Annotated in this window: 50 protein-coding genes, 1 pseudogene and 2 riboswitches (1 of these 53 only partly in view); of the genes and pseudogenes, 34 read left to right on the top strand and 17 right to left on the bottom strand. The window is 63.8% G+C overall.

Going from position 1 to position 57,219, the window contains the following annotated elements; all coding sequences use genetic code 11:
- The 7 genes and pseudogenes from RT424_RS09880 to RT424_RS09850 form a co-directional block, all read left to right on the top strand.
- Positions 1 to 172, top strand: the 3' portion of a protein-coding gene (locus RT424_RS09880; protein WP_313437067.1) for a hypothetical protein. The gene continues 551 nt to the left of window position 1, outside the view; only the last 172 of its 723 coding nucleotides appear in the window; its start codon lies beyond the left edge, outside the window; the stop codon is at positions 170 to 172.
- Positions 173 to 239: 67 nt separating this feature from the next.
- Positions 240 to 1,034: a transporter gene (locus RT424_RS09875; RefSeq protein WP_313437064.1), complete on the top strand. Its 795-nt coding sequence runs from the start codon at positions 240 to 242 to the stop codon at positions 1,032 to 1,034.
- A gap of 205 nt (positions 1,035 to 1,239) precedes the next feature.
- Complete coding sequence (locus RT424_RS09870; RefSeq protein ID WP_313437061.1) at positions 1,240 to 5,430, top strand: bifunctional nitrate reductase/sulfite reductase flavoprotein subunit alpha; 4,191 nt, start codon at positions 1,240 to 1,242, stop codon at positions 5,428 to 5,430.
- A 159-nt stretch (positions 5,431 to 5,589) separates the two neighbouring features.
- Complete coding sequence (locus RT424_RS09865; protein WP_313437058.1) at positions 5,590 to 5,763, top strand: hypothetical protein; 174 nt, start codon at positions 5,590 to 5,592, stop codon at positions 5,761 to 5,763.
- 34 nt (positions 5,764 to 5,797) lie between these two features.
- Positions 5,798 to 6,055 carry a hypothetical protein gene (locus RT424_RS09860; RefSeq protein WP_313437055.1) on the top strand — a complete coding sequence of 86 codons (258 nt, stop codon included), beginning with the start codon at positions 5,798 to 5,800 and terminating at the stop codon, positions 6,053 to 6,055.
- 83 nt (positions 6,056 to 6,138) lie between these two features.
- On the top strand, positions 6,139 to 6,786 hold the full coding sequence (locus RT424_RS09855) for a YbhB/YbcL family Raf kinase inhibitor-like protein (protein ID WP_313437053.1): 648 nt from the start codon (positions 6,139 to 6,141) through the stop codon (positions 6,784 to 6,786).
- A gap of 72 nt (positions 6,787 to 6,858) precedes the next feature.
- Positions 6,859 to 7,151 (top strand): annotated as a pseudogene (locus RT424_RS09850) (plasmid stabilization protein).
- 17 nt (positions 7,152 to 7,168) lie between these two features.
- On the opposite strand, the gene RT424_RS09845 reads toward RT424_RS09850, so the two are convergent.
- Positions 7,169 to 8,227, bottom strand: a complete 1,059-nt coding sequence (locus RT424_RS09845) for an acyltransferase family protein (RefSeq protein WP_313437050.1) — start codon at positions 8,225 to 8,227, stop codon at positions 7,169 to 7,171.
- Between the two features lie 380 nt (positions 8,228 to 8,607).
- Here RT424_RS09845 and RT424_RS09840 point away from each other — a divergent pair, with 380 nt between their 5' ends.
- The 5 genes from RT424_RS09840 (at position 8,608) to RT424_RS09820 (ending at position 13,550) form a co-directional block, all read left to right on the top strand.
- Positions 8,608 to 9,486: a hypothetical protein gene (locus RT424_RS09840; protein WP_313437047.1), complete on the top strand. Its 879-nt coding sequence runs from the start codon at positions 8,608 to 8,610 to the stop codon at positions 9,484 to 9,486.
- Positions 9,487 to 9,599: 113 nt separating this feature from the next.
- Positions 9,600 to 10,547, top strand: a complete 948-nt coding sequence (locus RT424_RS09835; RefSeq protein WP_313437044.1) for a glycosyltransferase family A protein — start codon at positions 9,600 to 9,602, stop codon at positions 10,545 to 10,547.
- 8 nt (positions 10,548 to 10,555) lie between these two features.
- A complete protein-coding gene (locus tag RT424_RS09830; RefSeq protein ID WP_313437041.1) occupies positions 10,556 to 11,548 on the top strand; it encodes a glycosyltransferase family 4 protein in 993 nt (330 codons plus the stop codon).
- 22 nt (positions 11,549 to 11,570) lie between these two features.
- The gene (locus RT424_RS09825) at positions 11,571 to 12,560 is read left to right on the top strand and encodes a phosphoribosyltransferase family protein (protein ID WP_313437038.1); all 990 of its coding nucleotides are present in this window, start codon (positions 11,571 to 11,573) and stop codon (positions 12,558 to 12,560) included.
- Between the two features lie 27 nt (positions 12,561 to 12,587).
- The gene (locus tag RT424_RS09820) at positions 12,588 to 13,550 is read left to right on the top strand and encodes a glycosyltransferase family 2 protein (protein WP_313437036.1); all 963 of its coding nucleotides are present in this window, start codon (positions 12,588 to 12,590) and stop codon (positions 13,548 to 13,550) included.
- A gap of 152 nt (positions 13,551 to 13,702) precedes the next feature.
- On the opposite strand, the gene RT424_RS09815 is transcribed toward RT424_RS09820, so the two are convergent.
- From RT424_RS09815 to RT424_RS09805, 3 genes are read right to left on the bottom strand one after another with little or no spacing between them, the layout of a single operon-like run.
- Positions 13,703 to 15,178: an efflux transporter outer membrane subunit gene (locus tag RT424_RS09815; RefSeq protein WP_313437034.1), complete on the bottom strand. Its 1,476-nt coding sequence runs from the start codon at positions 15,176 to 15,178 to the stop codon at positions 13,703 to 13,705.
- Positions 15,179 to 15,180: 2 nt separating this feature from the next.
- Positions 15,181 to 18,378 carry an efflux RND transporter permease subunit gene (locus RT424_RS09810; protein ID WP_313437031.1) on the bottom strand — a complete coding sequence of 1,066 codons (3,198 nt, stop codon included), beginning with the start codon at positions 18,376 to 18,378 and terminating at the stop codon, positions 15,181 to 15,183.
- Between the two features lie 6 nt (positions 18,379 to 18,384).
- Positions 18,385 to 19,587: an efflux RND transporter periplasmic adaptor subunit gene (locus RT424_RS09805; protein ID WP_313437028.1), complete on the bottom strand. Its 1,203-nt coding sequence runs from the start codon at positions 19,585 to 19,587 to the stop codon at positions 18,385 to 18,387.
- A 104-nt stretch (positions 19,588 to 19,691) separates the two neighbouring features.
- Here RT424_RS09805 and RT424_RS09800 point away from each other — a divergent pair, with 104 nt between their 5' ends.
- Both RT424_RS09800 and RT424_RS09795 read left to right on the top strand, forming a co-directional pair.
- A complete protein-coding gene (locus RT424_RS09800; protein ID WP_313437025.1) occupies positions 19,692 to 20,306 on the top strand; it encodes a helix-turn-helix domain-containing protein in 615 nt (204 codons plus the stop codon).
- A 174-nt stretch (positions 20,307 to 20,480) separates the two neighbouring features.
- Positions 20,481 to 20,744, top strand: a complete 264-nt coding sequence (locus RT424_RS09795; protein WP_313437022.1) for a hypothetical protein — start codon at positions 20,481 to 20,483, stop codon at positions 20,742 to 20,744.
- Positions 20,745 to 21,003: 259 nt separating this feature from the next.
- On the opposite strand, the gene RT424_RS09790 is transcribed toward RT424_RS09795, so the two are convergent.
- Positions 21,004 to 23,247, bottom strand: a complete 2,244-nt coding sequence (locus RT424_RS09790) for a fused MFS/spermidine synthase (protein ID WP_313437019.1) — start codon at positions 23,245 to 23,247, stop codon at positions 21,004 to 21,006.
- A 143-nt stretch (positions 23,248 to 23,390) separates the two neighbouring features.
- Between RT424_RS09790 and RT424_RS09785 the strand changes: the two genes are divergently transcribed.
- Positions 23,391 to 23,741, top strand: a complete 351-nt coding sequence (locus RT424_RS09785; RefSeq protein ID WP_313437073.1) for a hypothetical protein — start codon at positions 23,391 to 23,393, stop codon at positions 23,739 to 23,741.
- 58 nt (positions 23,742 to 23,799) lie between these two features.
- On the opposite strand, the gene RT424_RS09780 is transcribed toward RT424_RS09785, so the two are convergent.
- Positions 23,800 to 24,600, bottom strand: coding sequence for an SDR family oxidoreductase (locus RT424_RS09780; protein ID WP_313437017.1), 801 nt, complete (start codon positions 24,598 to 24,600; stop codon positions 23,800 to 23,802).
- 197 nt (positions 24,601 to 24,797) lie between these two features.
- Between RT424_RS09780 and RT424_RS09775 the strand changes: the two genes are divergently transcribed.
- The 3 genes from RT424_RS09775 to RT424_RS09765 all read left to right on the top strand — a co-directional run bounded on the left by RT424_RS09775 (position 24,798) and on the right by RT424_RS09765 (position 26,677).
- Positions 24,798 to 25,307 carry a hemerythrin domain-containing protein gene (locus RT424_RS09775; protein WP_313437015.1) on the top strand — a complete coding sequence of 170 codons (510 nt, stop codon included), beginning with the start codon at positions 24,798 to 24,800 and terminating at the stop codon, positions 25,305 to 25,307.
- A gap of 108 nt (positions 25,308 to 25,415) precedes the next feature.
- Positions 25,416 to 26,096 (top strand): guanitoxin biosynthesis heme-dependent pre-guanitoxin N-hydroxylase GntA, encoded by a 681-nt coding sequence (gene gntA / locus RT424_RS09770; RefSeq protein ID WP_313437012.1) that lies wholly within the window; start codon positions 25,416 to 25,418, stop codon positions 26,094 to 26,096.
- On the top strand, positions 26,093 to 26,677 hold the full coding sequence (locus RT424_RS09765; protein WP_313437009.1) for an urea carboxylase-associated family protein: 585 nt from the start codon (positions 26,093 to 26,095) through the stop codon (positions 26,675 to 26,677). Before gntA ends, RT424_RS09765 begins: the two co-directional genes overlap by 4 nt.
- A gap of 6 nt (positions 26,678 to 26,683) precedes the next feature.
- On the opposite strand, the gene RT424_RS09760 is transcribed toward RT424_RS09765, so the two are convergent.
- Positions 26,684 to 27,967, bottom strand: a complete 1,284-nt coding sequence (locus RT424_RS09760; RefSeq protein WP_313437007.1) for a cystathionine gamma-synthase family protein — start codon at positions 27,965 to 27,967, stop codon at positions 26,684 to 26,686.
- An 806-nt stretch (positions 27,968 to 28,773) separates the two neighbouring features.
- On the opposite strand from RT424_RS09760, the gene RT424_RS09755 reads away from it, so the two are divergent.
- The 3 genes from RT424_RS09755 (at position 28,774) to RT424_RS09745 (ending at position 30,083) form a co-directional block, all read left to right on the top strand.
- Entirely contained in the window at positions 28,774 to 29,007 is a 234-nt protein-coding gene (locus tag RT424_RS09755) for a hypothetical protein (RefSeq protein ID WP_313437005.1), read from the top strand.
- A 65-nt stretch (positions 29,008 to 29,072) separates the two neighbouring features.
- Complete coding sequence (locus tag RT424_RS09750; RefSeq protein WP_313437003.1) at positions 29,073 to 29,342, top strand: DUF6356 family protein; 270 nt, start codon at positions 29,073 to 29,075, stop codon at positions 29,340 to 29,342.
- 261 nt (positions 29,343 to 29,603) lie between these two features.
- A complete protein-coding gene (locus RT424_RS09745; protein WP_313437001.1) occupies positions 29,604 to 30,083 on the top strand; it encodes a MarR family transcriptional regulator in 480 nt (159 codons plus the stop codon).
- A gap of 8 nt (positions 30,084 to 30,091) precedes the next feature.
- On the opposite strand, the gene RT424_RS09740 is transcribed toward RT424_RS09745, so the two are convergent.
- Positions 30,092 to 30,856, bottom strand: a complete 765-nt coding sequence (locus tag RT424_RS09740; RefSeq protein ID WP_313436999.1) for a CbtA family protein — start codon at positions 30,854 to 30,856, stop codon at positions 30,092 to 30,094.
- 8 nt (positions 30,857 to 30,864) lie between these two features.
- Positions 30,865 to 31,092 (bottom strand): CbtB-domain containing protein, encoded by a 228-nt coding sequence (locus RT424_RS09735; protein ID WP_313436997.1) that lies wholly within the window; start codon positions 31,090 to 31,092, stop codon positions 30,865 to 30,867.
- A gap of 58 nt (positions 31,093 to 31,150) precedes the next feature.
- A riboswitch (cobalamin riboswitch) is annotated at positions 31,151 to 31,216 on the bottom strand.
- A gap of 72 nt (positions 31,217 to 31,288) precedes the next feature.
- On the opposite strand from RT424_RS09735, the gene RT424_RS09730 reads away from it, so the two are divergent.
- The 5 genes from RT424_RS09730 (at position 31,289) to bluB (ending at position 38,490) form a co-directional block, all read left to right on the top strand.
- On the top strand, positions 31,289 to 31,864 hold the full coding sequence (locus RT424_RS09730; protein ID WP_313436995.1) for a histidine phosphatase family protein: 576 nt from the start codon (positions 31,289 to 31,291) through the stop codon (positions 31,862 to 31,864).
- 78 nt (positions 31,865 to 31,942) lie between these two features.
- Positions 31,943 to 32,188: riboswitch (cobalamin riboswitch) on the top strand.
- 188 nt (positions 32,189 to 32,376) lie between these two features.
- Positions 32,377 to 33,426, top strand: coding sequence for a cobalamin biosynthesis protein CobW (gene cobW, locus RT424_RS09725; protein WP_313436992.1), 1,050 nt, complete (start codon positions 32,377 to 32,379; stop codon positions 33,424 to 33,426).
- On the top strand, positions 33,426 to 37,244 hold the full coding sequence (cobN, locus tag RT424_RS09720) for a cobaltochelatase subunit CobN (protein ID WP_313436990.1): 3,819 nt from the start codon (positions 33,426 to 33,428) through the stop codon (positions 37,242 to 37,244). The genes cobW and cobN overlap by 1 nt, the downstream gene beginning before the upstream one ends.
- Positions 37,245 to 37,246: 2 nt before the next feature.
- Positions 37,247 to 37,852: a cob(I)yrinic acid a,c-diamide adenosyltransferase gene (cobO, locus tag RT424_RS09715; protein ID WP_313436986.1), complete on the top strand. Its 606-nt coding sequence runs from the start codon at positions 37,247 to 37,249 to the stop codon at positions 37,850 to 37,852.
- 2 nt (positions 37,853 to 37,854) lie between these two features.
- Positions 37,855 to 38,490, top strand: a complete 636-nt coding sequence (bluB, locus tag RT424_RS09710; RefSeq protein WP_313436983.1) for a 5,6-dimethylbenzimidazole synthase — start codon at positions 37,855 to 37,857, stop codon at positions 38,488 to 38,490.
- Here bluB and RT424_RS09705 read toward each other — a convergent pair.
- On the bottom strand, positions 38,477 to 39,340 hold the full coding sequence (locus RT424_RS09705; RefSeq protein WP_313436981.1) for an ABC transporter substrate-binding protein: 864 nt from the start codon (positions 39,338 to 39,340) through the stop codon (positions 38,477 to 38,479). The two genes, bluB and RT424_RS09705, sit on opposite strands and share 14 nt — an antisense overlap.
- Positions 39,341 to 39,474: 134 nt before the next feature.
- Between RT424_RS09705 and RT424_RS09700 the strand changes: the two genes are divergently transcribed.
- Both RT424_RS09700 and RT424_RS09695 read left to right on the top strand, forming a co-directional pair.
- Positions 39,475 to 40,449, top strand: a complete 975-nt coding sequence (locus RT424_RS09700) for an iron ABC transporter permease (protein WP_313437070.1) — start codon at positions 39,475 to 39,477, stop codon at positions 40,447 to 40,449.
- Entirely contained in the window at positions 40,443 to 41,222 is a 780-nt protein-coding gene (locus RT424_RS09695; protein ID WP_313436978.1) for an ABC transporter ATP-binding protein, read from the top strand. Before RT424_RS09700 ends, RT424_RS09695 begins: the two co-directional genes overlap by 7 nt.
- Positions 41,223 to 41,264: 42 nt before the next feature.
- On the opposite strand, the gene RT424_RS09690 is transcribed toward RT424_RS09695, so the two are convergent.
- The 3 genes from RT424_RS09690 to RT424_RS09680 form a co-directional block, all read right to left on the bottom strand.
- Positions 41,265 to 42,263 (bottom strand): 4-hydroxyproline epimerase, encoded by a 999-nt coding sequence (locus RT424_RS09690; RefSeq protein ID WP_313436975.1) that lies wholly within the window; start codon positions 42,261 to 42,263, stop codon positions 41,265 to 41,267.
- Positions 42,264 to 42,273: 10 nt separating this feature from the next.
- Entirely contained in the window at positions 42,274 to 43,188 is a 915-nt protein-coding gene (locus RT424_RS09685) for a dihydrodipicolinate synthase family protein (RefSeq protein ID WP_313436973.1), read from the bottom strand.
- Positions 43,189 to 43,509: 321 nt separating this feature from the next.
- Positions 43,510 to 45,717, bottom strand: coding sequence for a TonB-dependent siderophore receptor (locus RT424_RS09680; protein WP_313436971.1), 2,208 nt, complete (start codon positions 45,715 to 45,717; stop codon positions 43,510 to 43,512).
- 204 nt (positions 45,718 to 45,921) lie between these two features.
- Here RT424_RS09680 and RT424_RS09675 point away from each other — a divergent pair, with 204 nt between their 5' ends.
- A complete protein-coding gene (locus RT424_RS09675) occupies positions 45,922 to 46,722 on the top strand; it encodes a helix-turn-helix transcriptional regulator (protein ID WP_313436969.1) in 801 nt (266 codons plus the stop codon).
- A gap of 36 nt (positions 46,723 to 46,758) precedes the next feature.
- Here RT424_RS09675 and RT424_RS09670 read toward each other — a convergent pair whose 3' ends face one another.
- Positions 46,759 to 49,023, bottom strand: a complete 2,265-nt coding sequence (locus tag RT424_RS09670) for an NADP-dependent malic enzyme (protein WP_313436967.1) — start codon at positions 49,021 to 49,023, stop codon at positions 46,759 to 46,761.
- Positions 49,024 to 49,415: 392 nt separating this feature from the next.
- Here RT424_RS09670 and RT424_RS09665 point away from each other — a divergent pair, with 392 nt between their 5' ends.
- Positions 49,416 to 49,883 carry an outer membrane beta-barrel protein gene (locus RT424_RS09665; RefSeq protein WP_313436964.1) on the top strand — a complete coding sequence of 156 codons (468 nt, stop codon included), beginning with the start codon at positions 49,416 to 49,418 and terminating at the stop codon, positions 49,881 to 49,883.
- Positions 49,884 to 50,084: 201 nt separating this feature from the next.
- Complete coding sequence (locus RT424_RS09660; protein WP_313436961.1) at positions 50,085 to 50,492, top strand: hypothetical protein; 408 nt, start codon at positions 50,085 to 50,087, stop codon at positions 50,490 to 50,492.
- Between the two features lie 41 nt (positions 50,493 to 50,533).
- On the opposite strand, the gene RT424_RS09655 is transcribed toward RT424_RS09660, so the two are convergent.
- The gene (locus RT424_RS09655) at positions 50,534 to 50,896 is read right to left on the bottom strand and encodes a helix-turn-helix domain-containing protein (protein ID WP_313436958.1); all 363 of its coding nucleotides are present in this window, start codon (positions 50,894 to 50,896) and stop codon (positions 50,534 to 50,536) included.
- 102 nt (positions 50,897 to 50,998) lie between these two features.
- Between RT424_RS09655 and RT424_RS09650 the strand changes: the two genes are divergently transcribed.
- Positions 50,999 to 52,117, top strand: coding sequence for an NADH:flavin oxidoreductase (locus RT424_RS09650; RefSeq protein ID WP_313436955.1), 1,119 nt, complete (start codon positions 50,999 to 51,001; stop codon positions 52,115 to 52,117).
- Positions 52,118 to 52,152: 35 nt separating this feature from the next.
- Here RT424_RS09650 and RT424_RS09645 read toward each other — a convergent pair whose 3' ends face one another.
- A complete protein-coding gene (locus RT424_RS09645) occupies positions 52,153 to 53,445 on the bottom strand; it encodes an MFS transporter (RefSeq protein WP_313436952.1) in 1,293 nt (430 codons plus the stop codon).
- 176 nt (positions 53,446 to 53,621) lie between these two features.
- Here RT424_RS09645 and RT424_RS09640 point away from each other — a divergent pair, with 176 nt between their 5' ends.
- On the top strand, positions 53,622 to 55,382 hold the full coding sequence (locus RT424_RS09640) for a DUF4153 domain-containing protein (protein ID WP_313436949.1): 1,761 nt from the start codon (positions 53,622 to 53,624) through the stop codon (positions 55,380 to 55,382).
- Between the two features lie 18 nt (positions 55,383 to 55,400).
- Here RT424_RS09640 and RT424_RS09635 read toward each other — a convergent pair whose 3' ends face one another.
- A complete protein-coding gene (locus RT424_RS09635) occupies positions 55,401 to 56,195 on the bottom strand; it encodes an alpha/beta fold hydrolase (protein ID WP_313436946.1) in 795 nt (264 codons plus the stop codon).
- An 87-nt stretch (positions 56,196 to 56,282) separates the two neighbouring features.
- Here RT424_RS09635 and RT424_RS09630 point away from each other — a divergent pair, with 87 nt between their 5' ends.
- A complete protein-coding gene (locus tag RT424_RS09630) occupies positions 56,283 to 57,179 on the top strand; it encodes a LysR family transcriptional regulator (protein WP_313436944.1) in 897 nt (298 codons plus the stop codon).
- The last annotated feature ends 40 nt before the right edge of the window (positions 57,180 to 57,219 follow it).

The following is a 57,219-nucleotide window of genomic DNA, read 5'->3' as shown; positions in this document are numbered from 1 at the left end:
TGCTCCCGGACGCGATGTAGACCTTCGCATCCCGCCGGTCCGCTCGGGCGAAGTGCGTTTTTCGATCGATGTCGAACAGTTCACGGCATCGCCCTTCGAACGGATGATCTTGCAGATCGATGGCGATACCCTGCTTCCCGTCGAACTCGGGCGCGGGCGTTACGCGCGTTGAAGCAGTAGGCCCGGGAACTTGTCTCGCCTGGAGTCGATATCCATCGCAGTCCGTTAGAGGCGTGGTGATGTATCTTCGAGCCTTTCCTTTCCTGTTGCTGCTGGCCGCGCCGGACCTTGCGATGGCGCAGGATCGGGAGTTTTGCCCCGACCGTCCCGGTATCGGCACTCCCCCATGCACCATGGACAAGGGGCGTTTGTCCTTCGAAACCGGACTCGGGGACTGGACGCTGAACCGCGACGCTTCCGGGCGGGAGGACACCTTCGTCTTCGGAGACTTTCTGATACGCGCCGGAGTGGCCGATCACGCCGAGATCCAGCTTGGCTGGACCAGCCTGGGTTTTGCCCGCAACCGAGATGAAGCAGGACGGATCGACAAGCGCAGCGGCACGGGAGATGCCATGTTGGCGCTGCGACGGAACTTCGCCAATCCGGACGGTTCGGGTTTCTCGGTTGCCGTCATGCCGTTCGTCACGCTGCCGGTCGGACGCCAGCCCATCGGCGCAGGAGACTGGGGCGGCGGCGTGCACCTTCCCATTTCCTACGACGTTTCCTCCGTCATCAAGCTGGAGATGGTTCCGGAGCTGGATGCCGAAGTGGACGACGACGGCCACGGCCGCCATCTCGCTTTTGGCAACGTTTTCGGCGTCTCCGCAAACCTGAGCGATACCGTTTCCGCCACGGCGGAGTACCGCTTGCGCGAAGTGCGCGAGGCGGGCGACCATCATGCCGAGCATCTCTCCGGGCTGTCGCTGGCGTGGCAGACGTCCGATCGCTTCCAGATCGATCTAGGCGCCAATGCCGGGCTGGATCGCGACGCGGACGACTTCGAACTCTATATGGGAATATCGCGTCGCTTCTGATGCCTTGGTGCCGGATGCTGCACTGCGAAACAGGGGCTTGCGGCGGGGCAGCGCTTACGGCAATATGACGATCAAATTGGAGGTCTGCCCGCAAAGGCGCAGGTAGGCATCCGACAGCCCGCGAGGCTGTTCAGCAAGGCAACGACGCCATCGGTCGAACTCGAACAGGGTTCCGGCCGGTGGCGTTTTTTCGTGTGGGGAAGACGTGGCAAGCAGCAAGGTCAAAAGTGCATGCCCCTACTGCGGCGTAGGCTGCGGGATCGTCATGGACGTGGCGGACGGAAGGATCGTCAAGGTATCGGGCGACAAGTCCCATCCCACGAATTTCGGCCGGCTTTGCACCAAGGGCAGCACCTGCCACGTTCCGGTTACCGCACCGGGAAGAGCGGCAACCGCCTATGCCCGTATCGAAGGCAGCCGCGACCAGGGCGCGATCCCGATGGCCGAGGCCATCACCCGCACCGCGCAGGGGCTGCGCACGATCATCGACCGCGACGGGCCGGATGCGGTTTCCTTCTACGTTTCGGGCCAGATGTCCCTGGAAGCGCAATACCTTGCCAACAAGCTGTGCAAGGGCTTCATCGGCACCAACAACATCGAAAGCAACTCGCGCCTCTGCATGGCCAGCGCGGCGAGCGGCTACAAGCTGTCGATCGGCGCCGACGGGCCGCCGGGCTCCTACCAGGATTTCGACAAGGCCGATCTGTTCTTCGTGATCGGCGCCAACATGGCGGATTGCCACCCGATCCTATTCCTTCGGATGATGGACCGGGTGAAGGCCGGGGCGAAGTTGATCGTGGTGGATCCCCGCCGAAACGGCACGGCGGACAAGGCGGACCTGTTCCTCCAGATCCGTCCCGGAACGGACCTGGCCTTGCTCAACGGGCTGCTCCATCTCCTTTGGGAACAAGGCCTCGTCGATACCGACTTCATCGCCGCCCATACCGAGGGATGGGAGGCCATGCCCGCGTTCCTGGCCGACTATCCGCCCGCGAAAGTGGCCGAACTCACGGGGATTGCGGAAGCGGAGCTGCGGCAAGCCGCGCAATGGATCGGCGAGGCGGGCGCCTGGATGACCTGCTGGACCATGGGCCTCAACCAGAGCACCCACGGCACCTGGAACACCAACGCTATCTGTAACCTGCACCTTGCCACCGGCGCGATCTGCCGACCCGGCGCCGGGCCGTTCTCGCTGACCGGGCAGCCCAACGCCATGGGCGGACGCGAGATGGGCTACATGGGGCCGGGCCTCCCCGGCCAGCGCGGCACGCCGAGCGAGGCCGACCGCCGCTTCGTGGAAGATGCCTGGGGCATTCCCCGGGGTACCCTCAGGACCGAAACCGGCGCCGGCACCATCGCGATGTTCGACGACATGGCGCAGGGCCGCATCAAGGCCTGCTGGATCATCTGCACCAACCCGGTGGCCAGCGTCGCCAACCGCAAGACGGTCATTGCCGGGTTGGAAGCGGCCGAACTCGTCATCGCCCAGGATGCCTTCGTCGATACCGAGACCAACCGTCATGCCGACTTGATATTGCCGGGCGCGCTCTGGGCAGAGGCGGAAGGGGTGATGATCAACTCCGAGCGCAATCTCACTCTCATGCAGAAGGCGGTCGATCCCCCCGGTGAAGCCATGGCGGATTGGGAGATCATCGCCCGCGTCGCCTGCGAGATGGGCTATGCCTCGGCATTTTCCTATGGCTCGGCGGCAGAGGTTTTTCAGGAAATCCGCCAGTTCTGGAACCCCCGCACCGGCTATGACATCCGCGGCGCCAGTCATGACCGCCTCCGCGAAACGCCGCTGCAATGGCCCTGTCCGCCCGATGCGACGAGCGACCGCAATCCCATTCGCTATCTCAACGATGGTATGAGCCAAACGCGTCGCCTCGATGTCGACGGCGGATCGCCGGCCATCGCCTTTCCGACAGAAAGCGGCAGGGCCGTTTTCCTGCCCCGTCCGCATATGAATCCGGCGGAAATGCCTGACCCCGATTACCCCATGGTGCTCAACACGGGGCGGCTTCAACACCAGTGGCATACCCTCACCAAGACCGGCAAAGTCCCTGCGCTCAACAAGCTCAATCCCGGTCCCTTCGTGGAAGTCCACGCCGAGGATGCCGAAGCGCTGGGCGTTGCGGAAGGCGACATGGTGGAGTTGCGCTCCCGCCGGGGCAGGGCGGTCCTGCCCGCCGTGGTGACCGACCGGGTAAGGCCTGGAAACTGTTTTGCACCGTTTCACTGGAACGACGTGTTCGCTGAGGATATCTGCGTGAATGCCCTGACGAGCGACGCGGTAGACCTGATTTCGCTGCAACCGGAATTCAAGTTTTCAGCTGTGGCTCTCACGCGGCTATCCGGACCCGTCGAACAACCCTCGATGGCGTCGGTGCCGGACGAGGCATTCTCACGCCTTTCCGCGAGCATACCTGCCGCCGGCAACCTGCTGCCGTTCCAAGCCGCTGCAATCGATGCCTTCGCGCAGGTCATGGGGCTATCTCCGGGCCTGCCGCCGGAACTCACGACGGTAGAGAGGGACTATCTGACCGGCTTCATGACGGGGTTGCGGACCGCCGCTCCTGCTCTGGACGTTCCGATGCTGCCACGGTCCGCACCGCTCGATGGCGGCAGGCTTCACTTTGTGAACGGTCTGCTGGCCGGACTGTTCGCGCGTGTACCTTTCGCCGCCGACGAAGGCGAGGCGCCGGCCTATCCGGTATCGGCTGCTGTCGATGACGAGCCGACTTCGCAAGTCATGGTGCTCTGGGCTTCGCAGACCGGCAATGCCGAGAGTTTTGCCGAACAATGCGCCAGGCGACTTGAAGCGAAGGCCTGCCGGGTGCGCCTGGCATCGCTGGACAGCGTGAAGCCCTCCGAACTGGCGGATGCCGGACAGGCGCTGATCATCGCCAGCACGTTCGGCGATGGAGACGCGCCGGACAATGGTGGGCTGTTCTGGTCGTCGCTCCAGAATGAGGCTTCCTCGAGGATGGCCGGCCTGCGCTACTCGGTATTGGCCTTCGGCGATTCCAGTTACGATCAGTTCTGCGGTTTCGGGCGTAAGATAGACGAAAAACTAGATAAACTTGGCGGGATCCGCCTCGCACCGCGCGCCGATTGCGAACCGGATTACGAGGAAACGGCCGCCCAGTGGCTGGATGCCGTGCTGGGCGCCCTGCAAGGCAATCCCGTTCCCGAAGTGCCGACACCCGGCGTTGCGGAACCTGCCGTTTCCCCCGCTCCCAGCCCTGCACCCGCGAGGAAAGGCGCCGCTGACGGTGCCTATACCCGCAAGGCCCCCTTACGGACGCGCATGATCCGGAACACCCTGCTGAGCGGACTGGGAGCCGCCAAGGAAGTGCGGCTATTCGGGTTCGATCTCGCGGATCAGGGCTTCGCCTATCGATCGGGCGATGCACTGGGCGTCTGGCCGACCAATTGTCCCACGCTGGCTTCCGAGATCGTCGAACTGCTGAATCTCGCTCCCGAAACGCCGGTCACGGTCAAGGACGTGGGCGAAGTAGCGCTCTATGAGGCACTTTTGCGCCATTGGGACATCGCCAAGCCTACCCGCAACATTCTGGAACTGGTGGCCGAACGCTTGCCGGAAGCGGCTTTCGTGCCGCTGCTGGATCCGGATCGCAAGCCGGACTACGACCGCTTCCTGCGCGAACACCAGATTGCCGATGTCCTTCACGAAACCGGCGCGCGTCTGACCGCCAGCGATCTCATGAAGGTCATGCGCCCTATCCAGCCGCGCTTCTATTCGATCGCCTCCAGCCCCCATGTCCTTGAGGACGAAGTGCAACTGACGGTTTCCGTCCTGCGCTATGCCAACAAGGGAAGGCGGCGCGGCGGGGTGTGCTCCAGCTTCATGGCGGACCGTGCGGAAGAACTCGGCGCGGGCCTGTTCCTCCAGCCCGCCGCGCATTTCCGCCCGCCCAGCGATCCTGCACGCGCCGCGATCATGGTCGGGCCCGGGACGGGAATTGCACCGTTTCGGGGGTTCCTTCAGGATCGCGAGGCCACCGGCGCAACGGGCAGCAACTGGCTGTTCTTCGGCGAACAGCACGAGGCGACGGACTTCTACTACCGCGAGGAAATCGACAACTGGCGCCGCACGGGCCATCTCGACCGCCTGAGCCTGGCCTTCTCGCGCGACCAGTCGGAGAAGGTCTATGTCCAGAATCGCATGATCGAGGAGGGCGCGGAGATCTGGCGCTGGATCGATGGAGGAGCGAACTTCTACGTCTGCGGCGATGCCGGTCGAATGGCGAAGGACGTGGACCTGGCCCTGCGCCGCATCATCGCCACGCACGGCGGCCTTAAGCCGGGTGCGGTGGAAGACTACATCGCCCAGATGCGGGAAGACCGGCGCTATCTCCGGGATGTCTATTAGGCCCGGGCCTGAAACCTCCCGCGAGCTCTGCGCGTTGCCATGGTAACCGCAAAACGGCCGATGTGGAGAGCAGCAATGGCAGCAAGGGAATTCAACCCGCGACCAACGGCCTTTTCGCGCCGCCTTGATGATATCGCCTCGGAAACGGATAGAAACGGCATGGCGACCGTCGTAATGCCTTGCTCCACGGAAAGCCCCGTCACGGAGCCGGTAAGGGACAGGGCGGGAACGTTCCTGGCCTGGATCCTGTCTCGCCGGGATGCAGAGCGTGGCCAACTTGCGATCGATTGGCCCGAACTCGCATCGTCAGGCCGGGAACCCGCGCGCGAATGACGAGTTCGGTGGTTCTCTCGACAAGGAGTGCAACATGCCGACAGCAAAATTCGAAACCCCCGAGGGCGACGAGATCGAGGTCGATCCGGCCGATGTCGTGAACATCTCGCAAGGCGCCGAAGACGAAACCACCGTAATAGAGCTGGATGACGGCGAAGAACTGGTGGTCGTCGCCACCAGCTTGGAAGTGGCTGCCGAACTCGGCCTCGATCCGCTCGATTTCGCGGATATCGACGAAGACGAACCCGTCGAGGACTATGACGACGAGGACGACGATCTCGAAAACGAATGATCGGGCTCCGGCGTATCAGGGCCGGATAGCGAAGGCGGAATGAAGTGAAGGGCAGCGGCACCTGCGCAATATCTGGAGAATTTATGCTCGAACATGTTCCACGCTGGCTCGGTGCGCTGATGACGAATGTGCGGGCAGGTCATGCGAAGCTCGCCATCGTGCAGGAAGAGGTGGCGCGCGATGCCGGGTTCATCGATCTTTCAAGCCCGGCCTTCGCCAACGGCGGGCGCCTTGCCCAGCGCTTCACGGCCGATGGCGAGGGCGTCTCTCCACCATTGATCTGGGGCGAGGTGCCGGCCGGAACGGTGAGCCTCGTGCTTCTGGTCGAGGATCCTGATGCGCCGGTACCGAACCCGCTGGTCCATGCGCTGGTCTGGAACCTGCCGCCCACCGCGCGAAGGCTCGCGGAAGGAGAGATCGTCGCGGATGGGATTGGCGGTCCTGATGGCCGTGACGTCGGCCGCAACAGCTATTTCCTGGAAGGCTGGCTTCCGCCCGATCCGCCGCCCGGACATGGCGTACACGATTATGTGTTTCAACTCTTCGCACTGTCCGAAGCCATCGATGTGGACGATACACCCGGTCGATCCGAGGTCATCGGCGCCATCAGCGGCCGGGTATTGGCCGCCGGCATGCTGGTGGGGACTTATTCGCGCGACGAACCTGTTCGGGTCGATAGTCGGTCGGAAGCGGCTATCCCGGCGGCTGCATCGGGTATTGCGCCGGCCTGAAACCACTGAGCCTGAAACCACTGGGGCCGGACGGCACGCGTCCGGCCCCAGCTTTCCATATGGAGGATATCCATGCCCAGAGGGGACAAGAGCAGCTATACCGACAAGCAGAAGCGCAAGGCACAGCATATTGAGGAAGGTTATGAAGATCGTGGCGTAAGCCATGAAGAATCCGAAAAACTGCCTGGGCTACCGTGAACAAGGAATCCGGTGGAGGAAACAAATCGGGATCCGGACGCGGCAAGCCGGACAAGCATGTCTCAGCGTCCCGAGGCGGAAAGGCGCAAAAGTCGGGATCGTCGGAACAGCGCTCCGCTGCGGCGCGAAAGGGCTGGGAGACCCGCCGGCGAAACGGTAACGCCTGATTGAGCCCTGATCCAGCCTAGCCCAGCCTAAGATTGCGCAGCGCCGCGCCGGGGTTCGCCGTGCCAAGGAAAAGGGCGCTGGCCCATGGAGCCTGCTTGACTACGAACCAGAACAGCATCGGCACCGCCACACTCGCGACGATCAGCAGCGGTTCGAAACCGATGCCGGCCTGGCGCAGCGAGAAGTGCAGGAACTGGTGAAGGAACATCACGGTCATCGAGGATGCGCCGATCACTTCCAATGGGCGCGCCAGCCATGGTATCAGGCAAATGGCCTTCATAAGCTGAAAGAACAGCCAGGTGATGGCGATCGCCAGCGCCATGCCGATGATCGGCGGGCCGGGCTCAGCATACTTCAGATCCATTCCGAAGTGCGTTCCGAACATCCCCGCCACCAGCGACAGGGTGATGACCGCAACACACACCAGCCATGCGCCAGGTAGCCCAAGGCGGCCTTCCTTCATCAGGTTTCCGAACCAGAGAAACGGCAGGCCGAAGGGTACTACTCCGATCGCCCACGGGGTGGGCAACCCCGGCGCGGCCAGCCACAGGGCGTAACCACAGACATAGATCAGGATCACAACGGCGACGAGCCGCGGATTGCTTGCGGTTTTCCAGCGCAATAGCATGGCGTTGTAGAGAATCTGTGTGAAGAACAGGCAGGTCATGAACCAGAAAACGCCGAAATCGCTTTTCAGGTACTCTCCACCCAGGATCACGGCTTTAACGCCTGCACGCGTCAGATAGGGGTTGGGCAGGTGAAAGAGAATCGACCTCAGGGAGATAAGCGCCAGAATAAGAGCGAGAAACGCTACATAAGGCACTATAAGAGATAGAACTTTTCTCTCCGCCAGAGCCATCGGCGGGCGCACCGAAAACAGCAGCCCGGATACGACGAAGAACATCGGCATGCGGAAAAGTCGAAGAAACCACACGATTTCCGGCGACATCGGCGATTTGGAATCCGCACAGACGTGAAGCACCACCAGCAGGATGATACCCAGGCCCTTGCAGGCCTCCAGCCAAGCGATACGCTTATGGCCTGGACGGGTTTCGAGTGCCTTGGCCCTATTCACGAATGGCTCTCCTGGGCACGGATGTGCCGTTGGAATTCGACCCCGCTCGGGCCATCGTCTTGCGACTGGCACTGTTAGTCGCCCCGCCTCCTTCGTGCGATAATCCTTTAAGATTCCGCACTAACCCCTTGTCGCCGGCGTTGTAAGGAAAGGGAAAATCTCCACTGTCAAAGCACTGTGGTACGATGCCCGGCGGGCCTGCATAAACCGCACGAAACTGCGCATGCGCACCGCTACTCCAGCAAGAGCGCCCGGCGCGGCGACAGGAGCGCTGGACAGTCTCTAGAGTATAGTGGCGAGCGGTTTTGGCATGCTCTAGACTTCGGTCGGATCGCCAATCGTCCGGGAACAAGCTTTTGAACCGCCTTGGAAAGCGCATCTTGAACAGACTGCTCCCCCGGCCGGTGGCGGCGCGGTTGTGGAGCGCGGCGCAGTATCGGCAGAATTTGCGCCAATTTCCCGTGACGTCTTCCCGGCCTCACGGGCTGCCCGGCGAGTTGGTGGTGTCGCTGACATCCTATCCGGCGCGCTATGCCACGTTGCACCTGACGCTGGGCAGCCTCCTGCGGCAGGAAACCCTGCCGGACAGGATCGTCCTGTGGATCGCGGAAGGCGACGTAGCCGCCTTGCCGAAGAAAGTGCACGGCCTGCTCGATCGAGGGATCGAACTGCGCGTCGTCGACGATGCGCGGAGCTACAAGAAGCTGATTTTCGCGATCCCGGCTTTTCCCGATGCCTACCTCGCCACGGCCGACGACGACGTTTTCTATCGGCCCGACTGGCTGACCGATCTGGTAGAAGGGCAACGCGGGGAGGGGCCGGTGATCACCTGCCATCGCGCGCACCGGCTGAAGCAACGGCAAAGCGGCGAAATAGCACCCTATCACGACTGGGAATGGGACGTTCAGGATCCGCAGGCGAGAATGCCCGGCGTCGATCTCATGCCTACCGGGATCGGCGGCATTCTCTACCCCCCCGGCGGCCTCCATCCCGACGTGGTCAGGCGCGATCTGTTCGAGCGCTATGCGCCCTCGGCCGACGACTTATGGTTTTACTGGTGTGCGCGGCGGGCCGGCACCCCCTATTGCAAAGTGGGGCCGCGCTTCGACCAGACTGCCTGGCACTCATCGCAGAAGGAGCGGCTCTACGATCACAACCGCCGCGAAAACGATTTGCAGGTAGCGGCACTCGTGGAAGACTTCGGCAATCCATTGCTAATGCCAGTGGCAAGGAAACCCGGAGTGGCTTCCACCGGCTGATCCGGCATTCGTGATCTGGCCTCATGAGAAGCGCCGGTAGCTATTTATGGTCATTGATCGCCTTGGAAAGCACTGCCTAACAGGGGCACCACACCAGAAGGACGGATGGTCGCGTGACATCGATTTGTGTCGTGATTCCATTACATAACAAGGGTCCGCACATCGCCCGTGCCCTTGAATCCGTCCTGCGCCAAACCAGGCCGCCGGCCGAGGTGATCGTTGTCGACGACGTATCGAAAGACGATGGGCCTCAGATCGCGCGCAGCTATGCCGGGGTTCAGGTGCTGACCCGAAGTACCCCGGGGCCCGGCGGCTACGCGGCGCGCAACCTGGCGATCCGAACCGCGCAATCCGACTATGTGGCTTTCCTCGACGCGGACGACGAATGGTCTGATAACCATCTGGAAACAATAGATCTAATGATCCGCGCCTCGCCGGCGGATACGGCCATGTTCGGCACCGGCTATGATGAGATCCATCCGGGCGGGCGCACGATCCCCGACGTCTACCGCCGCTCAGGAGGACGCGAGCGGCTGCTGGGCTTCCCCGATTTCGTGGAGGCCTGGCTCGATGCGGGAGAGTGCCCGGTGTGGACCTCGGCCATCGCGGCCAAGCGAAGCGCGCTGCTGGATGCGGGGCTCTTTCCGGAAGACCGTTGCCGCCGGGGGGGAGACAAGGATCTGTGGCTGAGGCTGGCGCGCCAGGGCCCGGTCCATGTGAACCCCGTGCGCACGGCCGTATACTTTAAGGATTCGCAGAACATGGTGACCGCGCTTTCGCACGACAACCTCTGCCATTGCATGATCGACACCATCGTGAAGCTGGAGGCAACGGAACCTTCCTCCACGCGCAAGCTGCTGATCAGGCTCGCCAATCGCGAGACCTATCAATATGCCTTGCGCACCGCGAAAAGCCAGCGGGTCAGGCGGGCGAGCTGGAAGCATTTCCAGCCTTGGTACAATCCGCTGCAATTCGCGATCCTGCTCGGTCTGTCGTCACCGCTATGTCAGCCGTTGGCGCGGATCGGCCTTCGGCTGAAAAAGCTCTTGGCCGGAGCTTGAGCATCGCCATGACCGCAAGCCCCCGCATCCATCTCGTGAACCCGATGCTCAACCCCTCCGGTGGCAGCGAATGGCGAACCGTAAGCCTCTACCGCCAACTCGAACCCTCGGCCGATGTCAGGGTCTGGCATTTCCGAGAGGCCCCGTCACAGGCCTTTTCGGGCGTCCGCATGTCCGGGATCGACACGCGTCGGCTGTCGTTCCCACGCGGTGGCACACTGGTGTTCGTGGGCGTCTACTTCAACATCGGCCACTGGATCCGACTGGCTCGGCCCCGCCGGGTGATCCTGACCTACAACACGCCGGACGCAGAGCGCCTGGGCGAACGGGTCGATCTCATCCGCAAGGCCTGTGGCATCGAGCCCGAGATCGTGTTCTGCTCCAAGGAACTGGCGGACCAGGTTCCCTATCGCGGCATCGTCGAACCCTCGCTGGTGGACCTCGATGCCTTCGTGCCCCGGGACAGGTCGGGGCGCAATGGCCTACGCGTCGGCCGATTGAGCCGGGATGCGCCGGAAAAGCATCACCCGGAAGACATGGCGCTCTATGCAAGGCTGGCCGAAGAAGGCTGCGAGATCGACGTGCTCGGCGCCACGATCGCCATGCAGCAGGCCCCCTTTAACACCGGGAAAGTCCATATGCGCGCCCTCGGCAGCGTAAAGGCGCCCGAGTTTCTGGGCAACCTCGACTGCTTCTTCTATCGCACCTCGCCCTTGTGGCCCGAGCCGTGGGGAAGGGTGATCATCGAGGCCATGGCCAGCGGTCTTCCGGTTGTGACCGATCGCACTTCCGGCGCCTCGTCCGTGATCGAGAATGGCCGCAACGGCCTTCTCTTCGACACCACCGAGGAAGCCCACGACCTGATCATGCGCCTGAATGCCGACGCGGCATTGCGCCGAACGCTGGGCGAGGCGGCGCGAGAGACCGCGGAAAGCCTGCTCAGCGACGAAGTGCGCGCCAGGGTTCAGGCCTTCTACCTCCAGCCCACCGCGCCATCCTGACCGCCACTTCGAGGAAGACGACATGGAATATCGCTCGTTCGCGGATCTGGCAGAGACCGTGTTCTTCAACGCTCACGCCATACCGGAAGACGTCGATCTGATCGTCGGGATACCGCGCAGCGGACTGCTGCCTGCCAATCTCCTGGCGGTTCAACTCCACAAGCCACTGCTCGATCTGGAAAGCTATCTGGAGGGTCGCACCCCCACTGTGGGGCGCACGGCGCGCGAGACGATCGACCAGAATGTTAGGCCGCGCCGCGTCCTGATCGTCGATGATAGCATCGCTTCCGGAGAATCCATGCGGGCGGTTCGCGAACGGGTGAGGGCCATCGGTCCCGACATTCCGGCGACCTACCTTGCGGTGTACGGAACCAGGGCCGCGCACGAGGATGCTGACCTGATCTTCGAGGCCGTCCCGTCTCCGCGCATCTTCGAATGGAACCTGATGCGCCACAAGCGCCTGGCCGATGCCTGTTTCGATATCGATGGCATCCTCTGCCACGACCCCCACAGTTCGCAGAACGACGACGGCGAGAAGTATCGCGATTTCCTGCTGACCGCCAAGCCGCTGCTAAGGGCGAACGTGCCGATCAAACACCTGGTTACCAGCAGGCTTGAGAAGTACCGGCCGGAAACCGAACGCTGGCTGGCGCAGAACGGCGTAAAGTACGAAAACCTCTGGATGCTGGACTTGCCATCCGCCGAAGAACGTCGGCGCCAGCGTGCTCATGCCAGTTTCAAGGCGTCGGTCTACGTCAAGACCGGCGCGGGGCTGTTCGTGGAAAGCGAGGACAAGCAGGCCCAGGAGATCGCGCAACTCAGCGAACGGCCGGTGCTGAGCATCGAAGGTCAGCGCATGGTCTGGCCCGGCGACACCACCGCTGCCCGGCGCAATTACGCAAGGCGCAACGAGACGGGCGGCGGTCCGGCCAAGCGGCTGGTGCGGGCCCTGGCGTTCGGGCTGCTGGGAGACCGCGGTGTCGCCAGGATCAAGCGAGCCCTGCGGCGATAGAGAAATTCCTGACGAAGCGGAGATACCATGCCTCAGGTTTCGGTGATCATGCCCTGCTATAACGCCGCCCGGTTTCTGGATCGCGCGATCGGCAGCCTGCGCGACCAGACGCTACAGGATTGGGAATTGCTGGCCATCGACGATTGCTCGACCGATGACACTTACACACGATTGCAGGAATGGTCGCATCGCGATCCGCGCGTGCGGAGCCTGCAAACGACGAAGAACGGTGGCCCCAGCGTCGCTCGCAATATCGGCATAGGCGAGAGCCGGGGAGAGTGGCTTGCCATCCTCGATGCCGACGACGCGTTCAAGCCTGAGCGGCTCGCGCGGCTGAGCGTATTGGGCCATGAACGACATGCCGATCTCGTCTTCGACGGACTGATCTACTACGATGACCAGGCCGAACGGGAAACCGGGCGATCGTTTCGCGAGAAAGGGATATCGTCGGTGACGATCACGGACCTGATCGAAGCCGAACGTCCCGGTTCGCCGTTGAAGTTCGGCTTCCTCAAGCCAATGATGCGCCGCAGCTTCATCACCGGCGAAGGTCTGCGATATTCGGAAAGCCTCCGCTTCGCCGAGGATTTCGATCTCTATGCCCGTTGCCTGCTTTCGGGCGCCACCGGCGTTCTCGATCGCCGCGCCTGGTACGTTTATACCACCCAGCTCGGCCAGGTGAGTGGCGCGCGTTCGGAGGGAACCCGTACCCGGTTCACGCCGCAGACGCGGGTCGACATCATGGACCGGCTCATCGCGGAATACGGCGACCGCGCAACGCCCGGAACAATGGCGGCATTGCGTCAGGGGCGGGAGTGGCAAGTGCTCTATGCGGATTCCCACCGCCTGGGAGAGTTGCGCCGGACAGGTCGCTGGGGTGAATTCACTTCGCTGGCGTTGCGCCATCCACGCGCGCTCTGGCGCTTCGTGTCACGTTCCCGCATCTTCCGTACGCGCGGTGGCGGCAACAATTCGGCAGCGGGTATCTAAGTTTAGGATGACAGGGGCAACGTCCCGCCGTTCGGGATCGGACAGTCAGACCTGATAATATGTATTATGTTAACTTAAGGCCCGTTCTCGGGTCGGCGCTGTCGATGAGGACGGTTGGCCGGCGTATGATCTCGCCGGCCAACCGTGGTGTTTCAGCCCTGTGGGCGTGAACCCTGACCCGATCCAGCGGCGGGCTCGTCGCCCAGTCCACCACCGAGCGAACGGTAGAGTTCGATCAGGTTATTCGCCTGGGTCAGTCGCGTCGTGACCAGTTGCTGCTCGGCGGCATAGGCGGTGCGCTGTGCGTCCAGCGAGGTCAGGAAGGAATCCACCCCTGCCTTGAAGCGCGCGTCGGACAGCCGGGCGGCCACTTGCGCGGACTGTGCACGGTTCGTCTGCGCGCGGATCTGGTCACCGATCTTGCCGCGCTGCGCAAGCGCATCCGCGACTTCGCGGAAAGCCGTCTGGACAGACTTTTCGTACGTGGCGACGGCGGCAACTTGAGAGGCCTTGGCATAGGCCAGATTGCCCGACCGCTGACCGCCATCGAACAGCGGCAGCGAGGCGCCGGGAGACGCGGTATAAGTGAAAGTGCCGCTCTTGAAGAGGCCAGACAGCGCGGTGCTGATCGTGCCGATCGTGCCGGTCAGCGAGATGGTTGGAAAGAACGCCGCACGCGCGGCACCGATGTTGGCGTTCTCGGCGATCAGCTGGTGTTCCGCCCGCAGCACGTCCGGGCGGCGCAGTAGCACGTCGGACGAAACGTCGCTCGGCAAGGCGTCGCGGGTCACCGGCGTGTCGGGGAGCCCCGCCGGAAGCTGCTCTTGCGACACGGTCGTCCCGACCAGCAGGTTGAGCGCGTTCTGGTCGAGCGCAACGGTAGCTTCCAGCGCGGCGATATCGTTGACGGCGGACTGATAGTTGGTGTCCGCCTGCCGGACCTCCAGTTCGGAACCGACGCCGATGCGGAACTGCTCCCGCGTGAGGCGAAGCGTATCCTCGAAGGTCTTGAGCGTCTCGCGCGAGAGGCGAAGCTGCTCATTGTCCGAAGCCATCGTCAGCCAGGCGGTTGCGATTTCCGCGATCAGGCTGATGCGGGCCGAGCGCTGGGCTTCCTCGCTGGCGAAGACCTGCTCTTGCGCGGCTCGGCTGAGGTTGCGGATGCGACCGAACAGATCCAGTTCGAAGGCGGAGATGCCCGCCGTCGCCGAATAGATCTCGACGTCCTGGGAGCCGACCACCCCTGCCCCGGTTCCGCCCGCACCGCTCGTGGCACCGGCGATGTTGTTGGTGTAAGTCGCCGTTCCCCCCGCATTCACGGTGGGGAAAAGCGAAGAGCGCTGCACCTTCAGTTGCGCACGGGCCTGGAGCACGTTTGCAGCGGCGACCCGAAGATCGCGGTTGTTGGCAAGGCCGGTCTCGATCACCTGCCGCAGGCGCGGATCGAGGAAGAACTCCTGCCAGCCTACACGGCTTACGTCCACGACGTCGGTGGCTGCGGCCGGGTAGACCCCGCCCTGCGGCAGGGCCGCGGGAACGGATCCTACCGGCCGGTCATAACGAGGCGCCAGGTTGCACCCTGCCAGCATCGTCGTGCCGGCGATCAGGGCGATAAGGGACTTTTTCATGTTCAGGTTCCCTGCGGCTCGGTGCCGTCGGCGGAGCGAGGACCGGCTTCGGTCTCGACATGGGTTTCAGCTTCCTCGTGACGATCGGTCTGCCCGTGCTTGAACAGACGGCTGACGACCACGAAGAACATCGGGACCAGGAAGATCGCGAACACGGTGGCCGAGAGCATGCCGCCCACGACGGCCCGGCCGATGGCGTTCTGTCCGCCGGCGCCTGCACCGCTGGATACGGCCAGCGGCAGCACACCGAACACGAAGGCCAGCGAGGTCATGAGGATCGGACGAAGGCGCAACCTTGCCGCCTCGATGGCCGCGCTGAAGGCATTCATGCCGGACTGCACGCGTTCCTCGGCGAATTCGACGATGAGGATCGCGTTCTTGGCGGCGACGCCGATCGTGGTGATCAGGCCGACCTGGAGGTAGATGTCGTTGTTCAGGCCGGTCAGCTTGGCCGCCAGAACCGCACCGATGACACCCAGCGGAACCACCAGGATGACCGCGATGGGCACCGACCAGCTTTCGTAGAGCGCAGCAAGGCACAGGAACACGACGAAGAGCGACAGTGCGTAAAGCGCGGGTGCCTGGCCTCCGGACAGCCGTTCTTCATAGGACAGGCCGGTCCATTCGAGCGCGGTGCCCGGCGGCAGCTTCTGCTGCATCTCGGTGATGGCTTCCATCGCCGCGCCGGTGCTGACGCCCTCGCCCGGCGCACCCTGAAGCTGCACGGCGGGGCGGCCGTTATAGCGTGTCAGGATCACCGGCGCCGTCTTCCACGACAGGGTCGAGAAAGCGCCGAAGGGTGCCATCTGCCCGTCGCTGCCGCGAACGAAGAAGTTCTCGATGGCTTCCGGCGATGAACGATAGGCTTCTTCCGCCTGGATGTAGACGCGCTTGGTGCGCCCACGGTCCAGGAAGTCGTTCACGTAGGCACTGCCCCAGGCGGTCGAGATCTCGCTGTTGACCGCGCTGAGATCAAGGCCGAGCGCGCCCGCCTTGTCCTGGTCGATCTTGACGTCGAGCTGCGGCGCATCGTCAAGGCTGACCGGACGGACCTGGGCGACGCGCTTGTCCTGGGCGGCGAGGCCCAGAAGCTGATTGCGTGCCCCGACCAGCTTCTCGTGCCCGATGTTGTTCTGGTCCACCAGCCACAGGTCGAAACCGGTGGCATTGCCCAGTTCCTGGACAGCGGGCGGAACGAGCGCGAAGATCGTCGCGTCGCGATAGGTCGAGAAGCTGCCCATGGCGCGGCCGATGATGGCCGGCGCACGATTGTCTGCGCCGCTGCGGTCTGCCCAATCCCTCAGCTTGATGAAAGCCATGCCGGCATTCTGGCCCTGCCCGCTGAACGAGAAGCCGCTGATCGTGAAGACGGACTCCACGTTCGCCTTCTCGTTCTTGAGGAAGTGATCGCGAACGACGTCGAGCCCGCGCTGGGTCCGCGGAAGCGTGGCACCGGGAGGCGCCTGGACCAGCGCGAACATCGTGCCCTGGTCTTCCTCGGGAAGGAAGCCGCTGGGAAGGCGCCAGAAGATCAGCGCCATGGCGCCGACGATCAGCAGGTAGACGAGACCGGAGCGCTTCCAGTTGCGGGCGGTGCCGCGAACGCTCTTCTCGTACTTCTGGGTACCGAGGTCGAACTTCTCGTTGAACCAGCGGAAGAAGCGCGCGAACAGACCGTTGCCTTCGTTCTTGGTCGGATCGTGGGGCTTGAGGATGGTGGCGCAGAGCGCCGGCGTCAGGATCAGGGCGACCATCACCGACAGCGCCATCGACGATACGATCGTGATGGAGAACTGGCGATAGATCACACCCGTGGAGCCACCGAAGAAGGCCATCGGCAGGAACACCGCCGAGAGCACAAGGCCGATGCCGATCAGCGCGCCGCTGATCTCGTCCATCGACTTGCGCGCGGCTTCCTTGGGTTTGAGGTGCTCCGTCTGGATCAATCGCTCGACGTTTTCGACCACGACGATGGCGTCGTCGACCAGCAGGCCGATCGCCAGCACCATGCCGAACAAAGTTAGCGTGTTGATGGAATAACCCAGCGCCTGCATGACCCCGAAAGTGCCGAGCAGAACGACCGGAACCGCGATCGTCGGGATGATCGTCGCGCGCCAGTTCTGGAGGAACAGGAACATGACGAGGAAGACGAGCGCGACCGCTTCGAACAAGGTGTGGATCACCTGTTCGACCGAGAGGCGAACGAACGGCGTGGAGTCGTAAGGATAGACGACCTTCACGTCCTGCGGGAAGTTCTTGGCGATGCGTTCGACTTCGGCCTTCACCAGGTCGACGGTGTCGAGCGCATTGGCGCCCGAAGCCAGCCTGACGCCGAAGCCGGAAGCGGGCTTGCCGTTGTACTCGGTCTCGAAGCCGTAGTTTTCCGCGCCGAGTTCGACGCGCGCCACGTCGCGCAGGCGCACGACGGCGCCGTTCTGGCCCTGGCGCAGACGGATGTTGCCGAACTGCTCAGGGGTTTGGAGACGCGACTGGACGGAAACGGTGGCGTTTAGCTGCTGCTCCTTAGACGCGGGAAGCTGGCCGATCTGACCGGCCGATACCTGCGCGTTCTGTGCCTGGACGGCGGCTGTCACATCGGCGATCGTCAGGTTGTAGCTGCGCAGCTTCAGCGGATCGACCCAGATGCGCATGGCGTATTGGGTGCCGAAGATCTGAAGTTCGCCCACGCCGTTGACGCGGCTGACCGAGTCCTGAACCTGGCTGACGAGGTAGTCAGACAGGTCGTTGGCGTTATGGCTGCCGTCTTCCGAATAGATCGCCGCCACCAGCAGGAAGCTGGCCGCCGACTTGGCAACGGTAACGCCCTGGCGCTGGACTTCCTGCGGAAGCAGCGCGGTCGCGGCCTGGAGCTTGTTCTGCACCTGGACCTGGGCGATGTCCGGATCGGTGCCCTGTTCGAACGTCAGGGTGATCGAAACGTTACCGGCCGAGGAAGACTGCGCCGAGAAGTAGCGCAGGTTGTCGATGCCCTTGAGCTGTTGCTCGATGATCTGCGTGGTCGTGCGTTCCAGCGTTTCCGCGTCGGCGCCGGGATAGTTGGCGCTGATGGTCACGGTGGGCGGCGCGATCTCCGGGAACTGGGACACCGGAAGGCTGCGGATCGCCAGCGCGCCGAACATCATCAGCACGATGGCGATGACCCATGCGAAGATGGGCCTGTCGATAAAATAGCGTGCCATGATCGGTTATTGCCCCTGCCCGCTCTGTGTCTGCGCGGGGTTCTGGCCCTGCTGACCGGATGCTCCGGCGGCAGGTGCCGCCCCGGCAGGCTTGGCTGCCGCCTGTGCCGCCACCGGCTTCACGGGCATGCCGGGCCGGAGCATCTGCGCGCCGTCGACGACCACCTTGTCGCCCGCCTTCAGCCCGGCGGTGACGAGCCAGTTGGTGCCGACCGTGCGAGGCGCGGTTAGCTTGCGCATCTCCAGCTTGTTGCCGCCACCGATGACGATCGTCGTCGGGTTGCCCTTCTCATCGCGGCTCACCGCCGATTGCGGGACCAGGATGCCATTGCTCTTCGTACCTTCGACCAGATTGGCGCGAACGAACATGCCCGGCAGCAGAAGCCCGCGGGGATTGCCGAACTGAACGCGCACGATCTGGCTGCCGGTGGCCGGGTCCACCGTCACGTCGGTGAACTTGAGCGTGCCCTCTTCCGCATAAGTGCTGCCATCTTCCAGCGTCAGCTGGACGCGTGCAGCGCCGCCGCTGCGCGACAGATCGCCCGAAAGCAGCTGTTGGCGCAAACGCAGCACGTCGGCGCTGGACTGCTGGATGTCCACGAACATGGGATCGAGGCGCTGGATCGTGGTCAACGCGTCGGTTTGCGACGCCGATACGAGCGCGCCGGTGGTGAAGGTAGAGCGGCCGATGCGGCCCGAAATCGGCGCGCGAATGGTCGTGCGGCCGAGATCGATCTGCGCGCTGCGCAAGGCCGCTTCCTGGGCGGCCACGTCTGCCCGTGCCTGAGCGGCGCTGGCAGTGGCGTTCTCGGCTTCCTGCCGCGAGATCGCGTTGATCTTGACCAGTTCGCCGTAGCGGCGCGCCAGGGCAGCAGTGTTCGCGATGTTGGCCCGTGCCCGCACGAGCGCGGCGCGCGCGCTGGCGACCTGCGCTTCGTAGGGCGACGGGTCGATGCGGTAGAGCGGCTGCCCGGCGCGAACCATGTCGCCCTCCTGGAACAGGCGCTCCAGGATCAAGCCGTTAACCTGCGGACGGACGTCGGCGGTTTCATAGGCCGTGGTGCGTCCGGGAAGCTCCGAGCTCAGGGTTACGGCTCCCTCCGTGACGGTAACGACACCGACTTCGGGGGGACCGGCGGGAGCCTGTTGTTCTCCCCCGCCGCCACATGCGGTCAGGAGCAAGGCAAACGCCGGAGTGATCTTTTTCATGGAGCAAGCTCGCAATGAGAGTTAAAACGTGAGTGAATGTTCACTCATTGATTCGCGCGATGTGTATTGGGTCGCTAGAACGATTGCAAGGTGAGGAGGATGCAGTGAAAGATGACATAATTATGGACGGGTCGCGAGCGGCTCGTTCCGTGGTACGCCGGGAGCATCTGCTGGATACGGCGAGGAAACTGTTCGTGGAACAGGGCTTCCATCGCACCGGCATGGCGCAGATCGCCTTGGCCTCAGGTATCAAGGTCGGTCAGATCTATCGCGATTTCGCCAACAAGGAAGCGATCATCGCCGCCATCTGCGAAGCCAATCTCGTGGCCTGGCTGGAGGAAGATGCGCTGGAAACTGCCGTGGCGGCGGGAGATACGGCCGCTGTCGCAAGCTGGATCGAAGGGATCTGTTCGGACGAGCCTTCCACCGAAGACCGGCGATTGATGGCGGAACTCCTTGCCGAAGTAGGCCGCAATCCGATCATCGCCTCCATCAACCGGAAAGCCGACGAGCGGGTTCGCCAACGTCTCGACAAAGCCCTCGCCTCATTCGCGCCGGAAGCTTCGCTGGAGCGTCGGTCCCTGGTGGTGGACCTCGTGTTTCTGCTGTCCTGGGGCATGATTGCCATGCTGGAACTGTCTCCCGGCAAGCAGCACGCGCTCGTTCGCGAACATATCGTATCCGTTTTGCGTAAGGAAATGGCCGAACTAACCGGCTGATCTCGCCGAGAATATTGTTCCCAACGCTGCGGCGATCCGTTTATGTCTCAAGACGGGCGGCGGAGTGAACGAAAATTACGCAACTGTCGCTGCCGGGGCTGGACACGCTATGCGATTCATATCATCTTCGTCTTTGACGCGACCTTCAAAAAAGTCGCGCGGAGGATGCTAGAGATGATCGAGAAGACTGAAGTGGATTCGGGCGAAAAGGCGATGATCCTGTTGCAGAGCCTGATCTGCTACTTGCGTGAAAAGAACGTTCTAAACCGCGCCGATATCGAGGAATTGCGTGAAAGAGTGGAAGCTCGGATCGCCGATGTCGAAAGCCATATGCCTTGCGCCAGTGCACTTGCGAGCGCGGCTGCCTCGGAAATGCGCGAGCTGGAGCAGTTCTGCGGAAAGAAATACGGCGGCAAGCACAGGCATCGGGTTAACTGATTTCGCATATTTCCTGCCACCGATGGTCGCTGGCGGTGCTCGCTGAATTGCAGAGGCGTGTGCGCATGGCAATTGTTGCTGCGTAATTTGCATCTGCCTGACGTCTCAGCAAGGCCCGTTGGCAGGGCCTGAAGCCTTGGGTTGATGATCGTTGCCGGCTCCAACGGGGCCTTGGCGAATCATCATCTAGGCTCGAATACGTCCGGACAGGCATTGATGGCGCGCCGCCTCCAAACCTGAACGGCTTGCACCAGGGCAATCACGGATTTCCGGTCAGCCGGCTCCAGCGGACATAAGGCAGGATAGAGGCGTAATCGTCCGTCCACGCCCGTGCCGCCCGTTCGTCGAGAGGCTCCCACGGTGTTTCGGCGCTCGCCACGGCCAGCTGTTGCAGAACCCGCGGGTCGCGGGAAAGAGCGATCCAGCGGGATGGGGTGTAGCGCTCGCTGTCCGCCGGACTGTCGAGACGGGACAGCGCACCCAGACCGACCGCAGCGGCATTGGCCCCCACCACCGGCGCAAGATCGATGTATCGGTTGGATATGTGGAGCAGCAGCAGGCCTCGCGGAGACAAGGCCCGGACATAGACCTGCAAGGCTTCTCTGGTGAGCAGGTGAACGGGGATCGCGTCGCTGGAGAAGGCATCGATCACCAGCACGTCGAAAGCGCGGGCAGGCATGCGGGCAAGCTCCAGACGCGCATCGCCCAAGACGATACGGGCGGTGGGCGTGCAATCGCGCAGGAAAGTGAAGCTGCCCCCGGTCGAAAAGCTCAGGATAACCGGGTCGATCTCGAAGAAGGTCCATTGCTGGCCCGGCAGCGAGCGGCATGCCAGGGATCCCGTTCCCAGCCCGACGACACCGACCCGCGCCCCCGCTCCCTCCAGTCGAGGAGCCTCGGAAAGCGCCAGCGCTACCCCGGAAGTCGGCCCATAATATGTCAGGGCCTCTCGCGAGCGACCGGGTTCCAGCGACTGTTCACCGTGAAGCGTCGTTCCGTGGGCAAGCGTGCGCAAGGTGCCATCGGAAACGTCCCGCACGGTGTAGATGCCGAAGTAACTGCGCGTGCGTTCTCCAGCCAATGTAGCGCGGATCGTCCAGATCCCGCCTTGTGCGACCATGGCTATGGCGAGCACCAGCACGAAGGCCGCGCGCCATGCCATGACCATCACACCCGTGCCGACGAGGAAGACCGTAAGCAGAACCGCGCTCAAGCCCTCCTCCGGGCGCAAGGCGTGCTGATCGAGTTGCCACCCGAGAAAGCCCGCAAAGGCCAGCAGCAGCAGGAGAGCAAGGCGCGCCATTCCGGGCTCGATCCCCTCCCCACTGCGCCAGCGCAGCAGCGGGTCGAGCGGCATGAGCAGTGCCGCCGCGACGACCAGCAGCGGATGTTCCCATGCCCAGTCGAACACCAGAGGTGCGATCAGCGCCGTGAACATGCCGCCCAGCGCGCCTCCCGCCGACATGACGAGATAGAACTGCGTCAGTCGTGCCGGTCCGGGGCGGAGGTCGTACAGCCGCTTGTGGAGGGCAGTGGCGATACAGAACAGCATGAGGCAGGCGCCACCTGCGACCCACAGTGTTCCCGATCCGTTGGAGAGCATGGCGTAGCTCCCCGCGAAAAGCACGACCACCGGCGCTATCCCCGCCACGGCCATCGCCGCTCCGCGACGGTCTGCAAAGGCGACGACGAAGCTCAACAGGTAAAGCCCCAGCGGAATGACCCAAAGCAGCGGCATCGCGAAGATGTCCGTGGTGAGATGGGTGGTCGTGGAAAGCATGAGCCCTGAAGGCACTGCGGCCAATGCCAGCCACAGCATGATCCGCCTTGCGCCAGGCCTGGGCGTGTCCGCCTCGCGTGACGTATCGGCCGGACCGCGTGCTGAAGGCGAGAGATGACGGCGGCTGATCGCCGCCATGGCGACGAGCATGATCAGCACGCAGAAGCCGATTGACCATGCAAAGCTCTGCTCACGCAGCGAAAGCAGCGGCTCGGCAGCCAGCGGATAGGCCAGCAGTCCAGCGAAACTCCCCAGGTTGGAAGCTGCGTAGAGCGCCCATGGCGCGCCGGCGCCAGGGTCGGCAGCGAACCAGCGCTGCATTAGCGGTGCCTGGGCCGAAACCGCGAAGAACACCGGGCCGATGCTGATCCCAAGCAGGATCGGCACCCACAGCGCCTCCGGCCAACCCTTGGGGATCGGGATATCGGTCAGCCCGACGGGCAGCGAAAGGCCGGCCAGGACCAGGACGGAAAGGTGGATCATAGCCTGCCGCCCCAGCGACAGCCGCCCCAGCAGGTGCGCATAGGCGTAGCCGGCCAGAAGCAGCGCCTGATAGACCAGCATGGCGCTGTTCCACACGTTGGGTGCTCCGCCCAGGCGCGGCAGGGCCATGCGGGCTACCATCGGCTGAACCAGAAACAGCAGGAAACTGCCCGCCAGTATGGTGACGACGAAAAGCCCGCGCCGAGGCCCGCCTTTCGCCAGACCCTTAACTCCAGCCATAACTCTTCCTTGCAGGTACCGGCCGCGCTCTATCCTACGGTGGCGGCGGGATAAAGCCGGCAATGCCGTTTGCAAAAATGGGGCAACAATTTTGGCGGCGGCCCGTGATCACGTGAAACCGGCCTGTCGCCCCATGCATTGTGATGGCCATGCAGGAAATTTCGCGATTGGCCAGCGAACATCCGATCACTCCGGACGGACGCTATTTCGTGGTTCGCAACCGCCTGTGGCGCATGTCCGATCCTTCGCTGAGCGGCGCGGAACGGGATCGTCTGGTTGGAGAACTGATGCAGGCCCGCAGGGCCGTGGGACAGGCGAAGCGGAAGAATGACCATGAGGCCGAAGCGCATGCTCGCAGACAGGTCGATCGTGCGAAAATAGCTCTGGGTGAGCGCGGACCTGCTTGGTGGAGCGACGGCGCCCCGGATTTCAACCGCTGCATGATCGGCAATACGCCCTATGCGGCTTGGTTCGAGGCACTGCCATTGAAATGAGCACGCGCTCTGCCGGGCGACTACCGGTTTGCGGTGCCTTTGCGGCCCTGATCGCCCCTCACTCGTTCTCCTGGTTTCGCGGCGAGATGGTCAGCTGCTGGATGACGGCACGGCGCGGCTGCGTGAGCAGGTAATGAACACCCATTGCGATGTCTTCGGCGCGAAGCATCGTTTCATCGGCGATCATCTCTCGCTGCTTGTCCGATGGGATATCCGGATACTGAAAGTCCGCCCCGGTCTTGCCGGGCTCGACGAGGCTTACCTTGATGCCCTGCGGTCCCAGTTCCCGGCGCAAGGCTTCGGAAAAACCAGCGATACCTGCCTTCATCCCGGCGTAAACAGTGGACCCTGCCCCGAGCACATGAGCGGACATCGAGCCGATCAGGACGATATCTCCTGTGTCCACCAGCATTTCCTGCGCGGCCTTGGCGCTCAGAAGATAGGCCGTGAAGTCCACCGCGACCGCATAGCGGATCTCGTCGGCGCTCATTTCGGATAGCGCGGAGGCCGGAACCGCAGCGTTTATCACGACAATATCCGGTTTTTCCAGATAGCTCTTTGCCTGATCGAAGAAGCTTTCGATGTTTTCCGGATCAGCCAAATCCAGTGCCACGCCCTCCCCCTTGCCGACCTCGTGAATGCGTTGAAGCGCATCTGCAAGGTGTTCGTTGGATCGGCCGCAGATGAACACGTCCACGCCCTCGCTGGCGAGCAATACGGCAATGGCGCGACCGATCCCTGTCGTTCCACCGGTGATGATCGCCTTGCGACGCTGAAGAGTGGGTCTGGAAGTATGCGCGTCTGATCGGTTCTTCATCTTGCATCCTTGCTGGGAGGAGCGCCAGGCGTGCCCGTTCAAACAAGTCGCGGAGCTTCACCCCTGTTCCCTGCCTTATCAGAGCAAGCTGAAATAACGTTTCGTCGCATAATTTCGCGAACTCGCAGCGCCAGTCCACAGTCGAACAAACATAGATCAATGACGTGGGAACGAGAAAAGTTCGGTGCAGTTTACCAGCCATATCCGAAGAGCCAGTCCTATGTGAGTGGAGGCCGTCCATGACCGCAACTTTTACCGACGCCATTGCCCTTCTCAAAGCCGACCACCGCAAGGTGGAGGAACTGTTCGAGAAGTTCGAAGCGGCGAAGTCTTCCTCTCAGAAAAAGAGCCTCGCTCAGCAGATTTGCATGGAGCTCAAGATTCATACGCTTATCGAGGAAGAGATTTTCTATCCTGCCTTTCGCGACAAGATCGAGGGCGGTACACTCGATGAAGCGTATGTCGAACATGACGGCGCCAAGGTACTGATCAACGATATAGAGGCAGGATCGCCGGAAGACAGCTACTTCGATGCGAAAGTTAAAGTGCTTTCGGAAGAGATAAAGCATCACGTCCACGAAGAGGAAATGCCCGCGAACGGCATGTTCGCTCAGTGCCGCAAGACCGATGTCGATCTGGTGGAGTTGCGCGATCGCATGTCGGCTCGCAAGAAGGAACTGCTGGCCCAGGCCAAGTCTAAAAGACTTCCCGCCGCCAAGCCCACGGCTATCAACCTTTTGGCTGCCTGACGTACAAACCAACCCTAAAAAGCGATGGTGCTCGGATTGGTGATTTTCGGCATGCCGATCACGCCCTCCGCATCATTTCCCCGATATCCAGCGTTGGAAAGGAAGCAGGTGCTTTCCCAAACCGAACGTGACGACTGGGAAGCGCAGTTTCGCGCTTTCATTGAAGCAAAGGATTTCCCCTGCGTAGGCGCGAAATCGGCGCTCTCGCGGGGAACGCTCGCGGTAGAGGTATGTCATTCGATCGAGAGCAGCTGGGACGATCTCGTGATATACGAGAAGTTGCTGGACTGGTCAGCCAGCTATCAGGAAGATCCATCGCTGTTTCGCAGTCTCGCCGTTATTTTCGCCGATGACGAGCCGCTCGATGAAGGTCGTTTCGAACAGGCCCTGTGGAATCGGGTTCAGTCGCTTTCGGACAAGGATGCCTGGTTGGGGTTGCCCTACGATCAGCGCGTCAGCAGCGATCCCGAAGATCCCCATTTCTCGCTCAGCTTCGGGGGAGAGGCGTTCTTCGTCGTGGGCATGCACCCCAAGGCCAGCCGTCCCGCACGCAGGTTCGCGCGTCCGGTGATGGTGTTCAACCTCCATGACCAATTCGAACAGCTTCGAACCCAGGGACGTTACGAGAAAATCCGCGAGACCATACTGGAGCGAGACGTGAAGATGGCTGGGTCCATCAATCCGATGCTCGCGCGACATGGCGAAACCAGCGAAGCGGCCCAGTACAGCGGTCGCCTGGTAGGCCCGGAATGGCAGTGCCCGTTCCAGAATCCAAGGGCCGCACGATGACCGCAACCCATCGCATCATGCCTCGCAGCGGCGCGGCCTTTCCGCTCGGCCGTGGTCAGTTGTTGACCGTGCTGGATCCGCTCGGCACGCAGGTTTCCGACCTTCTTGCGTTTTGCGCGGATGACGTGCGCGAAGTGATCAGCAACGGCCGCACTTTCGATTACGAGGAAACGCTGCGACTCACCCGTGGCAATCGGATCTGGTCCAACCGCTCTCGCGTGCTGCTGACCATCGAGGAAGACAGCGTGGGTTGCCATGACTTCCTGCTGACGCCCTGTAGCGTCGAGACGTTTCGCCATTTCTATCCGGACAAGCCCGAACACAGAGGATGTTTCGGCAATCTCGCGGAAAGCCTGGCTCCCCATGGCATTTCACCTGACGACATCCCCGTGGCGTTCAATTGCTTCATGAACGTACCGGTGGACAGCACCGGTGGAATTTCGGTCCTGCCTCCGCCCAGTCGGGCGGGTGACAGCATATCGTTCCGCGCGGAACACGATCTGATCATCGGCCTTACGGCCTGCTCTGCCTATGCCAGTAATGGCGGCACCTTCAAGCCTATCGACTACCGCATCGAATGACCGTCCTCATGCGGCATCCAGCGCCTGGGCCAGATCGGCGACGATATCGTCCGGGTGCTCGATGCCGATCGAGAGGCGAATGGTTGCCTCCAGAACCCCGATGCGGTCCCGCACCGCTACCGGCACCCCGGAATGCGTCGTGGTGGCGGGGTGGCTGGCAAGAGATTCCGTACCACCGAGGCTCACCGCCAACTTGAATATCTCCAGGGCGTTGAGGAACCGGAAAGCTGCTGGCTGACCCCCGGCAATGTCGAAGGCAAACGTTGATCCCGCACCGGTGCATTGAGCCGCGAACACCACTGCCTGCCTGCTGCCTTCGGGGTAGAACGGCGGATAGGCCACGCCTTCGACCTTGGGATGGGCGCGGAGGAACTCGGCTGCCGCGGCGGCATTGGCATTGGCGCGCTCCATGCGAAGGCCCAGCGTCTCCAAAGACCGTCCCAGCATCCAGCAGCTATGCGGGTCCAATTGCGTTCCGATCGCGCTGCGCAGAAGGCGGATCTCGCGCATCAGACTGGCAGACCCCAGCGCCGCGCCGGCCACGAGATCGGAGTGTCCGCCCACGTACTTGGTCAGCGAGTAGAGCGAGATATCGGCGCCAAGCCGCAGCGGATGCTGGAATACGGGGCCGAGCAGCGTGTTGTCGCAGACGAGGAGCGGGCGATGAGCTTGTCGCGCCTCGATCTCCCCGCAAAGCGTCTTCATCAGCGCGATATCGACCAGGCTGTTGGTGGGGTTTGCAGGCGTTTCCACCAGGACAAGCGAAACCCGGCCCAGCGCCATGGCCTCTTCAGCCGCCTTGATGGCCGCTTCCCGGTCCAGTCCGTCGCTGAAGCCCACCGCCTTGATGCCAAGATTGGCCAATGTCTTTGCCAGAAGCGTCTCGGTGCCGCCGTAAAGTGGCTGGGAATGAAGGATCACATCTCCCGGACGCGCGAAAGTCAGGATCGTGGTGGTGATCGCCCCCATGCCCGACGAGAACACCACTCCGGCTTCAGCGCCTTCGTAGACCGCCATGCGATCTTCCACGATCTCGCTGTTGGGATGGTTGAACCGGGAATAGACGAGGCCACGCCCCTGCCCCGGCGGCGGATCCTTCCGTCCGGCCACATAGTCGAAGAAATCGCGGCCCTCTTCAGCCGTGGGAAAGACGAAAGTCGATGTCAGAAACACCGGCGGCTTCACGGCGCCCTCGGAAAGAAGGGGGTCGTAGCCGTAGTTCAGCATGAGCGTATCCGGATGGAGCCGATGGTCGCCGATCGCCGTCTTGCTTTCCCGCGGTGCCGTCATGTCGTTCTCCTTTGCCAGGCTGACTTGCAATAGGTAGCGGGGAGAGGATGGCCAGACCAGAGCATTTTCCAATCAGATGGTATCATCTGACGACTCGGAAAATGCGTCCAACCAAAGGCTTAGAGCAGTTAATCCGAGGCAATCGGATCGGAACCTGCTCTAGTAACGATCTCGAGTATGGCCTGCGGAGCGATCGCTGGGGGTGAATCCCATTTGCACCAGCAGGTCAACCAGGCGCTGGCCATCGTCCAGCACTCTCTCCAACCAGTGCTCGTGGTCCATATGCCCCAGTGCCGAACGCTGAAACTGACCAGCCGCTCGAACCGAGTCGCCCAGAAGCCGAACTTGCAACACCGGTGTGTCGCGCCGTGGCCGTCGGTTGGACGCTACCTGTTCTGGAGCCGCAACGATGCGGACGCGGCTGCGGAGTTTCGCCTGAATGTCCATGAAGCCTGTTTCCCGGTATGGCGCGACCCGAGGGGGCGCGCTTTTTGTTACTTATGATCAACGCATCGGCAGGCTTCGAGTTTCTGGGAAAAGGCAGCGAAACCGCCGAATTTCCAGATAGCGCTCAAGTTACCGTGCGTGGACGCGACGCAGTTCGTCCCGTCGGTGCGATGTTTCATCGACAGCCTTCGTCCAGAGGGAACCAGGGCCTTGACGGATCATTCTCAAGTAAATAGGTTGAGATAACAGCTTGACCCTTCGACCCTACATCGAAGAAGCAACATCGGGAATTATCCTCGGATCGACGGACATCGTGTCAGGCGATCCACATCGGTAGAAACGAAAAGGGAGAACCACCCATGCCTCAGAGCGATTTCCACGTCGTCCGCAAGGGCCTCAATTGGGCAGTAAGCCTTCACGGCGTTTTCCTAGCGGCTTTCGAGTCCCAGAAAGCTGCGATCAATCGCGCTATCGATGCCGCGCATCAGGTGGGCATGAAAGGCCATGGCGCGCAAGTCCTGCTGATTGATGGTCATGCCGATCCCCGTACGCAATGGGTCTTCGGCCGCCACCCCTATCCACCTACCGCCTGACCTATCGGCGGGCGCGCCCACGCTTCGGCACGCCCGCTGGAAAGCCGCGGCTGGAGAAAACAAGCATGTTCAAGGCCCTCTTTGTAGAACACCCGCGCGCCGTGAACGAGAGTTACGGTGAGCATTGGATCGTCGCCAATAGCTTTGGACTGAAGATGATCGTGGCGGGATTGGGAACGATGCTGCACGGTTTCGTGCCCGGACTGCTTACCCACGCCGGAAGCGACGCTATTCGCAAGCTCCATGGCGAAATGACGCGTCGTCAAGCTGCTGCCATCAATGCTCAGCACGACCGCCCTGCGCCAAAGCGCTGGCAGCCGGAATATGAGATCTAAGCTACGGGTCACGCTCAAGCGGCTGATTGCGCTGGCTTGACGTCCTTTTCCGCCAGACAGGGAAAGGGCTGCATGGTCGTGGTTCGTCCGGGTCAATAGGTGGCGAAGGTTCTGGCGCTCGATGCGAGCAACCGCCTCGGCGCCTTCTTTGCGGACATTCTGAACGATGGCGACGGTCAAATCGATATAAAAGAACGCTCGGAACCCCTTCCCGCGTAACATCATCTTGAGCGGGCGGCGGTTCTCGCGCTAGGTGGCCCCATGAGCGACCTAGAAACCATGCCGGGACACCTGATCCGCCGCCTGCAGCAGATTTCCGTCGCGCGTTTCACATCGCGCATGGCCGAAGCCGGTATCGACCTGACGGCCGTCCAATATGCCGCCTTGTTGACCTTGCGCGATCATCCCGGCCTGGACCAGCAGACCCTGGCCGGCATGATCGCCTATGATCGGGTGACGATCGGCGGCGTCATCGACAGGCTGGTTCAGAAGGGTTTCGTCAATCGGGAAACCAGCCCCAGCGATCGCCGCGCCCGCGTGCTGATGTTGAGCGATAAAGGTGGCAACGCGCTGGAAGTCGCCACGCCCTGGGTAGACAAGGCTCAGGACGACCTCATTTCGCAACTTACTTCAGAAGAAAGAGATAACTTTCTGATGTTGTTACAGAAAACAACAAAGGCCGGCAACGAGATGAGCCGCGCACCTCTTCGACATGGGGCAAAGGTCAAACTCTCGCAATAAATGGGAAGTTAGCGTCCTTTGCCTTTGTATCTACGAGCTTGATGATGGCTGAGAACGCGTTCGGCCCACAGCCCGAATGCCAGTCCGATCGTCAGCCAAAGTACGAGTTGCATCCCGATCGAAGCGATACGAAACTCCCACAAGAGCCCGGCCGGAAAATCGCCCGGCACTTCGTCGATCACCGGCAATAGAAACTGGCCGAGGCCGACAATTCCAAGATAGACGACCACGCACAGCAGGGTCGCGTCGAAACCTCTTCCCGGCCGAGCCAGAGCCGCCCGCAAACGCGCCGCGACGACGGCGGCGCCCAGCGAAAGGGCTATCATTCCGAAAAAGGCTGCGGTGCGCAATGCCACCGTTTCGTGCTTGCCCACGGCCGGCGGGGTTTGAGGATACTTGATCGCGGGCACCAGCACCACCAGCACGAAGGCCAGCATCGCCAGCAGCAGTGCGAAACTGCGCGGACCGAGATGGCCCAAGCGGCCATACCCGTAAGCGAAGACGAGCGAGAAGACGCCGCCGACGGCCGCGCCGTACAGCGCAAGCGCCGTCAGCAGTCCGGCCCCCTTCTGCGTATCGCGGCTGACGAGTTCCTCTTCCTGAGGCTCGCCATGGGCCATATCCGCATGATCCTTGCCATGCGCGGCGTGGCTTTCCTCGAAGCCGATGGCAAGGTCGATCCGAGGTTCGGCGAAGCCACGGGCGAAGAGCGTCGCAAGAAGGGCGCCCAGGATGCCTGCAAGCATCCCCCGCCAGAGCAGGTTCCCGGTCATGGCTTATATCAGTGGCAGGGGAAGCCGAGGAGATGACGTCCGTCGTGGACGAATTCGTGCACATACATGCCCTGGAACAGGGAGAAAGCGCCCTGCTCCGTGCTGACGAAATAGATGAAAATCACAGCCAGCAGGGTGCCGAGCACCGCCCAGGGCGCGATATCCTCCAGCGGAATGGCGTTGCCGCCCTCCACCGGGATGAAGGCGTCATCGAAAACTGCGACGGAAACAGCCATTGTCATGCTCCTTGGCGGGATTACGCGTCCCCGGAAAACCTGTTGTCGAGCAAGAAGGTCTGGCTCTCGACGGGAAAGCTCCCATGCGATTACAGTGGCGCGACCGCGCCGGATTTTCACCGGCTTCTTCGATCCTCGACGCCGCATCCTTAGGACCGCGCAGGCCGCCGCGTCAACGACTTCACGGAATGGACGCTTGGCAACCACGCTTCTCCTCATCTGCATCGCCGGTACCGCGTCGAGCCGTCAGGGCGGTTTTCCCGATCCCGCCGGACCGCTGGATGCCGCCGGCGCGCGGGACGCGGCGCGCCTGTCGTTGCCGGAGCGCTTTCGGGCCGTGGCCTATCGAAGCCCCTCTCGCTCCGCCGCCGAGACCGCCTCGGCGATGGGCTTGGTTGCCGATGACGACATCGCTCTCTCGGATCTTCGCCAGGGCGATTGGAGCGGGCGTTCGTTCGCTGAAATAGAGGCTGCGGAACCCGGCGCGCTGGGGCTTTGGCTTTCGGATCCGACAAGGGGCGCGCCCGGGGGGGAAACGATGGAACAGGCCCGCCTCCGCGTAGGGACTTGGATGGACGGTATCGCGACGCGGCAGAATTGCGTCTGCGCCGTCACTCATCCCATGATCGTCCGCGCCGCGCTCGCCCATGCTCTCGACATGCCGCTGCGGGCTACGCTCGCGGTGGATGTGGCGCCCCTCTCCCGAACGGTGCTTTCATTCACCCGCACATGGAGATTGCAATCTCTGAGCCCTGTAACTTGGGGCCTTTGACTCTGGGGCTTTAACTCTGGGGCTTGCGAGCGAGAGCCTGCCCAGCTAATCGCCGGATGGTCGAGGCGCGCAGGCGCTTCGGCAGAAGATCGCGCCGGTGCCCCGCAAGGGGCTTAATACGGGAACACGGTAAGGATGGCGCGCCATCCCGATCCGAGGCTGTCCCTGCAACTGTAAGCGGCGAGCGCGTTGCACATCGGCGGTGGAACAAGGGTTTTCGCCGCAGCCACTGGGCCGGACGCTAAGTCATGCGGGGCCTGGGAAGGCCGTGCATCACGCCCTGACCCGCGAGCCAGGAAACCTGCCGGCGTCGATGTCGCTCTTGCCCGGGTCCAGGGAATGGCCAAGGCACGGTAATCCTTCCGTCTGAGCGACGTGATGCATGCGGCCGGGGCCGCGGCGGCATGACACGTCGGGCCCTCGTGCGCCGGTCCGATGCGGCGTGCCGTCATCGTCGCACCCGCGACGAAACGCCCCGCCGCTTCAGGTCGCTGGCGCGCGGGAGACGATATATGAGCAAAGTTCCCACCACCGTCATCACCGGCTTTCTCGGCGCCGGCAAGACCACGCTGATCCGTCACCTTCTCCAGAACGCCAAGGGCCGCCGCCTTGCGCTCATTATCAACGAGTTCGGCGACGTCGGCGTCGACGGCGAACTGGTGAAGGGCTGCAACGACGAGGCCTGCCCGGAGGACGACATCGTCGAACTGGCCAACGGCTGCATCTGCTGCACCGTCGCCGACGACTTCCTGCCGACCATGCAGAAGCTGCTCGATCGCGAGAACAAGCCCGATCACATCATCATCGAGACCAGCGGCCTTGCCCTGCCCAAGCCGCTGGTGAAGGCCTTCCAGTGGCCCGACATCCGCACCCGCGCCACCGTTGACGGCGTTGTCGCCCTGATCGACGCCGATGCCGTCGCGGCCGGACGCTTCGCCGCCGACGAGGCGGCGCTGGGAGCGGCCCGCGCGGCCGATCCGATGCTCGACCACGAAAGCCCGCTGGAAGAACTGTTCGAGGAACAGCTGGGCTGCGCCGATATGGTCGTACTCAACAAGACCGACCTCGTCGACGCCGACGCCCTCGCCCATGTCGAGAAGCTGGTGCTCGCCGAGACGCGCCCCGGCGTGAAGATCGTGCGGGCGGATCACGGCGCGGTCGACATCGCCGCGCTGCTGGGCATCACCGCCGCGGCCGAGGACGATCTCGATTCCCGCCCCTCGCACATCGACGGGCTGGACGAGGACCACGACCATGACGACTTCGACAGTTTCGTGGTCTCGGGCGGCGACGTCGCCGATCTCGACGCCCTGCTCGCGCGCCTGAAGGACGTGATCGCAGAGCACGACGTTCTGCGCGTGAAGGGCATGGTCGCTGTCGGTGGCAAGCCGAGCCGCCTTATCGTGCAGGCTGTCGGCCCGCGCATCCAGCACTTCTACGACCGCGCATGGCTGCCGCAGGAAGCGCGCCGAACCCAGCTTGTCGTCATCGGCCAGAAGGGACTGGACCGCACCGCCATCGAGGCGGGGCTTGCCGGGGTTCTCGGTACTGTAGCCGCCTGATGCACCTGCTCTCCGCCACGCCGGGAACGATCTCCAACGGCGAGGAGGCGATCGACCTCGACCAGTCTCCCGGCGACATGGTGATCCTCACCGTGGCGGACAGCGAACTCGCCTGCTTTGCGGGCGCGGCGGCGCGAATGCCGGAAGGCGCACCCAGCGTTCGCCTCGCCAATCTTCTGCAATTGCGCCATCCCTACTCGATTGACCTCTATGTCGAGAAAGTGATCTCGCATGCGAAATTCGTCTGCGTGATCCTGCTCGGCGGCAAGAGCTACTGGGGCTACGGCATCGACGAGATCGCCCGCGTCGCGCGCGAGAACGGCATTGCCTTCGCCGCCATTGCCGATGGGCGAGAAGCCGATCCCGCTCTCGACCGCGCCTCCACCCTGCCCGCCGAACTGCGCGAGCGGATGCGCGACTATCTGCGGCAGGGCGGCATGGCCAATGCCCTGTCGTTCCTGCGCACCGCTGCGCGGACCATCGGCCACGATGCAGGCGAACCGGACGATCCGGTGCCCGTGGCCGATGCCGGGCTCTACCTTGCGGGCACCGAACGCGCCGGGCTTGCCGAAGTGCAGGCAGGCTGGACACAAGGTTGCCCGCTCGTGCTGCTGGTGTTCTACCGCGCGCTGATGATCGCAGGCACGACGGACGCCGTGGACGCCATGATCGCGGCGCTGCGCCAGCGCGGTTTCAACGTCGCCGCTGTTCACGTCCGCGCCCTGCGCGAACCTTTTGCGGTGGATTGGCTGGGCGGACTGCTTGGCGAGATCGCCCCTGACGTGATCGTCAATGCCACCAGCTTCGCCTCCTCCTCGGCAGGCGACGACCGCAAGCCGGGCATTCTCGAAAAGGCGGATTGCCCGATCCTGCAAGTCGCCTTCGCGGGCGTCGAGGAAAGCGAATGGCTGGGTTCCGCGCGCGGCCTTGGCCCGCGTGATCTCGCCATGAACGTGGCGCTACCCGAAGTGGACGGGCGTATCTTCACCCGCGCCGTCGCCTTCAAGGCGGCCGAGCGGTTCGACGAAGTGACTCAGTGCGGCATCGTCGTCCCGCGCGTCGCGCCGGACCGGGTGGCGTTCGTCGCCGATCTTGCCGCCAACTGGGCGAGCCTGCGCCGCACCCCGTCCGCCGAGCGCCGCGTCGCGCTGGTGCTGGCGAACTATCCCAACCGCGACGGGCGCATCGGCAACGGCGTCGGCCTCGACACACCCGCCAGCACCGCCGCGATCATCGGCGCGCTGGCCGATGCAGGGTACGACATAGGCGAAGCGCCCAAGGACGGCGCCGCGCTGATGCGCGTGATGACCGGCGGCGTGACCAATGATCACACATCACTGGACCGCGCGGGCGAAGTTTCGCTGCCACTTTCGGTCTACGAAACAGCCTTCGCATCGGTACCCGAAAGCGCGCGCAGGGCCATGGTCGAACGCTGGGGGGAGCCCCCGGCTGACCCCTTCGTGCGCGACGGCGCCTTCCGTCTACCGGTACACCGCTTCGGCAATCTCGCCGTCGCCGTGCAGCCCGCGCGCGGCTACAATATCGATCCCAAGGCCAGCTATCACGATCCGGCCCTGCCGCCGCCGCACGCCTACCTCGCCTTTCACGTCTGGCTGGCGCAGGACTTCGGCGCGCAAGCGGTGGTCCATGTCGGCAAGCACGGCAATCTGGAATGGCTCCCCGGCAAGGCGATCTCGCTCTCGCGCGAGTGCTTCCCGGAGATCTGCGCCGGGCCGCTGCCGCAACTCTACCCCTTCATCGTCAACGACCCCGGCGAAGGCACGCAGGCCAAGCGCCGGATCGGCGCAGTCGTGATCGACCACCTCACCCCGCCGCTGACCCGCGCCGAGACTTACGGTCCGCTCAAGCAGCTTGAAGCGCTGGTGGACGAATATTACCTCGCCGCCGGGATGGACCCGCGCCGTCTCGACCGCTTGCGGCGGGACATTCTCGATCTGGCCCGCAGCCACGGCCTCGACCGCGATGCCGGAGCCAGCGGTGACGATGACGACGCGCTTTCAGCCATCGACAATTACCTGTGCGAGTTGAAGGAATTGCAGATCCGAGACGGTCTGCATATCTTCACGAAGTCGCCCGAAGGCCGCTTGCGGCGCGACCTGCTGGTCGCGCTGGCCCGCACGCCGCGCGGGTATGACCATGCCGGGCAGGCCTCGTTGCTGCGTGCGATGGCCGAGGATTTCGGGCTCGACTTCGATCCGCTCGACTGCCGCATGGGCGATCGTTGGGACGGCGCCCGGCCAGAAGCACTGAAGGCTGTTTCCGACGAACCATGGCGCACCCATGGAGATACGGTGGAACGTCTCGAACTGCTGGCTGCGGAACTGGTCGCCCCTCGTCGTCCCGGACTTGATCCGGGACCGCTGGCAGTACTTGAGGCGCTTCCTCGCGAGCAAGGCGCGGCTCGGCCAGCGGTCCCGGATCAAGTCCGGGACGACGTAGTGCCGGGCACCCGTACCGCCGCTGTTCTCCACGCCATCGCGACCGACCTTGCCCCCCGCATCGATCTCTGCGGCCCACGCGAGGCCGAAGCCCTGCTGGCCGGCCTCGACGGCCGCTTCGTCCTGCCCGGCCCTTCGGGCGCGCCCACGCGCGGGCGGCCCGACGTATTGCCCACAGGCCGCAACTTCTATTCGGTCGATACCCGCGCCGTGCCTACCGCCGTCGCCTGGGAACTTGGCCGCAAGTCCGCCGACCTGCTGGTGGAGGACTACCTCCAGCGCGAAGGCGAATATCCCAAGGCCATCGCCCTTTCCGCATGGGGCACCGCCAACATGCGTACCGGCGGCGACGACATCGCGCAGGCCCTCGCCCTGATGGGCGTGCGCCCGCGCTGGGATTGGACTTCGGGCCGCGTGGTCGGCTTCGAGGTGATGACCGTGGCCGAACTCGGACGCCCGCGCGTGGACGTGACCTTGCGCGTCTCCGGCTTCTTCCGCGATGCCTTCCCCGAACAGATCGACCTGATCGACAGCGCCGCACGCGCGGTGATGGCGCTCGACGAACCGCTGGGCGACAACCCCGCCGCCGAGCGTCACCGCGCCGAAACCGCCAAACTCGTCGAAGATGGCGAGGCCGAAACGCAGGCCACCCGGCGCGCCGGAGCGCGCGTGTTCGGCTCCAAACCGGGTGCCTACGGCGCCGGACTTCAGGCGATGATCGACGAGAAGATCTGGCACGAACGCGGCGATCTGGCCGATGTCTATCTCGACTGGGGCAGCTATGCCTATGGCGGCGGCGTGGAGGGCGATGCCGAGCGCGGCCTTTTCGCCGCGCGCCTCGCCTCGGTCGATGCGGTGGTTCAGAACCAGGACAACCGCGAGCACGACTTGCTCGACAGCGACGATTACTACCAGTTCGAAGGCGGCATCGCCGCCGCTGTGGAGCAGCTGAAGGGCCGCGCGCCGATCAGCTATCATAACGACCACAGCCGACCGGAACGCCCGGTCGTCCGCACGCTGGAGGACGAAATCGGCCGCATCGTGCGCGGGCGCGTAACCAATCCCAAGTGGATCGCGGGCGTGATGCGCCACGGCTACAAGGGCGCGTTCGAGATCGCCGCCTCGGTCGATTACCTCTTCGCCTTTGCCGCCACGACCCACGCGGTGAAGGATCACCACTTCGACGCCGTCCACACTGCCTTCATCGAGGACGAGGCGGTGCGAGACTTCATGGCGGAGGCCAACCCAGCGGCTCTGCGCGAAACCGCCGCGCGCCTTGCGGAGGCGCTGGAGCGCGGTCTCTGGAAACCCCGATCGAACAGTGCGGGCCTGATGCTCGCTGAACTCTCTGGAGCATGACCATGGTGCAGCGTACCGATGAACAGCACGCCGAGAAGATGAAGAAGAAGCAGGCCGCGCATGACAAGATCATGGCCGGAAAGACGGTGGAGAAGGGTCTGCTGATCGTCCACACCGGCAAGGGCAAGGGGAAGACCACCGCTGCGCTGGGCATGGTGGTGCGCGCCATCGGCCATGGCAAGAAAGTGGGCGTCGTCCAGTTCGTGAAGGGCGCGATGACCACCGGCGAGAAGGTCGTCTTCGATGCCTTCCCCGACCAGGTGGAATTCAAGCCGATGGGCGAAGGCTTCACCTGGAACACCCAGGACCGCGCCCGCGATATCGCGCTTTCGCGTGAGGCGTGGGAGGAAGTGAAGCGGATGGTCGCCGATCCCGCCTACGACATGGTGCTGGCGGACGAACTCAACATCGTGCTGCGCTACGACTATCTGCCGCTCGACGAAGTGCTGGAAGTGCTGACCGCGCGCGGCGAAATGAAGCATGTGCTCGTCACCGGCCGCAATGCCCCGGAAGCGCTGATGGATGCAGCGGACCTGGTGACGGAAATGACGCTGGTGAAGCATCCATTCCGCTCTGGCGTAAAGGCGCAGGCAGGCATAGAATTCTGACGATGCCACCCCGCTTCGGCCCCGCTTTTCAGGACGAACTCGCCGCGCTGCTGGAATGGCGGCGCGATGTGCGCCATTTCCGCAGCGACCCGCTGGACGAGGATACGGTAGCCGAACTGCTGGCCACCGCCCAGCTTGCCCCTTCGGTCGGCAATTCGCAGCCCTGGCGCTTCGTGCGGGTCCGCTCGGCCGAACTGCGCGAGCAACTGGCGCTGCATGCCGATGCGCAAGTGACGCGGGCCGGATTGTCCATGTCGGAGGAGCGACGCGCGGCGTACTCTGCCCTGAAGCTCCACGGGATGCGAGAGGCTCCCGAGGTCATCGCCGTGTTCTGCGATGACGCTACCGCCTCCGGCTCAGGCCTTGGCGCCGCGACGATGCCGGAAACCAGGGGCTATTCGGTGGTCCTGGCGATCCATACGCTCTGGCTGGCGGCACGGGCGAAAGGGCTGGGGCTTGGCTGGGTTTCCGTGGTCGCGCCGGGCCATGTCGAAAACGTGCTGGGCGTCTCTCCAGACTGGCGGCTCATCGCCCTGCTCTGCCTGGGCCACCCGCTGGAGCCGGACGACAGGCCAGAACTCGAACGGCGCGGCTGGCAGTCGCGGCTGGATTGGCAGGCCAACGTCAGCGAGCGCTGACTTGCGCCGCCAGAGCTTTCGCCGCCTTGATGTAGGCCGGGCCTCCGCAGACGGTCCAGGCCTGCGGAATGGCTACGCGCGGGATATCCCGCAGGACCGGGTGATGGATCATCTCGGTGCCCTGATCGGAGACCCGCTGCGTCGCGCTGTCGATCACGATATAGTCGGGATGCGCCATCGCCATCTCTTCAAGGCTCATCTGCGAAAGAGAAGGTTTTCCCAGCTTTCCGGCGAGGTTGACCAGGCCTACCCGCGTCATCAGATCGTCCACCAGGGTGCCCGTGCCGGTAAGGTAGCCGCGCCGTTGGTAGTAGGCTGCCACTCTGCCCCGACCGGCGCTGCGAAGCCCCGCAAGCTGGGCATTCATTCGCACGATCATCGCCTCTCCTCGCTCCGGATGTCCCACCGCACCGGCCACGGCGCGGATGGAGGCGAGAATGCCTGCGTAATCATGCGCAGACTTGAGGTCGAGCGAGGTATAGTGCTGGTTCTTCAGCACGGCGATGGCCGGATTGCGGCGTGCCGGCATGCCGATCACCAGATCGGGATCGGCCGCCAGAACCTCTTCCGCCGAACCGCCGAAGACCGGCAGGCTTCGTGCGGTTTTCGCGACGTCCGACATGTCCGGGTCGGAAGCATAGCGGGTCAGCCCGGCGATCTGCTCCCGGTCGGCAAGCGCGACCAGCAGTTGATCCGCGCAAAGGTTGAGCGAGACGATCCGGCGGGGCCGATCCTTTGCACGCGTCTCCTCGGCAGGTGCTGCCACCCCCGGCGATGCCGCGGTCAATGGCGCCGCCAGCAGGAGGCAGGGGACAAGCCGAAGATAGCGATGGATTTTTCCGAAGCTCATGTCATGGGCTCCTTACCAACACGGACCCGGGACACAAGCGTGACGGGCAGCCAATCGCATGCGAGGTTATCGTGCAGAGCCGCAGTTCGTCCCGCCCCCGCTCCTCCCCTCCGTCGCTCCAGCGCCATTCGGCCCTGATCCCGCTACTGAGTATCACGCTGGTCGCCACGGCTTTTGCTTCACTGAGCGTCGGGCCGGTGTCGCTGGGCTGGAGCCGGATGTTCGCTGCGCTCGTCGATCCGGCGCATGATCGCGTCGCGCGTGCGATCCTGCTCGAACTGCGTCTGCCCCGCACGCTGATCGGCCTGACGGTTGGCGCCATGCTTGGCCTGGCCGGAGCGGTCCTCCAGGGTTATTTGCGCAATCCACTGGCCGAACCCTCGGTTCTCGGTGCGTCCAACGCCTCGGCGCTGGGAGCGGTCATCGCGCTCTACTTCGGGCTGTCCGAATGGCATCCGGTGATGCTGCCCCTGCTTGCCATCGCCACCGGCCTGATCTCGATCGCCCTGCTGTTCGCCCTCGCCGGAAGATCCGAAAGTCCGCTGAGCCTCATCCTCGCCGGGATCGCCGTTTCCACGCTGGCCGGCGCCGGGATCAGCCTGGCGCTCAACCTTTCGCCCAATCCCTTCGCGGCCATGGAGATCATGTCCTGGCTGCTCGGCTCGATCGAGAATCGGGCGATGGAGCATGTCTGGATCGTCCTGCCCTGCGTGGCCATCGGCGCGGCACTGCTTTTGGCCAATCCTCGTGCGCTCGACGCCTTGTCTCTCGGCGAAGACGGTGCGCGCTCGCTCGGCGTCGATCTGCGCCTTACGCGCAACCGGTTGATGCTGGGCGTGGCGATCGGCGTGGGCGGCGCCGTGGCGGTATCGGGCGCCATCGGCTTCGTCGGCCTGATCGTGCCGCACCTTATCCGCCCCCTGACCGACCGCAGCCCTTCCGCCCTGCTCCTGCCGTCCATGCTGGGCGGCGCGGTGCTGCTGACCGCCGCCGACATTCTCGTGCGCCTGATCCCCACCGATGCCGAACTGAAGCTGGGCGTGGTGACGGCGTTCCTCGGCGTGCCGGTGTTTCTCTTCCATCTGCTCCGGGAACGCCGCCTGTGGTGACCATCTCCATCGAAAACCTGCATGTCCGCCTCGGCCGTCGCCAGGTTCTGCGCGGCCTTTCCGCTACGCTCCGGCCCGGTGCGCTGGTCGGGATCATCGGACCGAACGGTGCGGGCAAGTCCACGCTTGTCCGGGCCATGCTCGGCCTCGCTCCCCTGGCGGACGGCACGGTCTTCGTGGACGGAGAACCCCTTCCGCGGCTCCAACCCCGCGATCTGGCACGGCGCGTCGCCTATCTGCCGCAAGGGCAGACCCTGCATTGGCCGCTTACGGTAGAGCGCCTCGTCGCACTCGGCCGCTTGCCGCATCTCGGCCCGATGTCGCGGATTTCCGAGGCCGACGAGGCCGCCGTGCAAGAGGCCATGGCCCGCGCCGACGTGACGGAGCTGGCCGCCCGCGTGGCGACCGAACTGTCCGGCGGCGAGCGTGCCCGCGCCATGCTGGCCCGCGCCCTCGCGGTCGGTGCCCCGGCGTTGGTGGTGGACGAACCGCTCGCCTCCCTCGATCCCGGACATCAGATCGACGTCATGGACCTGCTCGCGCGCGAGGCGCATGACGGCAAGCTGGTCGTCGCGGTGCTGCACGACCTGACGATGGCGGCCCGCTATTGCGACCGGCTGCTATTGGTGAACGGCGGCGAACTCGTTGCCGATGGCGCGCCGCGGGACGTCCTCACGACCGAGCGCCTTAAGGCGGTCTACGGCGTGACCAGTCATGTCGACATGGCCGGGCCGCTGCCTTTCGTCATCCCGCTCGAACGGGCGGAACGCTGAAAACGGGAGAGGAGCACGCGGGCGCTCCTCTCCCGTGGGGTATCAGGTAACCTGGAAACCAGCCCAGAAGGGATCGGCCTGGTCGATCCAGATCGTGTTGAAGCCGGTGGCTATGGCCGAACCCTCGATCGAGGGAATGATCGCCGGCTTGTCGCCCAGCATGACTTCCTGCTCGACCCGGCCGATGAAACGGCTGCAGATGTAGCTTTCATGCACGAAACGCTCGCCCACCTTCAGGCGGCCGGTGGCATGAAGGTGCGCAATGCGCGCCGAGGTGCCGGTGCCGCAGGGGCTGCGGTCGATCGCCTTGTCGCCGTAGAACACGGCGTTGCGGCCATCGGCGCCTTCGTGCTTGGGCTTGTCGGCCCAGAGGACGTGGCTAACGCCGCTGATCGTGGAATCGAGCGGATGGCTCGGCTCGTACTTCGCGCGCACGGCTTCGCGGATACGGCCCGAAAGTTCGATGATGCGCGAGGCGCCAAGGTCGTCGAGGCCGGTGTAATTGCCCTGAGGTTCGACGATCGCGTAGTAGTTGCCACCGTAGGACACGTCGATGGAAAGCGGTCCGATGCCCTCGACGTCCACCTCGATGCCGCGCTCGGCGACATAGGCGGGGACGTTGGTGATGCGGACCGAAGTGACCTTCGGACCATCAACCTCGTAGGCGATCTCGATAACGCCCGCCGGAACCTCGACCCGCAGCTTGCCAGGCGTTGCGGGCTGGATCAGTCCGTGCTCCAGACCGAAGGTCACCATGCCGATGGTGCCATGGCCGCACATCGGCAGGCAGCCGGATGTCTCGATGAAGAGGATGCCGATGTCGTTCGCGGCATCGGTCGGCGGATAAAGGAAACCGCCCGACATCATGTCGTGCCCGCGCGGTTCGAAGCACAGGCCGGTGCGGATCCAGTCGAAGCGCGACAGGAAATCCTGGCGCCGTTCGGACATGGAGGCGCCCTTCAACAGCGGAGCCCCGCCCGCCACAAGGCGAACGGGGTTACCGGCTGTGTGGCCGTCGATGCAGAAGAAAGTGTGCCGCATCGACGCTCCCTTATGCTGCTGCCGCGACCGTCAGGTCGGGACGGGTAGCGGCGGCCTTTTCGACCATCGCGATCACCTGAGCGCGGCGTTCGCCCTCAAGGACGTAGCGCGGAGGCAGGACGCGCTCCGAACCACGACCCATGACCTGTTCGGCCAACTTGATCGACTGGACCAGATCGTGGTCGGCATCGAGGTGGAGGAGCGGCATGAACCAGCGATAGATTTCCATGGCCTTGGCGTGATCGCCACGCTCGAAAGCCTTGACCAGTTCCACCGATTCCTTCGGGAAGGCGTTGGTCAGGCCCGAGACCCAGCCCTGGGCGCCGAGGTAGAGGCCTTCGAGAGCCACGTCATCGAGGCCCGCGAACAGGGTGTAGCGATCGCCGAACTCGTTGCGGAAGTCGGTGAAGCGGCGGGTATCGGGCGCCGATTCCTTGACCGCGACGATGTTCTTCACATCCACCAGGGCGGCAAGCACTTCCTTGTCGATCACGGTGCGGTAGGCGGGCGGGTTGTTGTAGAGCATGATCGGCAGACCGGTCTGCTCGGCAACGCCCTTGAAGTGGGCGACGAGTTCGTGCGGCTTGGTCACGTAAACCATCGGCGGCAGCAGCATGAGGCCATCGGCGCCGGCCTTTTCGGCGGCCTGGGCATAACGGACAGCGCGGCGCGTATCGAACTCCGAAGTGCCGGTAACTACCGGAACGCGGCCGTTCACGGCTTCGACGATGGCCGAGAGAACCTGGACCTTCTCTTCGAATTCGAGCGAGTTGTTCTCGCCGACGGTGCCGAGCGCGATAACGCCGGTGACGCCGTCGTTGATGAGATCGTCGACGACGCGCTGGGTATCGGCGAGGTCGATCGACAGGTCCTCACGGAGCTGCGTCGTAACTGCCGGGAACACGCCCTTCCAACCAATTGCCATGTAACTTCTTCCTACTCTCTCTGAATTGAGATATCGTATACGATATTATGTAGTGCGCGACAATTGCAAAATTCGCACGCTTGCAATTCTTTTGAGCAAGCAAGCGCGGCCGCACCAACGATGGCACGGGCAAGGCGAGGCTACGAGAGAGTATTGGGGATCGAATGCTTGCGGCGCGATAATGCGCTCGACGCAGGGCCGCCGGTTTTCAGGAAGCGCTGTGATCCATCAGGCGGAAAATATGGCGCTTGCTTTAATGTCGGGTTTTCGTGCGGATCAGAACGTTTTCCGGGGGAGCACGCTCCCCCGGATGGATTTGCTTCAGAAATGCCAGCGCAAGTTGGCGAGCACCCTACGCAGCTGACCGTACCAGCCGGCGTTGAAGAAGCCGACGTTACGGTAATAGGTCTTGTCGAGCACGTTCGTGGCATTGACGCCGACACTGACGTTGGGAGACAGGTCGTATCGCATGAGGAGATCGAGCAGGACGTAGCTGCCTTGCGAAACGGTGCCCGTGGCCGTCACGGGTTGGCCGTTGCTCTGGAAAGCACCGGTCGGGATCGGCATGGATCGATAGATCCGGCTCTGCCAGGTTCCGCCTCCGCCCAGGGTCAGGGCGCCGATCTTGTAGGTCGTGTTGAGCTTGGCCAGGTGCTGCGGCGTATCGGGGGAGAAGCGACTACCGTCGGCATTCTCGCTGTGCACATAAGTGTAGCCACCGGCGATGCGCCAGTCCGGCGTCACCGATCCCGCAACCTCAAGTTCCGCGCCCCAGGTCTTCACGCCGCTGACGGCGCGATAGGGCGAAGTGCCGTCCGGGAAGGGATCCGCGCCCTGGATCAGTTCGGCGACATTGTCCTGCTTCATGTGGAAGCCGCTGACGGCTGCATAGAGGCGCTTGTCGAAGAATTCGCCCTTGAAGCCGAATTCGTAGTTCGTGCCCGTCAGTGGGGCGAGCTGTTCGTAATTCGCGTCGCGCTGGGTCTGTACCGTGAAGACCTGGGCATAGCTCGCGAAGGCGGAGACGGACGAAGTCAGATCCCAGACCACGCCGGCGTAGGGGGAGAATTTGTTGTCGCCGGTCTTCGTCGTCCGGGTCAGTTCGCCGGCAGTGGCCGCTGCCGTGCTGAAGGTCCGTGCCGTGGTATCGACATCGGTATAGCGTCCGCCCAGGATCACCTTCAGCCCGTCGAAGGGATTGAGGCGAACGGCGCCGTAGAGACTGGTCTGGCGCGTGCGGTCGGTGCTGGAAGGAAAGCCGCGATCGACCGTCGTGGGGCGCGGCACGTCGCCGTCCCAGGTGAAGATGCTGGGAAAGGCCGTGTAGGTCACCCGGTTCACGGTGAAGCTCGGCAGGCCGTAGGCGGGGGTCAGCGTGGTGGCGACGTTCTCAAGTTCGCGGTCGTAATGATTCACGCCCAGCACGACCTCGTGCTCCCGACCGAACAGGCCCAGCGGTCCGGTCGCGTAGCCGTCGAACGAGTCCTCGCGCGTATGGGATATCCCATATGTATTGACGACATTGAGGCCCAGCCCGGTTTCGCGGTCCGGGAAGAAGTTGCTGTTGGAGCCGGCCAGCAGCAGGCTTTCCGTGTCCGTCCAGCGATGGTTGTAGGCCAGGCGCGCAACCCAGCGACCGATCTCCTGCTCCAGCACCGCGAAGGCATTGGTGTTCTCCCGCTGCCAGCGGTTCCAGCGCGCGGCGGCGCTGTAGGAGCGCGGCAGGTCCGTGCGCGATCCATCGCTGAAGAACAGCGGAACCGCGCTCCAGGAACCGCCCCTGCTGTCGGTGCTCAGATAGTCCACCCCGGCGCGCAGACGCGTGGTTTCCGTAATGTCCGCTTCCACGACACCATAGAGGCTGGGCGAGGTATCGTGCTGGAAATCGAGGTAGCTGTCGCGGCTGGTATAGGCGGCGACGGCGCGGGCGCGGATCTTGCCGCTGGCGATGAGCGGCCCGCCGACATCCGCTTCGGCGCGGACATAGTCCCATGAACCGTAGTTCAGGCTGACATTGGCCTTGAGATCCTGCGTCGGGCGCTTGCGGACGAGATTGACCGTCGCCGAAGGATCGCCGGTGCCCGTGACCAGCCCGGCCGCGCCGCGCACGACCTCGATACGCTCGAAGATCGAGGTATCCGGCATCACGCTGTTGCCGCTGGCACCGACGTTGAAGTTGGAAGGAACGCCGTCCAGCTGGAAGTTGGTGATCGTGAAGCCGCGCGCCTGGAAGCGGGTCCGGTTGCTGTCGTAGGACTGGACGGAGACGCCCGGCGTCTGTTCCAGCACGTCCTGCACGGTGATGAGGTTGAAATCTTCGATACGCTGGCGGGTGATCACGGTTACGGCCTGCGGCGTTTCCCGCAGTGTCAGCGGCAGCTTGGCGGCCGTGTTGGTCGCGCCGGTCTGATAGCCGTCGGTCTGGCCGGTGACGAGAATCTCACCCAGACGATCGCTCTGCGCCGCATCGGTGGTTTGCGCCTGAGCGCTTGCCGCCGCCAGCGCCATCAACGCACACCCCGACGCCATGACGCGCCTCATCGTTCTCAACATGTGTCCTCCGCTCGTTATCCTTCCGGCCAGGTCAGGTCCGCTGACGTATCGTTGCGATCTGCCCACCGAGGTTGAGAGGCGCCCTATTTATCTTGAGAAGCATTCGCAATAATGCCAAAGCGGTTTGGCCCGATCGGTGCTTCTTTGGCCCAGCGTGCATGCAACGAAGGTCGATCCACCATGAATGCCCCCGCTCCCGACATGCCTCCGGTCGAGATCCGCAGTCTGGATATGCCGAGAAACCGGACGATCGCGCCCTTCCACGGGCGACAGGCGAACGGTTACTACGATCCGCCCCACTCGCATGATCGGGCACAGTTTTCCTATCGCATCGAAGGATATTCGATCGTGCAGGCCGGCGGGCGCAGGATTTTCCTGCCTCCCGGACGCGGTGTCTGGATTCCGGCCGGCGTCGAGCATGAAGTCACATGTCGCGGCCCCGCCGCCTACAATGCCTTCTACGTCGATATCGAGGCCACCCCTCAGCCCGTGGAAGTGCGGGTGATCACCATATCCCCCCTGCTCCACGCGCTGGTGGAAGCCTTGCTGGAAGAAACGGAAACCTCAAGTATCGTGCGGCGGCAATCGCTTTCAAACCTGGTGCTCGACGAGATCGGGCGGGCTCGGGACATCGGCGCGATCTCGCCGCTCATGCCCCGATCGCCGCGTTTGCGGACGATCTGCGATGCGCTCTACAAGAAACCCTCGCAGCCTCTGGATCTTGACGGTTGGGCGGCGCTTGCCAGCATGAGCCGTCGCACCTTCACGCGCGCCTTCCGCGAGGAAACCGGACTATCGCCCGGTGAATGGCATCATCAATTGCGAATGCATCATGTGGACGGCTGGCTTGAGCGCGGTGTTCCGCTTCAGGAAGTGGCGTTTCGCCTGGGTTATGCCAACACCGCCAGCCTGACGCGCGCATATGCCCGCGCCTTCGGAACGCCGCCACGCCGCAATTCGGGCAGGCCGTCAGGAACGTAACCGACGGCGCCGGGGTTTCCGGCGCCGTCGATAGCCTCAGCCCTGGTCCAGCCCCGCAGCCGCTATGGCCGAGAGGTTGAGGATGCCGCGTGCCGTCACGCCCGGCGTCAGCACGTGGATCGGCTGCGAAAGGCCCATCAGGATCGGCCCCACAGTGGGCGAGCTTGACGACGCTGAAAGCGCGGTAAGCGTGATGTTCGCCGCATCGAGGTTGGGCATGACCAGCAGGTTGGCTGGCCCTTCGAACCGCGCATCGGGTACCAGGCGATCGCGCAGGGCCTGGCTCAGCGCAGCATCGGCGTGCATTTCGCCATCCACCAGCAGGTCGGGCGCCGCCGCTTTCACGATATCGAGCGCCGCCCGCATCTTGCGCGCGCTGGGACTGTGCGACGCACCGAAGTTGGAGTGCGAAAGCAAGGCCACGCGCGGACGCAGGCCGAAATGCTTGAGCTGGGTTGCGCCAAGCTGCGCCATCTCCGCGAGCTGTTCGGGCGTAGGATCCGGCACCATATGCGTATCGGTGATGAACAGTGCCCCGGCATCCAGGATCAGACCCGACAGCGCATAGACGCGGCTGCTGCCCGGCGCCCGGTCGATCACGCGCAGGACATGCTCGATCTGCCCCCAATATTCGGAACGTCCCCCCACGAGCGCCGCATCGACACGGCCGGTGCGCAGCATGAGCGCGGCCGTCAGCGTCGGGCGGCGATAGACGTGGCGCAGGATTTCGTCCGAAGGCACACCCTTGCGCGAGGCGACCGCGCGGTAGGCCTCCACCAGTTCGGCCATGACCTCGTGGTCGGTCTCGGGATCGATCACTTCGACGTCGCGGTCCAGTTCGAAACCGAGGCCGAGGTTCGGCAGCTTCTCCTGGAGCAGCCGACGCCGGGCAACGATGGTGGGACGGGCGATGCCTTCGTCGAGCACATCCTGAACGGCGCGCAGCACGCGCTCGTCCTCGCCCTCGCCGTAGACGATGCGGCAGCCCGATCCGCGCGCCGCCTCGAAGACGGGCAGCATGAGCTGGCCGGAACGGGTGTTCTGGCGGGTCAGCTTGCGCTTGTACTCGTCGAGGTCGATGGTCTTGCGGGCCACGCCGCTGGCCATCGCCGCCCTGGCGACGGCAGTGGCGATCTCACCGATCAGGCGCGGATCGAACGGCGTGGGGATGATGTATTCCGGCCCGAACACCAGCTTGCGGCCACCATAAGCCTGGGCGACGCTGTCATGCGCAGGCAGGCGGGCAAGCGCGGCGATCGCCTCGGCAGCCGCCGCTTTCATCTCTTCGTTGATGGCGGTAGCGCCAACGTCCAGCGCGCCGCGGAAGATGTAGGGGAAGCACAGGACGTTGTTGACCTGGTTCGGATAGTCCGACCGGCCGGTGGCGATGATCGCGTCCGGCCTTACTTCGCGCGCCAGTTCGGGGCGGATTTCCGGTTCCGGGTTGGCAAGAGCGAAGATCAGCGGATTGGGCGCCATCAGCGGCAGCCATTCCTGCTTGAGCACGCCGGGCGCCGAAAGGCCCAGGAACAGGTTAGCACCGGGCAGCACCTCGGGCAGCGAGCGCGCATTGGTTTCGCGGGCATAACGCGCCATGTTCGGCAACATGCCTTCGCGACCGGAATGGATGACGCCGTCCTTGTCGGTCAGCGTGACGTTCTCCACCGGGAGGCCCATCGACACAAGCAGGTCGACGCAAGCCAGCGCCGCCGCGCCCGCACCCGAGGTGACGAGCTTGGCCTCTGCCAGCGTCTTGCCCTGAAGCACCAGCGCGTTGCGCACGGCGGCAGCCACGACGATGGCAGTGCCGTGCTGGTCGTCATGGAACACCGGGATGTTCATGCGTTCCTTAAGCCGCGCCTCGATGGCGAAGCATTCGGGGGCCTTGATGTCTTCTAGGTTGATGCCGCCGAAAGTCGGCTCCAGCAGGGCCACGGCTTCCACGAACTTGTCGGGGTCGGTCGTGTCCACCTCGATGTCGAACACGTCGATATCGGCGAATTTCTTGAAGAGGACGGCCTTGCCTTCCATCACCGGCTTGGAGGCCAGCGCGCCGATCGCGCCAAGGCCCAGCACGGCGGTACCGTTGGAGATCACTGCAACCAGATTGCCGCGCGCGGTATAGTCCAGCGCCTTGTCGGGATCGGCGGCGATTTCCATGCAGGGCGCGGCGACGCCCGGAGAATAGGCCAGGGCCAGGTCGCGCTGGTTGACCATGCGCTTGGTCGGCTCGATGCGGAGCTTACCCGGCTGCGGATAGAGGTGGTAGTCGAGGGCGGCGCGGCGGAGATTGTCGTCCATGGCGGCACCTCATAAGCAAAGGATGCGCGCTTGCCTATGCCTTCTTGGCCAGCATCTTTTCCTCTCCTTGCAGAAGCATCCTTTTACAATTCCGCCAGGACGATGGCGGAAAACGGAGAGTTTTTAAGCGCGCAGCGGTTCCTCCACCGCTTACCCCCAAATTTCACCGGGTTTATCCACAGCTCAGTTTTGAACGCAGGATCGAGCGTCCCACCGTCGCCATCACCGCCGGACCCCGCAGGAAACCGCCCTCGGATAGCGAACCAACCCGTACGGTGCCCGGAAATCTGACTGTCATCAGAATGACTTGTTCACTTCGGTGCAAGGCCGCCCCGTCCAATCGGTGGCTACCCCGGAAGAGGGCCGGGTTAGAAAGATACTGGAGTTTGAATATGCGTATTGCACTTGTTTCGCTCGCCGCAGTTGCTGCCGTCGCCGCCGCCTCGCCCGCTCTTGCGAACGAGACCCGCGTCGAAGCGCGCACCGGCGTGATCTGGGACGGTAGCGACAGCGAAGCCGTGGCTGGCGGCGCCATTGGTTACGACTACGATCTGAACGACAAGTTCTTCGTGGGCGTCGAAGGTTCGGCAGACAAGGTGCTGACCGACAACACCCGCGTCTCGTGGGGCGTGGGCGGCCGCGCCGGCGTGAAGCTTACCCCGGCCACCAAGCTCTATGCCGCTTCGACGTGGCAGTCGAAGTTCTCCAAGTACGGCAACAGCGCCGTCGGCGTGGGTGGCGGCATCCAGCAGGATCTCGGCAGCCGGTTCTACGGCAAGGCCGAATACAAGCACCTGATCGTCGGCGACAACACGCCAGACGCGGACCTCGGCCTCGTCGGCCTCGGCATGAAGTTCTGACCTGACGTCTTTCGTTCCGGCCGGCGTTGTCGCCAGCCACCGAGGCAGGTCGGACGAAGATACGGAAAAAGGGCGGCTTGAAAGAGCCGCCCTTTTTTTCGCTCCAACATGCCTGCCGCCCGGACGATCCGGCATTTCGCCAGCCTCGCTTTTTCGATATCGAAGGTGCTCGCGGGTGGGTTTCGAATTAGGGATTCGGACATGACGGAAATGGCACTGGGACTGGCTCTCCTTGCCGCTGCAAGCCTGCCTTTGTTCACGGAGAGCGAAGATGCCTCGGCTCTGACGGGCCGGGCTGCCGTCGAAAAGCTGGCGGGCAACACGCTGGAAGAGGACGATTCCCAGCTTCCGGGAGAACATGTCATCTTCCTCAAGCCGAACGGCATTGCCCGGATGCGCGAACATGGCGAGAATCAGAAAGTCATGCAGCAGCGGTGGACAATCAGTCCCGATGGGCTGCTTTGCGTGTCGGAAAAGCGCGCGCAGGAAAATCGGGATAGCGAATGCGCCAGCATTTCCATCACCGGCGATCGCGTCGAAATGAGCGTGCCCGATCTGGACGAGCCACTCACCGCCCGGCTGCTTCCGGGAAATCCTTATAAACTCTAAGCCTTACAACCTTTAGGCCCTATAAATTCACGGCAGGTTTTCTAGGCGGCCCGAAGATCGAAGGCCTGGCGCGATTTCTCGACTTCGTCCAGGTTATCCAGCGTCCAGCGGTAGAGCGCCTTGAAGGGAGCGTGCAGCGAACGGCCCAAGGCGGTGATCTCATACTCGACGCCGACCGGCGACGTGGGGATGACCCGGCGGGACAGCAGGCCATTGCGCTCTAGCTTGCGCAGGCACTGCGTCAACGCCTTCTGCGTGACGCCTTCCATGTGACGCTTGATCGCGTTGAAGCGCATCGGGCCGGGGTCCAACACGGTCAGGACCATCATCGACCATTTGTCGGCAATCTGGTCGAACAGCTGCCGGCTAGGGCAGCCGATGTCGAAATGCTGGCATTCGGGCAAGTGGTATCCTCCAGTATACCTAGGCGATTGAAGGTGCCTCATTGACGCTAGGTTTCCAGTTTATACCTAAGGGCCCTATCGTTTCAATGGAGACCTGCCTGCATGTCGGCACCTGATACCGAAGTCCTGTTCCGCCCGTTCAGCATCCGATCGCTCGATCTTCCCAATCGGATCGTCATGGCGCCGATGACGCGCGGCTTCGCGCCCGCAGGCATTCCCGGCACCCCGCAGGCCGCATATTACCAGCGCCGCGCCGAAGGCGGGGTGGGCCTGATCCTCTCGGAAGGCACGGTGATCGACCGTCCGGCTTCGCGCAACATGGCGGGTATTCCCCTGTTCCATGGCGAAACCGCCTTGGCGGGCTGGAAGGACGTGATCGGCGCAGTGCACGCGGCGGGCGGCAAGATGGGCCCGCAGATCTGGCACACCGGCTCCACGGTGGGCCCGGATGGCTGGGATCCGGGCGTGCCGGTCGAAAGCCCCTCCGGCCTGCTCGCCCCTGCGCAGCCGCGCGGCGCGACCATGAGCGAGGAGGACATCGCCGACACCGTATCCGCCTTCGCCCGCGCTGCTGCCGATTCCAAGCGGCTCGGCTTCGACACCGTCGAGATCCACGGCGCGCATGGCTATCTGATCGACCAGTTCTTCTGGTCGGGCACCAACGAGCGCGCGGATCGCTATGGTGGCGCCTCGATCCGCGAACGTTCGCGTTTTGCCGGTGAAGTCGTTGCCGCCGTGCGCGAGGCGGTCGGTCCCGAATATCCGATCATCCTGCGCCTCAGCCAGTGGAAGCAGCAGGACTATCGCGCCCGCCTGGCCGAGACGCCCGACCTCATGGCGGACTGGCTGCAACCCCTCGTCGATGCCGGGGTGGACGTGCTCCACTGCTCGCAGCGTCGCTTCTGGGAGCCTGAATTTGCCGAGATCGATGGCGAGAACGGCCTGAACTTCGCGGGTTGGGCCAAGAAGCTCACTGGCGCCGCCACTATCAGCGTCGGCTCGGTCGGCCTTTCGGGTGAGTTCCTGGGTGCCTTCGGCGGCGAAAGCTCCACCTCGACCGCGCTGGACGGCCTTGTGGCGCGCATGGAACGCGACGAGTTCGATCTGATCGCCGTGGGCCGCGCGCTTATCGCCGATCCCGACTGGGTCGCCAAAGTGCGCGAAGGCGAGACGGCCAAGCTGAAGGGCTTCGACGCCGCTGCGCTGGGCGAACTCGTCTGACGATCTTGCGGAAGCGCCAATCCGGCGCTTCCGCTTCATCCCTCGCGCGTGCGCCTCTGCGCCTGGAAACCGACAAGCGCCACGACCATCGAGCCCAGGCCGAGAACGCCCATTACGCCGGGCACGTCCACGCCCCATGCAAGCAGGCCGGTAACGGCAAGCACGACCACCACCGTCACGGCGGCATTGACGATGTTGTTGGCGGCAATGATGCGCGACCGCTCTTCGGGCAAGCTGTGCATCTGAAGCACGGCATAGAGCGGAACGACGAACATGCCGCCCGAAAACGCAATTAGCACGAGATCGACGAGGATGCGCCATGCGCCCGGTTCCGCCAGGAACTCTCGCACCGAAGCCGCTTCCACGCTGGCTGAGAAACCGCTGGTGGAAAGCCACAAGTCGAAGAGCCCCAGCGCCAGCCCCAAGGCTGAGATCGGCACATAGCGGGTGGAGACCTGCCCGCCGAGCAGCCTGTTCACCGTCACCGATCCCAGTGCGATCATCACCGAGAAGATGACCAGGAACAGTGTGGCGACCTCCTGCTGCGCCCCCAGCGTGCCGCTGACGAGAGGTGCGAATTCCGATACGAGCACGGCCCCTGCCGCGAAGAACCAGCTGATGCCGAGGATGGATAGCCAGACCTTGCCGTCCCCACGAGCATCCCCGCCATGTCGTGCCGTACGCAGGATATGCAGGGTACCGCGCCAGACGTTCCAGTCGATCGGATGCTCGCCGCGCAGCGGAGGCGCGGGCGGAATGGCCCGTGCCGCAAGGTAGCCGGACACGGCGACACCCATGGCAATGAGCCCTGCGGTCCAGGCGGAAACCACCCCTGCCAGCAGCTGCCCGCCCAGGATCGCCAGGAAAGTCCCCGCCTCGAACAGGCCTGTTCCGCCCATGATTTCCTGGCGCTCCAGATGTTGCGGCAGGATCGAGAACTTGACCGGTCCGAAGATCGTCGAGTGAAGGCCCATCAGGAACAGGGCGACCAGAAGAGCCGGAATGACCTGGAACCAGAGGCCATAGAGCCCGATCGTCATGATCGCCACTTCGGCCAGTTTCACCCAGCGGACCAGTCTGGCCTTGTCGATCCGGTCGGCCAACTGTCCGGCCAGGGCCGAAAACAGGAAATAGGGCGCGATGAACACGCCGCTGGCGATCGCGGCCAACATCTCCGCCCGTTCGGGCTGTTCCGCGTAGATGCTGAAGTTCGCCAGGAACAGCATCGCGAATTTCAGAAGGTTGTCGTTGAACGCGCCCAGAAACTGGACGGCGAACATCGGCGCGAACCGTCGCTTGGTCAGCAACGAAAGGTCAGGTGCGGACATGACATTTCCCCCAATCCGCCGACTCGTTAGCGACTTTCCATCGAAATGCCCGGAAAATCTTGCGATCGTACAAGATCACGCACAGACATTCATGCCTGATCATCTACTTACAGCAGCGTCTGGCGTCGCTAAGGATGGTCTCCGGTACCTGCCGCCCTGCGTGAAGAGGAACAGCGATGAACAACCCTCCCAGCCCCCAGGCGACATCCGCCGAAGCCCGGCCCGATAGCGATTGGCCGCTGCGCGCCTGGGGGCTGGCCCTTCTCGGAGGACTGGTCGGCCTGGCGATCTACTGGATCGCCCGTCCCGATGGCGGCCCCGATAGTGGCGGGCGCGATCTCGACCATATGCAGGTCCGCATGGCGCTGGCCACATTCCTCGGGGTGGGTGCCCTGGTGTTCGCCTTCCTCGTGGAGCGCACGCGCATTCGCTGGAGCATTGCCGCCGCCGCCGTCGGCGCAGTGGTCGTGGCGCTCACCATCTACTGGAACGGTCCGTTCGGCGGCCGGCTTGGCGAGGAGCCCTGGCGGATCGTCTGTGCGGTGCTGGCCCTGGTGATCGCGGCGCCCCTGTTCCAGGCCTGGCGCGACGAACGCTATCGATCGCACCAGAGCCGGTTCGCCGTTCCCTATCCCGACGCGCATGGCCATGCCTGGACCAATGTCGTGCTGTGGTGCTCGGCCTGGGTCTTCGTGGGGGTGACCTGGGCCATGGCGCTCCTGCTGGGACAGCTGTTCCGTCTGATCGGAATAGAAGTGCTGAGCAAGGCGCTGGAAAAGGAATGGATGATCCTGCTGCTCACGGGCGCCGCGCTGGGCGCGGGGATCGGGCTGCTGCGCGATCGTGACGGCATACTGCGGCTGCTGCAAAGGGTGGTGACGACGATCCTCGCCGTGCTGGCCCCCGTGCTTGCCCTTGGACTGGTGGTATTTCTGGCTGCGATCCCGTTCACCGGGCTTGCGCCCTTGTGGGATGCAACCCGCTCCACCAGCCCTATCCTGCTCGGCTGCGTGATCGGTGCATTGTCACTGGCCAATGCCGTGATCGGTGACGTCGCCTCTCACGAAGCCCGCAATCCCGTGCTGAGGGCCAGCGTTGCCGCCCTGTGCCTGGCCATGCTTCCGCTGGGCGTGATCGCCGCCATCTCCACCGGCATGCGCATCCAGCAACATGGCCTTACGCCGGACCGTCTCTGGGCGGTCGTGTTCACCGCCATCGCCTGTGCCTATGGCCTGGCCTACCTCGTCGTGCTGGCGCGCCGGCGCATCCACGCTGCCCCCGAACTGCGCGTCGCCAACTTGCGCCTTGCTTTCGCGCTCTGTCTCCTCGCCTTGGTGCTGTCCACGCCGCTGGTCAGTTTCGGCGCGCTTTCCGCGCGCGATCAGGTGGCCCGTCTGGAAAGCGGCCGAACGGCACCCGATGCTTTCGACTGGCGCGCCCTGCGTTTCGATTTCGGCAGCGCCGGCGAGGCTGCCACCCGCCGGCTTGCGGACAGCGGCCGAACGCCGCAAATCCGCGCCGAGGCAAAGAAAGCGCTCGATGCCAAGACCCGCTGGGCGATCGATTCACCCGCGTTCGAGCGAAAGCGGCCGCCGTTCGATCCCAAGCGTCTCGCGGTGCTCCCGCAAGGAACGTCTCTGCCCCAAGGGCTCTACGACAAGCTCATGGAATACGATGCCTGTTCGTTCGACGGCGCCTGCACCGTTCTCCACCGGACCGGCAGCAGCGAGGCAGTCATCGTTACCGCTTCGCAAGCGAACCGCTGGATATTGAAGGACGGATCGTGGAACAGTGCTGCGCGGGAACGGCCAGTGACGGACGCGGATAGTCGCGAGCGCACCGAAGCCGCCCTGCGGGCCGGGAAGGTAGAACTACGCGAGGTCACCCGCCGACAGGTCTATGTCGACGGGCAGCCGGTGGGCGAAGACTTCGAGTGATCCAGGTGGGGTAGCCGGTCAGGCTGCCTCATCCAGAAGCCAGTTGCGCAGCAGGAAATTCACCTGCTCGGGATGTTCCAGCGCCGCCATATGGCCGCAAGAGCCGATCATGTGGAAGCTGGAAGCGGCAATCCGCTCATGGATTTCGCGCGCGTGGTCTGGCGGGGTGATGCGATCGCCGTCCCCCACCACGACCATGGTCGGCACGCCAATGGCTTCCAGGCTGTCGAGCGAGGCGGGACGCGTCATGATCGCGTGCTGCTGGCGGATGAAGGCATCGCCGCCGACGCGGGAGGCCATGCCTCGCATCTCGTCGGCGACCGGTCCCACGGTGTGATCCGAGTGGACCAGATCGCCCAGCAACCGATGCGTGATGCCGACGAACTTGCCCCGGCGCAGGGATTCGATCCCTGCCTGGCGCTGCCGCTGACGCTCCGGCGTGTCGCTGCGGGCGCTTGAATTGATCAAGGCGAGGCGCGACACCCGCTCAGGCGCGCGCCGCATGATTTCGAGAGCGACATATCCGCCCATGGACAGCCCGGCGAGCGAGAAGCGGCGCGGCGCAGCAGCCAGGGTACGCTCCGCCATCGCACCGATCGTGTCGTCCAGCGTCAGATCGGCGATCATCGGTGCGGCCACGTCGGCCAGCGCGTGGACCTGCCCCCGCCAGAGCGCCTGGTCGCAAAGCAGGCCGGGAAGAAACACCACCGGCTCCAGCGCCGGAGCGCGGTTTGCCCCGTTCCATTCGCCGCGCAGCGGAACCGTCGCCGCGCTCGCCGTCATTTCACTCTTTTCGATCGCCAGACTTGCCATTTCGAATCTCCTGCCGCCGAAATGAGCTTGTGCACCTCATCTGTCCAATTCATGATGATGACGATCTCGATACATTATAGGTATGACGTGGAACTTCGACACATTCGCTACTTTCTCGCCGTGGCCGAGGAGCGACATTTCACCCGTGCCGCGCGGCGCCTCGGCATTGGGCAACCGCCCCTCAGCCACCAGATCAAGGATCTCGAACGCGAGATCGGCACACCGCTATTCCATCGCATTCCGCAGGGAGCGGAATTGACCGAGGCAGGAAAAGCGTTCGAGGAAGGCATACGCAAGATCCCCGGCCTCGTGGCCGAAGCAGTGAACGCCGCCCAGCGCGCCGCGACGGGAGAGACCGGCAGGATCCGCGTAGGCTTCACCGGCTCAGCCGCATTCAATCCCCGCGTTCCCCAGGCGATCCGGATCTATCGACGGCGTTTCCCCGACGTGGAACTGAGCCTGGCGGAGCACAACTCCAACGGTCTGGTCGAAGGCCTGAAGAACGGTACGCTCGACGCGGCTTTCCTCCGCCCCGATGCGGTGGACAAGCAGGGGCTGCGGCTGTTCCACCTGGCCGACGAACCCCTGATTGCCGCTCTGGCCTCGGCCCGCATGCCGCATGGCGAACCGATCCGGCTTGAGCAGCTTGCCGAGGATCCTTTCATCCTGACCCCGCGCGCACTTGGCCCCACCTTGTTCGATGCCACGCTGGAGGCATGCCGTCTCGCCGGTTTCGAGCCCGTGCTGGGCCAGTCGGCTCCGCAGGTGGCCTCGGTTCTGGCGCTTGTGGCGGCCGAACTGGGCGTGGCGCTCGTTCCCGAATCCATGCGCGATGCCTCGTTCAAGGGGGTGACCTATCACGACCTGCAAGGCAATGCGCCGAAAGTGGCCCTGGCCCTGGCGGTCCGCCACGACGAACGGGCAGCCACGGTTGCCGCCTTCCTTGCGGAAGCGCGCTTCCCGTCCGAACCCGAGCCCGACTGAAAACGATACCCCAGAAGCGCGAAGGGCGAAATTAGCCGTT

Origin of the sequence: Novosphingobium sp., assembly GCF_032093395.1 — a bacterium.
Classification (GTDB): Bacteria; Pseudomonadota; Alphaproteobacteria; order Sphingomonadales; family Sphingomonadaceae; genus Novosphingobium.
This window is presented reverse-complemented; position numbering and strand designations above follow the sequence as displayed.

Coding starts and splice junctions, on each gene's coding strand:
- RT424_RS09875 (WP_313437064.1), top strand. CDS start 240: ATGTATCTTCGAGCCTTTCCTTTCCTGTTGCTGCTGGCCGCGCCGGAC.
- RT424_RS09865 (WP_313437058.1), top strand. CDS start 5,590: ATGGCGACCGTCGTAATGCCTTGCTCCACGGAAAGCCCCGTCACGGAG.
- RT424_RS09860 (WP_313437055.1), top strand. CDS start 5,798: ATGCCGACAGCAAAATTCGAAACCCCCGAGGGCGACGAGATCGAGGTC.
- RT424_RS09855 (WP_313437053.1), top strand. CDS start 6,139: ATGCTCGAACATGTTCCACGCTGGCTCGGTGCGCTGATGACGAATGTG.
- RT424_RS09830 (WP_313437041.1), top strand. CDS start 10,556: ATGACCGCAAGCCCCCGCATCCATCTCGTGAACCCGATGCTCAACCCC.
- RT424_RS09825 (WP_313437038.1), top strand. CDS start 11,571: ATGGAATATCGCTCGTTCGCGGATCTGGCAGAGACCGTGTTCTTCAAC.
- RT424_RS09820 (WP_313437036.1), top strand. CDS start 12,588: ATGCCTCAGGTTTCGGTGATCATGCCCTGCTATAACGCCGCCCGGTTT.
- RT424_RS09815 (WP_313437034.1), bottom strand. CDS start 15,178: ATGAAAAAGTCCCTTATCGCCCTGATCGCCGGCACGACGATGCTGGCA.
- RT424_RS09810 (WP_313437031.1), bottom strand. CDS start 18,378: ATGGCACGCTATTTTATCGACAGGCCCATCTTCGCATGGGTCATCGCC.
- RT424_RS09805 (WP_313437028.1), bottom strand. CDS start 19,587: ATGAAAAAGATCACTCCGGCGTTTGCCTTGCTCCTGACCGCATGTGGC.
- RT424_RS09795 (WP_313437022.1), top strand. CDS start 20,481: ATGATCGAGAAGACTGAAGTGGATTCGGGCGAAAAGGCGATGATCCTG.
- RT424_RS09790 (WP_313437019.1), bottom strand. CDS start 23,247: ATGGCTGGAGTTAAGGGTCTGGCGAAAGGCGGGCCTCGGCGCGGGCTT.
- RT424_RS09785 (WP_313437073.1), top strand. CDS start 23,391: ATGGCCATGCAGGAAATTTCGCGATTGGCCAGCGAACATCCGATCACT.
- RT424_RS09775 (WP_313437015.1), top strand. CDS start 24,798: ATGACCGCAACTTTTACCGACGCCATTGCCCTTCTCAAAGCCGACCAC.
- RT424_RS09765 (WP_313437009.1), top strand. CDS start 26,093: ATGACCGCAACCCATCGCATCATGCCTCGCAGCGGCGCGGCCTTTCCG.
- RT424_RS09760 (WP_313437007.1), bottom strand. CDS start 27,967: ATGACGGCACCGCGGGAAAGCAAGACGGCGATCGGCGACCATCGGCTC.
- RT424_RS09755 (WP_313437005.1), top strand. CDS start 28,774: ATGCCTCAGAGCGATTTCCACGTCGTCCGCAAGGGCCTCAATTGGGCA.
- RT424_RS09750 (WP_313437003.1), top strand. CDS start 29,073: ATGTTCAAGGCCCTCTTTGTAGAACACCCGCGCGCCGTGAACGAGAGT.
- RT424_RS09745 (WP_313437001.1), top strand. CDS start 29,604: ATGAGCGACCTAGAAACCATGCCGGGACACCTGATCCGCCGCCTGCAG.
- RT424_RS09740 (WP_313436999.1), bottom strand. CDS start 30,856: ATGACCGGGAACCTGCTCTGGCGGGGGATGCTTGCAGGCATCCTGGGC.
- RT424_RS09735 (WP_313436997.1), bottom strand. CDS start 31,092: ATGGCTGTTTCCGTCGCAGTTTTCGATGACGCCTTCATCCCGGTGGAG.
- cobW (WP_313436992.1), top strand. CDS start 32,377: ATGAGCAAAGTTCCCACCACCGTCATCACCGGCTTTCTCGGCGCCGGC.
- cobN (WP_313436990.1), top strand. CDS start 33,426: ATGCACCTGCTCTCCGCCACGCCGGGAACGATCTCCAACGGCGAGGAG.
- cobO (WP_313436986.1), top strand. CDS start 37,247: ATGGTGCAGCGTACCGATGAACAGCACGCCGAGAAGATGAAGAAGAAG.
- bluB (WP_313436983.1), top strand. CDS start 37,855: ATGCCACCCCGCTTCGGCCCCGCTTTTCAGGACGAACTCGCCGCGCTG.
- RT424_RS09705 (WP_313436981.1), bottom strand. CDS start 39,340: ATGAGCTTCGGAAAAATCCATCGCTATCTTCGGCTTGTCCCCTGCCTC.
- RT424_RS09690 (WP_313436975.1), bottom strand. CDS start 42,263: ATGCGGCACACTTTCTTCTGCATCGACGGCCACACAGCCGGTAACCCC.
- RT424_RS09685 (WP_313436973.1), bottom strand. CDS start 43,188: ATGGCAATTGGTTGGAAGGGCGTGTTCCCGGCAGTTACGACGCAGCTC.
- RT424_RS09680 (WP_313436971.1), bottom strand. CDS start 45,717: ATGGCGTCGGGGTGTGCGTTGATGGCGCTGGCGGCGGCAAGCGCTCAG.
- RT424_RS09675 (WP_313436969.1), top strand. CDS start 45,922: ATGAATGCCCCCGCTCCCGACATGCCTCCGGTCGAGATCCGCAGTCTG.
- RT424_RS09670 (WP_313436967.1), bottom strand. CDS start 49,023: ATGGACGACAATCTCCGCCGCGCCGCCCTCGACTACCACCTCTATCCG.
- RT424_RS09665 (WP_313436964.1), top strand. CDS start 49,416: ATGCGTATTGCACTTGTTTCGCTCGCCGCAGTTGCTGCCGTCGCCGCC.
- RT424_RS09660 (WP_313436961.1), top strand. CDS start 50,085: ATGACGGAAATGGCACTGGGACTGGCTCTCCTTGCCGCTGCAAGCCTG.
- RT424_RS09650 (WP_313436955.1), top strand. CDS start 50,999: ATGTCGGCACCTGATACCGAAGTCCTGTTCCGCCCGTTCAGCATCCGA.
- RT424_RS09645 (WP_313436952.1), bottom strand. CDS start 53,445: ATGTCCGCACCTGACCTTTCGTTGCTGACCAAGCGACGGTTCGCGCCG.
- RT424_RS09640 (WP_313436949.1), top strand. CDS start 53,622: ATGAACAACCCTCCCAGCCCCCAGGCGACATCCGCCGAAGCCCGGCCC.
- RT424_RS09635 (WP_313436946.1), bottom strand. CDS start 56,195: ATGGCAAGTCTGGCGATCGAAAAGAGTGAAATGACGGCGAGCGCGGCG.